The organism is Paraburkholderia sp. NPDC080076 (assembly GCF_050281145.1).
Lineage (GTDB): Bacteria > Pseudomonadota > Gammaproteobacteria > Burkholderiales > Burkholderiaceae > Paraburkholderia.
In genome coordinates this window covers 1-56,473 of the sequence record NZ_JBNNWQ010000001.1, presented here as the reverse complement: position 1 = coordinate 56,473, position 56,473 = coordinate 1, and the positions used below count along the sequence as shown (strand labels likewise).

Sequence of the window (56,473 nt, the reverse complement as noted above, 5' to 3'; positions counted from 1 at the left end):
AGCGGGTCATGGAATCTGGACCCTGAAGTTGACGCTGAAACGTTGAAGTACCCATCCTGTTGGAGTGACTGATGGCCAATGCTTACCTGCAGGTGATCGCGCATTATTTCGCCAAGCCCGGCAACGGCGACGCGATCGTGAAGCTCCTTACCGAACTTGCCGCGGCAACCCGGAAAGAGCCGAAAAACCTTTACTACGAATTCTTCCGCTCGCCACTGGAGCCTGACCACTTCCTGATTCTCGAAAAGTACAGCGACGCCGACGGTCTCGCCGATCATCGCGAAACCGAGCATTTCCAGCGACTCGGCTTCGGCACCATCATTCCGCTGCTCGACCGGCGCGAAGTCGAAAGCCATATGGTGGCCGGAGACGCGCCATGATGAACGCATTCCGGTTTCAAACGGTGCCGACGCTCGTCGTCGAGTTCGGTGCGGCGCGCCGTCTCGGCGCTTTGTTGCGTGCGCAATTTCCGACGCTGGCGCGTCTGTGCGTCGTCACGGATGGTTTTCTGCACACGAGCGGGTTGCTGAATCCGGCGCTCGCCGACCTCGCGGCGCACGGTTGGGACACCACCGTGATCGACGACGTGATCGCCGATCCGCCCGAACACATCGTGCTCGAAGCGACGTCGCGTGCACGGACTGCCGGCGCGGAAATCGTGCTGGGGCTCGGCGGCGGCTCGTCGATGGATGTGGCGAAGCTGATCGCCGTGCTCGCGCCGCAGCAACAGCAGGCGCTCAGCGAGATGTACGGCGTCAACAAGATCACGATAGCGCGTCTGCCGCTCGTGCAGATGCCGACCACCGCGGGCACCGGCTCCGAAGTCACGGCCGTGTCGATCGTGACGGTGGGCGAAGCGAAGAAGATGGGGGTGGTTGCGCCGCAACTGATCGCGGACCTGGCAGTGCTCGACGCTGAACTCACGCTTGGCCTGCCCGTTGCGGCGACCGCGGCGACCGGCGTCGATGCCATGGTGCATGCCATCGAGGCGTACACGTCCGCGCATCTGAAGAATCCGGTCTCCGACATGCTTGCGGTGAAGGCGCTCGACCTGTTGTCGCGCAATCTGCTACCCGCCTGCGAAAACGGCCGGAACCGCGACGCGCGAGAAGCGATGCTGCTCGGTGCAACCTTCGCGGGCCAGGCGTTTGCGAATTCACCGGTTGCCGCGGTGCATGCGCTCGCGTATCCGATCGGCGGCATTTATCACGTGCCGCATGGTCTTTCGAACGCGCTCGTGTTGCCGCATGTATTGCGCTTCAACGCGGAAGCGGCGGCGCCGTTGTACGCGGAACTCGCCGAGGTGGTCGTGCCGGGTTTGACCGGCAGTGATGAAAGCAAGACGCAAGCGTTGATCGAACGGCTCGAACAGATGATTGCCGCGACGGCGATTCCGGCGCGTCTGCGTGATGTCGGCATCGAACAAAGCGGGCTCGAGCGGATGGCGAGCGACGCGATGTTGCAGACGCGGTTGCTGGTGAATAACCCGCGGCCGGTTAGCGAGGCGGATGCGCTGGCGATTTATACGTCTGCGTTTTGAGGCTGGTTTGCGTTGTGCTGCGCTGTTGGTGGTGAGGTGACAAACCAGCAGATCATGCAGCGCAACAAGCGCACCTCAGACTGAACAAACCGCGCGACGACCCGGCTTGTGTCGGGTTTTCCTTGCGTCGATCAGCGTCGGAAACCTTGACCGACGAATTGTGAGTTTGTAGGATGATGACCGCCGCTTTCGGACAAACACCACCTAACAGACTCTGTCCGCGCGCGACATAAGAACCAAAGCGACTACTCAATGGCGAGGTCATCGGGGTTATGGCATGACAATGGATGAAGACATCGCGCACGTGGCGCGTGTGATGGTGCCGTCACTGAGCGCGTTTCGCGGTGAGCCCGTGCTGCAGCCGGCATATTGGCGAAGACGCCTGCATCGCATACAGAACGAATTCCGGTTGACCGAAACGCAAGCCTCGCAGATCCAGCATTTGCTTAGGGATCTGGATAGCTTTGAGGCGAAAAATGGCGCGAAGAAAAAGCCGATCGGCACTCAGATTCGGGCGCCTTGGATACCGCGGTAATGAAGTGCGTGTGCTAACGGGCACACTTAGCGCTTTTCCCACCTAACGATGCAGAATTGATCCGCTGTCCAACTGATCAATTGCGCAAGCGTGCGCCGTTCTCGCATCAGACTTTACCGCTCATGCGGTCCATCACCGCCAGCAGATCGGCGAGCGACTGTTTGCATTCCGTTGCATTTGGCGTGCTGGCGCGCAAGGCGCTCAACGCGCGATCAATTGATTTGTCGACCGTATGCCAATCCGTAGCTGCGCGTGGCTTCAGCGACGGCTCGGCGTCGTCCCATGCGAGTTCGAGATCCTTAATGCGCGCCTTACCACCCGCCAGATCGCCTTTCTCGACCAGCGCTGCGGTGTCCGCTGCGATCTTGCGAAACGGTGCGAGATCGCCGAGCTTCGACACTTTGACCGGCTCCGCGGCTTCGGCTGACAATAGACTCACACGGCCCGCATCGATATGACCAAAGCTGATCGCGGAGAGCGCGATAAACGAAGCGATAGCGGCTTTGCCAAGAGCACGTTGATTCATGATGGTGATCTTCCGTTTGATTCGGTACGGGATTGAAAGGGACTACGTGGCAACTCGACGAGCGGCACCCGTTCAAGGTTCATGTGCGGCGCTCGGGCGCACCGTACGCTGTTCGGCCACACTGGCGACAATCACCAGCACGACAATTGCGCTCAGGAATAGCGCGCTCGTGTTGATGGTGCCAAGGCCGAAGCCGCCGTACGCGCGCGACTGCGACAGCATGTCGCCGAGGGAGGCGCCCAGCGGCCGCGTCAGAATGTAGGCCAGCCAGAATGTCAGTACCGGATTACCGCCGGCGTAATAGATCGAACTCACCAGAACAATCAGCGCGCCGAACGCCATCACACCGATCACGAAGCCGAGCCCTAGCGCTTCGGTCGCGAGATCGCCAGCCGCCGTGCCCAACGCGAACGTGACCAACACCGCGGCCCAATAGAAAAACTCTCTGCGCGTCGTATAAATGGTGTGAATCGAGAGCGTGCGTTCGCTGCGAAACCAGAGCGCGAAAACCAGAGCGAGCGCCAGGCCGAATACGATCGTGCTGACATACAGACTGACACCGAGCTTGTCGGTCAGTGCGTCGGTGATCTGCGTGCCGACCACACTGACCAGAACCACGGTCAGCCAATAGATCCACGGCACATATTTGTTCATACGGAGTTGCATGGCCAGCGCGGCGAGCAGTAGCACAGCCATAATCGCGTCCGTCAACGCGGTGCCAAGACCCATGTGAACGGCCAGATAATCAGCCCCGGTCTCGCCGACGGTGGTCGCGAGAATCTTGATCGCCCAGAAAATGAGCGTAGCCTCCGGCACTTTGTTGTTCGCCAGAACAACCCGATAGTTCGACGTTTCCATCACGCTGGTTCTCCGTTTTTATTAGCACGGGGTTCGAAGTTTCGAACACGAGCGCGCCTATTCAGCCAGTACGCCGAATATGCAACGGAGAACCTTATGGAAACCTTACGTGAGAGGCCAATGCTGCCGATATATGCAGCCGGTGAAGACTCGTTTTCACCGACACCTTTCCTAACCTGCCGGCGGGCTTTAACCCGTCTGGGATTGCTCTGCCGCGGCCCGCGGAAACGACACGCTGATGTGCACGCCCTTGCCGCCCTCGCCCGGCTTCAGCGTGATTTCGCCGTGATGGGCGTCCGCGATTTCACGCACGATGGCGAGGCCCAAACCGGTGCCCTCCGTATCCGCCGACGCCCGGAAGAACGGCTCGAACACCCGGCTGCGCGACTCGGCCGGAATGCCGGGACCGTCGTCCAACACGCTCACGTTGACGGTATCTGCGTTGGCGCGCACGCCCACCGTAACGTGACCGCCACTGCCGGTATAGCGGATCGCATTCTCCGCGAGGTTCGCAATCAACGCCTGAAGCAGCCCGCGATGCCCCGCCACCGGCGCAACGCCGTGCAGTTCGGCGCCTAAATCGATGCCTCTGGCCTGGGCGAGCAACGCGAGGTCTTCCACGACCTCCAACGCGAGCGGCACCAGATCCACCGTTTCCACGGCCAGTTGCGTGTTGTCCGCGGCCTCCGCTTGCGCGAGCAGAAGCAGCTTGTTCGTGAGGCCCACCATCGAACGGTTACTGCGATGCATGGCGGCCAGTGCCTCGTCGAGCGCGGGCTTCAAGCCGTCCTGTTGACGCGCGAATTGTAATTGCGTGCCGAGCAATGTAAGCGGCGTGCGCAACTGGTGTGCGGCGTCGGCGATAAAGCGGCGTTGCGCAGCCACCTGCACGCCGAGCCGCGCGATGCACTGATTGATCGCTTCCACGATCGGCCGCAACTCGGTATGCAGACGTTCGACACGAATCGGCTCGAGTTGCATCGGATCGCGGTCCGTCACATCCTCTTTCACTTTCATCAGCGGACGCAACTCGAAAGTCAGGCCGATGCATACCAGCGCGACCGCCAACACGATCATTTCGATCTGCCTCACGAGTTGCGGTTGCCACAACTGCTGGGCCATGGCGTCGCGCGAACGCACGGTTTTACCGACCGTCACACGCACGCGGCGTGTCGTGCCGTTGTCGTACATGAGGCGCACGAGGCCGACCGCCCGTACATTGTGGCCTTGCAAATGGGAGTCGTAATGATCCGGCGTATCCGGCGCTTGCTGCGGACGCGTCGGGAAATCGGGTGTACCGGCGAGCAGGCGTCCATCGTCAACGCTCACGCTGTAGAACACCTGATCGCGATAGGGCGACACGAATACTTCGAGCGCGGCGGGCGGCACATCCACACGCAGGAAGCCATCCACCCATTCCACTTCGCCCGCGATCATGCGCGCCGATGAGATCAGCTGATTGTCCTGCACCAGATCCGCCGTGCGCCGCGCGTTGTCGTATTCGGCCTTGCCGGTCACGAACACGTACAACGCGAGTGGCACCAGTAGCCACCACAGCAGGCGCATGCGCAGACTATTGGTCATCTTCTTTCTTGCGCAGCAGATAGCCGAGCCCGCGCAGCGTGACGATCGCCGCCGAACTGCCATCGAGTTTCTTGCGCAGACGCGAGATATAGATTTCGACGGCGTCTTCACTCGGCTCGTCGGCGAGCGTGAAGATCGCGTCGACCAGCGCCGGCTTCGTCACGGTTTTGCCCAAACGCAGGATCAGCGTTTCGAGCACCGAGCGCTCGCGCGGCGTGACGTTCAGCGGCGCGCCCTTCAGCGTGAACTGGCGCGTGTCGATGTCGAACGCGAGATCGCCGCACACCACTTCGCTTGCCTTCGAGGGCGACTGCCGGCGGATCGCCACCTTGATGCGCGCGATCAACTCGCGCACTTCGAACGGCTTGACCAGATAATCGTCCGCGCCGGCGCCGAGCAGTTCCACCTTTTCGTCGATCGAGCCGCTCGCCGTCAGAATCAGCACCGGCGTCGCGTCGCCGCGCTGGCGCAGACGCCGCAGCACGTTCTTGCCCGACAGCTTGGGCAGATTCAGGTCGAGCAGGATCACGTCGTAGTGATTGGTGCGCAGCAGCTGGTCGGCCGCGTCGCCGTCCTGCACGGCGTCGAGTGCGAACGCCTCCTGCTCCAGCATCTTCGCGAGCCAGTGAGCCAGCGTGGGGTTGTCTTCGATGAGCAGCAGCTTCATGGCGGGAACGGCAAAAGTCAGGCCGTCGATTGTGCCGTAAAACAAAGGGCTTGCGCGCGTCCTATGTGGTTTGCAGCATACGTTGTCGCGTTTAGGGCGGGGTTGCGGCAAGCTTGCGGGTTAACACCCATGATTTGCCCTCAGTTCAGAAAGCTGGCAGAAGGTTTCCAATTCCTATAATCGCCGTCATTCACCCAGAAAGCGCCGCACGCAACACCCAGCGGCGACCAAACCAAAGGAGACTGCCTCATGCGTACCTTGCGCCAGATTGCCGCCGTGTCAGGTGTTGCGTTCACCCTTGCCGCCGCTTCGGCCGCCGCTCATGCGGAAAAACTCACGATCATGGTCGGCGGTGCCACCAAGATCATCTATCTGCCCGCCAAGCTCACGGAGCAACTCGGCTACTTCAAGGATGAAGGCCTCGACGTCGAAATCCTCTCGCAACCGGCCGGCGTCGACGCGGAAAACGAACTGCTGGCGGGCGCGGTGCAAGGCGTGGTGGGCTTCTACGATCACACCATCGACCTGCAGAGCAAGGGCAAGGAAATCCAGGCGCTGGTGATCTTCGGCCAGGTGCCGGGTGAAGTGGAAATGGTCTCCACCAAGGCCGCGGACAGCTTCAAGAGCATGGCCGATTCGAAGGGCAGGACGCTCGGCGTGACCGGGCTCGGCTCGTCGACCAGCTTCCTCACGCAATACCTCGCGCAACGTGCGGGTGTGCCGTCCACGCAGTACACGCTGCTGCCGGTGGGCGCGGACAACAGCTTTATCGCGGCCATCAAGCAGAGCCGTATCGACGCGGGCATGACGACTGAGCCGACCGTCTCGCAGTTGCTGAAGACCGGCGACGCCAAGGTGCTGGTCGACATGCGCACGCTCGAAGGCACGCGCGCCGCGCTCGGCGGGACGTATCCGGCCTCGAGCTTCTACGTCCAGCGCGCGTGGGCGGAGTCGCACAAGGACGACGCCGCGAAGCTCTCGCACGCTTTCGCGAAGACGCTGAACTTCATCGCCACGCATAGCGCGGAAGAGATCGCCGCGAAGATGCCGAAGGACTACTACGGCAACAACAAAGACCTGTACGTCGGCGCGCTGAAGGCGTCGCTGCCGATGTTCACGAAGGACGGCAAGATGCCCGCCGACGGCCCGGAAACCGTGCTGAAAGTGCTGTCGGCGTTCAATCCTTCGGTGAAGGGCAAGCATATCGACCTCGCCAAGACCTACACCAACGACTACGTATCGGCGCCGGTCAAAACCGCGGCGAAGTAACGCCCTTTCAACATCACGAGAACAGCGAGGCACCAGCCGATGAATCAACCCCTGTCACGCGATACGCCAGCGATCGAGATGCGCAACGTATCGTGCCGTTTCATTTCTCCTGATGGCAAGGCGACGATTGCGTTGCGCGACTTCAGCATGTCCGTGGCGCGCGGCGAATTCGTCGCGGTGGTCGGCCCCACGGGTTGCGGCAAGTCCACCACGCTCAGCATGATTACCGGCTTGCTGAAGCCCACCACCGGCGAAGTGCGTGTGATGGGCGCGCCGGTGGACGGCATCGATCCGCGTATCGGTTTCGTGTTTCAGGCCGACGCCGTGTTCCCGTGGCGCTCGGTGCTCGACAACGTGGCGGCGGGTCCGCTGTATCGCGGCCGTTCGAAATCCGCCGCGTACGACGAAGCCAACGAATGGCTGCGCCGCGTGGGCCTCGACAAGTTCGGCAAGCATTATCCGCATCAACTGTCCGGCGGTATGAGAAAACGCGTGGCGCTCGCGCAGACCTTCATCAATAAACCGGAAATTCTGCTGATGGACGAGCCGTTCTCGGCGCTCGACATGCAAACCCGCACGCTGATGCAGGACGAACTGCTGCAACTGTGGGCCGGTGTCGGCTCGGTGGTGTTCGTCACGCACGATCTGGAAGAAGCGATTGCGCTCGCCGACCGCGTATTCGTACTCACCGCGCGCCCGGCGACGCTGAAGAAAGTGTACGAGATCGATCTGCCGCGTCCGCGCGTCACGTCGGAAGTGCGCTACGACCCGCGTTTCATCGAAATCTCGCGCGACATCTGGCACGACCTGCGCGAAGAAGTGCAGATCGGTTAATCAAGGAACGGCAAACATGTCTACTACCCCTCAACAGATGATGCCCCGCTCGGGCATCGACGCCGCATCGCTCGCGCAAGTCGAGCGTGTGGCGCAAAAACGCATCCGGCAGCGTCACGCGCTGGTGATCACGCTGCGTATCGTGGTGCTGGTGGTCGTGCTCGGCGGATGGGAATTGTCCGCGCGTCTGAAGTGGATCGACCCGTTCTTCTTCTCGATGCCAAGCGCGATTTTCGAACAGATCATCGACTGGTTCGTGAACGGCACTTCGCAAGGTCCGCTGCTCACCCAGGTGTGGGTCACGCTCGAAGAAACCGGACTCGGCTTCATTATCGGTTCGGTCGCCGGCGTGTTTTGCGGCATCCTGCTCGGTCGCAACAAACTGCTCTCGGATGTCTTCAGTCTCTACATCAAGATCGCCAACTCGATTCCGCGCGTGGTGCTTGGTTCGGTGTTCGTGATCGCGCTGGGTTTGGGCATGGCGTCGAAAGTGGCGCTGGCGGTGGTGATGGTGTTCTTCGTCGTGTTCGCCAATGCGTTCCAGGGCGTGCGTGAAGCGGATCGCTACATGATCGCGAATGCGCAGATTCTTGGCGCGTCGCGCCGTCAGGTGACGACCTCGGTGGTGATTCCGTCGGCGTTGAGCTGGATCCTTGCGAGCCTGCACGTGAGCTTCGGTTTTGCTTTGGTCGGCGCGGTGGTCGGCGAGTTCCTCGGCTCGAAGCAAGGTATTGGTCTGCTGATCTCCACTGCGCAAGGCGCGTTCAACGCAAGTGGTGTGTTCGCGGCGATGATTGTGTTGGCCGTGGTCGCACTGGCAGCGGATTATCTGTTGACTGCGGTCGAACAGCGGTTGTTGAAGTGGCGGCCGGCTGCGGTTTAGGCGAGCTACATTAGCCGTGTAGAAGGCCGCGTTAAAAAGAATGCCGTTCAGTCTCGGGCTGAACGGCATTGTTCTTTTTGTGCTAAATGAAAGATGAAAGTAAGGCTAAATTAACCTGATCGGATTTTTTGAAGCAAAGAGCCATATACGCATTCAGGATGGCTGATTAACGCTTGAATTTTCATGCGACCTACCCGTCTCCTTCACATGGTGGAGGCAACACCGGCTCTCCGAGCCGCCGCCGAACAACAAAGCCTCCGCGCGCACCTTTCCTTGCTACACGAAGGACTTCGATAACGCACCTCTCTGGTGCGCTGCGCGGAGTTCGACAAGGAAGCCGGTGACCGTCTCCGCCCTGTGTCCCGTCAGATTGTCCAGCATGTGTCGCGGACAATTCCGGCGGAACTTTCGCAATGAGGTGTCGCAAGGGCGACGCCGAGGGTTTGAAGGAGAGGGACATGAAGAAGGCTCTGATCATCGCAGGCGGACTGCTTTGCGCGTTCGCATGGCAAGCGCACGCTCAGGACGCCAGTACGGAAAATACAGCGCAAGCTCAACCGACAGCAGCCGACGCAGTGGGTGGGCAACCCTCCACCACTTCGATGTCCGGTGGCCCTGCAAAAGCACAGGGACTGACGCGTGCGGATGTCTACCAGCAACTCATTCAATCGCAGAAAAATGGCGAGGCGGCGCGCCTGCAAGATCTGTTCAAAGGAGGCAACTGAACGACGCCGTGGTATTGGAGCCGACCGCATAGCCGAATAGCTTGCCTCCCGGCTTCGCTGCACGAATGACGCCGTATTTTCCCCGTCGCGCAACAGGACGAAGCGAATACGGCGCCTAATCGAAGCATCCCTTTCTCCCCTCTCCGCAAACTCCCCACCTGTCTCCCGCCAGCAAACTTGCGATCGGCATTCGTTGGCCCGCGCGCAACACATTTCCGCTCTCCCGGTCGCCGCAATAGCGTACAGGCCCGCTGCATAAGGCACTGTGCGCAATGGCACGGTCGATGCGTAATACCCGTCACCTAGTCGTGCAGTTACCAACATCGGCTGAATCGAGGTGCGTCATGTCGAGTGTGCAGAGTCAACGTCGACCAATGAATTGGCGAAACCGGTCTTTTTCCGCGGCAAGCGGTTCGACGCATCGCGCGGGAAATCACCACTTTTCAGCCGGACTCGTGCCGTTCGGGTTGCGGACCGCAGGTTTCATCGGTCGCGGCCCGAAACAATTGTGGCCGTATGTCTTGCCGTGGGTTTTCGCGGTGCTCACCATCGGTTTTTTCTGCCTCGTTGTGCGCGGCGTGCTCACGCGGCAACTGCTGGTGCCGCCTGTCGAGACGCCGCAGTCGCTGGTGGAACGCGGCTACACGTCGAACTTTCTCGCGGAACGCATCATGTCTTCGATGCGGGCGATCGGCCAGGACGCCGAGTCGATTCCGCACGACACCATGACGGACAACGACGCACAACCGGACATTCAGATCCCCGGTCAGGAGATGTCGTATGCGACCACCGTGCGCTTCATCAAAGGCGTCATCAAACGCACGGATGTCATGGTTCATGTCGGCATCACGAAGGTCAACGACAGCGCGGATTCCTATGTAGCGCACGTGCAGATTGAAGGCGGCCCCTTCAATTCCCGCGAAAGCACGGTGTCTTTTGAAGGACGCGATCTGGAGAAGTTCGTGCACGACATCGCCGTCAAAGCCATGCGTCTTGCCGAGCCGAATATTCTCGCCAGTCATCTCTATTCGCAAGTCCAGAGAACCAAGTGTTCGCTCGCGCAATGCGACTACGGCGAGGTCGTTTCGATCTACGACGAAGTGCTGGCACTGCCCGCCTCCGAGCAAGGCGAATGGGCGCTCGCCGGCAAAGCGTGGCTGCTTGCCAATCAGGGGCTATCCAAAGAGGCCGAACAGCAGACTCGCGAAGCGCTGACCGTGTACAAGCATTCGGCGGTGCTGCATGCAAGCCTTGGCATCGCACTCGAACAGCAGCATCGCATCGATGACGCGCTCGAAGCGTTGCGAGCTGGCGCCAGCGAGAAATCGAAGACGGCGGAAAATCTGCGTCTTCTCGGCGACGTGCTGTTGCATGCGAATCGCTATGCCGAAGCACTCGATGCATTCAAGCAGGCGGACAGAATGAAGCCGGACTCCGTCGACAACCTGCACGACTGGGGCGAAGCGCTCGTCACCGTCGGCCGCTATGACGAAGCGATCGAAAAATTCTCGCGCGCCGTCGCGCTCCGCCCCGATCTGGCGCCCTCTTACGCGGAATGGGGCCGGGCACTGGATCGCAAAGGCGATCTGCCCGGCGCCTCGCGCAAATATGCGCAAGCGTTGCAACTCGATGCAGGGACTTTGTCAGCGCGGGAAAGTCATCTCGCACGGCTTGCCCGAGCGGCGCAGGGGGGCAATCGCCCGGACGCATCGAAACCCAATGGCGGAGTCAGACCTGTTGCGAACCCGCCCGCCTCGCTTTCGTTGCAAACCGCATAAGGAACACCCAGCCGCACCGAGTGGTACGCAATGCAGATGGATCGATCCCGTAGCACCTAACCGTTGCACTAAAGCACCTAGTTGAAGAGGAGATGTTCGATGGACAATTTCGAAGAGGCGTTCAAGGCTCTGATCGGCAATGAAGGCGGTTACTCCTTCAATCCGCATGATCCTGGCGGTGAAACGATGTGGGGCGTCACGGCGCGCGTGGCACGCAGCGCCGGTTATACCGGCGCCATGAAAGACCTGCCGCTGGATACCGCCAGACAGATCGCCAAACAGAAGTACTGGGATCCTCTGCATCTCGACGAACTCGATCCGCGCGTGGCCTTCCAGATATTCGACGCCAATTACAACGGCGGCCTGGTGGTGTTGTGGATGCAAAAAGCTTCCGGCGCGAAAGAAGACGGCAAGTTCGGCCCGGACACACTCGATGCGGTCAAAAGCGCGGACCCACTGAAGTTCGTCATGCGCTTTGCCGCTTATCGCTTGCGTTACCTGCGCAATCTGCACGCGTGGCCCAATTTCAGCCGTGGATGGACCGAAAGAATGGCCGCTAATCTTCTCCTGGGAGCAGCATGATGGACTGGTCTAAAGTAGCGTCGAACATCGGCAGCAGCGCACCGCTTCTCGCCGGCCTCGTGGGTGGTCCGATCGGCGTGGGCGTGACGGCCGCCGCCGCGATCATTTCGCATGCGCTCGGCACGCCGAGCGATCCCGGCGTCGTGGAACTCGCGTTGAACGATCCCACCGCACTGGAGAAAGTGCGGCAAGCCGAAAGTGCGAACTCGTTGCAATTGCAACAACTGATGGTCAGCGCCGCCCAGGCGAGCCTCGCGCACGAAAGCGATATGGCCCGCATCCAGGCCGCCGATCGGGCCGACGCGCGCGCCATGGGAATCAGCAATAAGGACTGGGTGCCCAAAGTCCTTGCAATGGCGGTCACTGCCGGCTTCTTCGGCATTCTGCTGCTCATGGCCTTCCAGCCGCTGCCGGGCACGAACAAGGATCTCGTCAACGTGATCGTCGGCGCATTGGGTACGGCGTGGATCAGCATCATCGGCTACTACTTCGGCACGTCGGTGGGATCGATGCGAAAGACCGAATTGCTCGCCAAGCCCAGCGTTCCCATCACGCCGGACAGCGCCGTCACGCTTCGCGAGCCCGCAACGGCCTCGGCGGCGCGTCCACAAGCAGCGCAGGGTCCGTCGCACAGCGAGGTATTCCAGCAATTCTCGCCGGGTGGACAGGGTCCGATTTTCTCGGGCAGTTGATTGGCGTTTCGTTCAAGAACCAGACGATGCACGCGACGGGTGAACGGCTCGCCGCGTGCGTCGTCGCGCGTTTCTCGCCCGCGGAATTCCGGCCGGTTGTCTCAAATTTAGCAACAAACATTACCTCAAACGGGGATTACTCTATCCAGGTCGCAAAACTACAATCCAATCACTGAATACGAACAAGAACGTTCGTAGCAAGATAAAACCGAATTGGAGGTAGTTCATCATGAAATCGCTCATTCAAGCTGTTGTTATCGCCGCTGTATTGGCCGCTCCTGTTGCTTCGTTTGCGCAGTCCAACCAGCCGGTGACCCGCGCTCAAGTGCGTGCCGAACTGATTCAACTCGAAAAGGCAGGCTATCAGCCCGGCCTCGCCGACCCGTACTACCCCGCCGACATCCAGGCCGCGGAAGCTCGCGTCGCTCGTGAGAACGGCACCGCACAGGCAGCGGAAAGTGGTTACGGTGGTGTGGTGAGTGGCGCCTCGCAAGCGGGCAGCCCGGTTCAAGCGAACGGTCCGAAGTCGATTTACTTCGGCAACTAAGCGGCGTCTCGCGGTAATCAAGCAGTAACCCGACCGTAACCAGCCATTCGGCGAGTCGAACTGCACTAGCGCCAAGTTCTGTGCGGCGATTGACCGCCTGGCGCACCAGTAACCGGTGCGCAATGATTCAAAACGAACTGGCCCGCGACCGAGTATCCCCGATCGCGGGCCAGTGGTGTATTGGTTACCTCCGTCATCGGGCTCCCGATGGCTTCGCCTGGACCCTTCACGGTCCGGGCGCTTTTTATTGGCGCCTTGTTCGGCAGCGCCTTTGTCAGTATCGAAACGGCGCCCGCAATGGCGGACTACGTGCCGGTTTCACATAGTGAGCCGGCGACCCGCGTCAGTCGCGTGCGACCAGATCGCCCACTTGACCGCGCCCGGTGACGAGACAGCTCGAGAGGAAATTCTCGCCCTGACTGCTGGCTCCGATGTCTCCAAAGCCTTTTTTCAGCGCATTCGATTTGACCAGCTCAGCCCCCTGGTGACACGTTATTGTCCCCATCTCTCCCGCTTGCGCACGCATCAGCGCCCTATCTGCCATCAGATAACCTAGCAACAGCACTACGGCAATATTGAACGCTTGTCTCATGGTTCGCCTCCTCTTTTGAAGAGACTAACGCGAACCATGGATACACGGTCCTAGGGGTTTCCCGATCGATGGCTATTCCATGATGCAGATTAAATCAGGTCACGCTTTCACGCAGTCCGTTATGCGGCGTGGCTCGATCCGGTCTTGCCCGTAGAAAATGGAACTCCTGAATGCTTGGGTGACACAGCGCGTGTTCCATCATCCTCACAGCCGGGCTTCGATCTGCCTGATTCGCTGTTCGATGGCATTGCGCACCAGCGCATTCGAAGGCACCAGCAACAGCGACGACGCGATGATCTGATACACCTTATTGCGTCGCACCTTGGACACTTTCTGCGGATCGAGCCAGGCACTGTTGTCCGCGAGCAGGATCAGGGTCTCGAGACCGATCAGAATCGGCCACAAACATGCGAGCCGCAAACGCACGGAAAACGCGGGAATCGCTAGCGTGTAATCGAGGGCTTCGCGGAAATGATCGAGTGTCTTGCGCAGAAGTTCGACCATCAGCGGCCGGGCACGCACCGAATTGGCCGGCAGCAGCAGATCCTGCGCGCTTAGGCCATATTGGTCGAGCAGGGTCTGCGGCAAATAACAACGGCCGATTCGCAAATCCTTGCCGCAATCGCGCAACACGTTGGTCATTTGCAGCGCCTTGCCGAACCGCACGCCGCGCCGTGCCATCGTCTCGGGCCGCTCCTTCAGCGTGCCTGGCATGTGCGCGTAGGTCATGGTGGTCCAGAATTCGCCGACGCAGCCCGCCACCAGATACGTATAGCGGTCGAGTTCGTCGTATTCGCGCAGCGACGCGATCTGACCGGAACGTTCGTCGGGGAAGGTGCGAAGATCGAACTCCATGCCTTCGGTCAGCGTCGAGACGATCTCGCGCACGGCCTTGCGATCCGATTCGCTCAGCTGCGACAACACATCGAGCGCAGGGCCGAGCGATTCGAGCAGCACTTTCTCGTCCGACTGGATCTGCTGCCCCGCCACTTCGGCGGCCATGCGCTGGAACAGCGCGCCGTCGTCGGTTGCGCCATTCACCTGAGCACGCAGCGACAACAGCAAGGCGAGGCGTTGTTCCGGCGAGATCAGCGAGGTGTCCGCAATCGTATCGGCCGCGCGTGCCAGCAGGTAGGCGAGTCCGATCGGATCGCGCATCCCGACGGGCAGCACGCGCAGGGTGAGATAGAAGGAGCGTGAAACGCCTTTCAGGAGCGGGCCAAGAAGGAAGGCCCGGGTCGGATTCGGCATGGATGGGATCAGGTCGGTATTGGGCAGAAAAACAGGCAAAAATCAGGCGCTGCCGAATTGTATACGGCGAAGCGCCTCTGCCGTGCGCAGTGGACCTGCACTGCTACCCACCAACGCTTTTAGGTGTCGCTCTGAAGCCCCAGCAGGCCGATCGCGTTCTGCTTGATAATCAAAGGCTGCACCTCTTCTCTGAAACCGACCTGCCTGAAATCCTCCAGCCAGCGGTCCGGCTGGATCAGCGGAAAATCCGAACCGAACAGCATCTTGCGCTTGAGCACCGTATTGGCGTGGCGGATCAACTCGGGCGAGAAATATTTCGGCGACCAGCCGGACAGGTCGATATAGACGTTGGGCTTATGCAATGCGATCGACAACGCCTGCTCCTGCCACGGCCACGACGGATGCGCGATCACGATGTTCATATCGGGGAAATCCGCCGCGACGTCGTCGAGATGAATCGGCTCCGAATATTTCAGGCGCAGTCCGCCGCCGCCTCGCATGCCCGACCCCATGCCGGAATGGCCGCTGTGAAAAACCGCGGTGAGCCGGTGTTCGGCGATCAGTTCGTAGAGCGGATAAGCAAGCCGGTCGTTGGCGAAAAACGCCTGCATCGTGGGATGAAACTTGAAACCGCGCACACCGTATTCCTCGATCAGCTTGCGCGCCTCACGCACTCCCATCTTGCCCTTGTGCGGATCGATACTCGCGAAGGCAATCATGATGTCGCTGTTCTTCTGCGCGAATTCGGCGATCTCCTCGTTCGGGATGCGCCGCCGTCCGAGGTTCGCTTCGCAGTCCACGGTGAACATCACGAAGCCGATCTTGCGCTCGCGATAGTGTTCGATGGTCTCGGGAATCGTCGGCCGCCGGCCGAGTTTCAGCACGGTGCCGAAATACTTGTCGGCGGCATCGTCGAATTCCTTGCCGAACAGATCCGGCGGCTGGCAGCACGAAACTTCCGCGTGCACGTGAGTGTCGATTGCGACGAGTTGGTCGAGATTCATCTAGCCTTTCCTGTCTGATCCTGCGGCGCACGCGTCACGTCGCGCCGCATGCACTCGCGACGATCACCGCGGGATCGCGCTGAGCCGCGTCATACATCGCTTCGACGAGCGCGGCGCGATGCGTCAACACCGCGCGTTGATTGATCGAGCCTTTGTCCGTGATCTCACCGAGATCGAGCGACGGCACGACGTCCATGAGCCGCAGCCGCGCAATGGTGGTCGCGCCGCCCGTGGCACCGCGATTGAGCGTGTCGAGCAGAGCCGCGAAGTGCGCGCGCACGGTGGGTGCTTCGACCACCTCTTGCGCGCTCGCCGAAACGGGCAAACGAGCCAGCCGCTTGCAATCGTCGAGACGTGGGAAGACCAGCAGCCCCACATCGTCGCGATTCATGCCGGCGACCACCACGTCCTGCACATACGGTGCGCCTTCAGAAATCACGCGCGCCCGCATCGGGCCGACGCTCACGAAAGTGCCCGAGCTCAGCTTGAAGTCCTCGGCAATGCGCCCATCGAACGACAACCCAAGTTCCGGCTGCGCCATGTCGACAAAGCGCAGTGCGTCGCCGCTGCGGAAGTAGCCTTCTTCGTCGAAGGCGTTCTCCAACTCGGCCGCGTCGGCGCGCCAGTACCCGGCCATGACGTGCGGCCCGCGATAACGCGCCTCGAGCTTGTCGCTGACCGGCGCTAGTTTGACTTCGCAACCGTGCGCGGGCAGGCCCACATAGCCCGCGCGCATGATCGGCCCCGTGGTGAACAGACACGACGGCGAGGTCTCCGTCATACCAAGTCCGGCCATGATGCGTATCCGCTCGCCGCAATACGTTTCAGTGACGCGTTCGAGCCTGTCCCACGCCGCTTGCGACAAGCCGGCACCGGAGAAGAAATACACCTTCACGCGCGAGAAAAAAGTCTCGCGCAATTGCTCGTCGCGCTCCAGCGCGATCGCCAGTTCCTCCCAACCCTTCGGCACATTGAAGTAGATAGTCGGGGCGATCTCGCGCAGATTGCGCAGCGTTTCCTCGAACTTGCCGTTGACCGGTTTGCCGTCGTCGATATAGAGCGTGCCGCCGTTGTAGAGCGCGATGCCCACGTTATGGCTGCCGCCGAACGTGTGATTCCACGGCAGCCAGTCGACCAGCACCGGTGGCTCCTTCGCGAACTCGGGGAACGTTTCGAGCAGCATCTGCTGGTTGCTGCATAGCATGCGGTGGGTGGTCGGCACCGCCTTCGGCAGTTTGGTCGAACCCGAGGTGAAAAGGAATTTGGCGATCGCGTCGGGGCTTACCGTGGCGTGAACTGAATCGACCGTAGTGGGCGTTGTGTTCAGCAGGTCGCCGAACGAAGTCACGTTGCGGGTCGTCGGCTGCTCACGTGGCAAGTTGACGGCAATTACTTCGACATCGGCCGGCACGACCGCCTCGATTGCCTTGGCGAACGTATCGTAGCTGCTTGCAAACACGAGACCTGGCGTCAGCAGGTCGATCGTATGGCGCAACTTGCCGAAGTCGCCGGAAGCAAGCGCATAGGCCGGCGAAATCGCGGCATAGGGAACGCCGGCCCACATTGCGCCGAGCGCAAGTTGAAGATGTTCGAGATCGTTGCCCGACAGAATCACGATGGGCCGTTCAGCGGAAAGATCGCGCGCGAGCAGCGCCTGGCCGATTGCGCGAGCGCTTTGCAACGCCTTTGCGTAGCTCAGGCCGATCCATTGACCGTCGCTGCCGCGACGTGCGGCGAGCCATCGGTCGGGATGCGCTTGCGCACCGCTCGCGAGCCGTTCCGTCATACGTTGCGGATGCTCGCCGAGTGGTTCTGCCGCGCGCAGATACCACGTGTCGCCCTGGCGCTGCGTGTGCAATGATGAAGCGCCGATCGTCGTCGCCCGGTAGCGCTTCGGCGCACCGGGGGTATTCGGTTGTATCGGCTCGGAATGCAAAGCCTGTCTCCTATCGATCAGAATGAAAATCGCGATCGCAACGATCAAATCGGATAGTGCCGCGGTCCGGTTTGAATCGTGATCCAACGCAGATCCGTGAACTCGGCAATCGACGCCTTGCTGCCGAATCGCCCGTAGCCGCTTTTCTTCACGCCGCCGAACGGCATCTGCGCTTCATCGTGCACGGTCGGACCGTTGATATGGCAGATACCCGATTCAATGCGCTTCGCGACGTTCAACGCGCGCGACACATCGCGACTGAATACCGCGGCTGAGAGTCCATATTCGCTGTCGTTGGCGATTCGAATGGCTTCTTCGTCGCCGTCTACGCGTTGCACCGTCACCACCGGCCCGAACGATTCTTCCGCATACAGCTTCATTGCAGGCGTAATGCCGTCGACAATCACCGGTTGCATCACAGCGCCTTCGACCGTGCAGCCGACCGGCAACCGCGCGCCCTTCTCATGCGCGTCTTCGATCAACGCCTCGATGCGCCGCGCGGCAGCCGCGCTTTCGAGCACACCGAGTACGGAATCCGCTGCGGCCGGGTCGCCGGCTTTCAGGCTTCGCGCTTTCGCCGCGAGTTTCTCCACCAGCGCATCCGCAATCTTCCGGTCGACGATCACGCGCTCCGTCGACATGCAAATCTGCCCCTGGTTGAAAAACGCGCCGAACGCGATGCCTGCGACGGCCGCATCCAGATCGGCATCATCGAGCACCACGACCGGCGCCTTGCCGCCGAGTTCGAGCAACGCCGGCTTCAGATGCAGCGCCGCATGCTGCGCGACGATGCGCCCCACTCGCGTCGAACCGGTGAAATTCACCCGACGTACCGCCGGATGCGCAATCAGCCGCTCCACGATCGCCCGCGCGTCTTCGGCGGAATGTGTGATCACGTTGACGACGCCATCGCCGAGCCCGGCTTCCTGCAGCACGCTGCCGATCAACCGATGCACGCCCGGACAACCTTCGGACGCCTTGAGCACGACCGTGTTGCCGCACGCGAGCGGCATCGCAATGGCCCGCGTGCCGAGAATCACCGGCGCGTTCCACGGCGCCATGCCGAGCACCACGCCGCATGGCTGGCGCACCGCCATCGCGAGACTGCCTGGCACATCGGACGGAATCACGTCGCCGTCGATCTGCGTGGTCATGGCCGCGGCTTCGCGCAGCATGTTGGCGGCCAGCATAACGTTGAAGCCGTACCAGTTCGGCATCGCGCCCGTTTCGGCGACGCCGGTTTCGATGAACTGCGCGGTGAGGGCGTCCATCAGATCCGCTGCCGCCAGCAAACGCTTGCGACGCTCGGTCGGTGCCAGCGCCGACCAGGCCGGAAAGGCCTGCGCGGCCGCTTCAACCGCGGCGTCGGCATCGGCCAGCGTGGCCGCCGCCGCACGCGAAGCGGCCTGGCCGCTCGCGGGATTGATCCGCTCGAACGTCTTGCCGTCCGATGCGCCGCGGCTTTCGCCGCCAATCAACAAAGTCACTTCATGCATGTCCGTCGTCTCCTCGCTGTCTCTCTCGCTGCATCACTCACCGTAGTCTGCGTGAACCGAAGTCCACGCCGATGCGACCGATTAGCGCTTGTACGTTTGCAGACCGGGCTTGATCGCCTTGTCGTCGAGGAACTGCTTGAGGCCCTGTTCGCGGCCGCCTTCGGGATCGCGCAATTGCGCCTGATCGAGCTTGGCGTACAGATAGTCTTCGTTCTGATCCCACGTCAGTTCGCGGCAACGCTTGAAACCCTGCTTGGCGGCTCGCAACACCACCGGATTCTTCTCGAGCAGTTTGCCGGCGAGCGCACGCGTAGCTTCGCGCAGCTCGGCGCGCGGCACGCTCTTGTTGACGAGGCCCATCTGCGCCGCTTCCTGCCCGGTGAACGTCTCGCCCGTCATGATGTAATACAGCGCCTGACGATGCCCGACGGTATCGGCCATTGCTTTGCTCACCAGGTTGCCCGGCGGAATACCCCAGTTGATTTCGGAGAGGCCGAACACGGCTTCGTCGGCGGCAATCGCGAGGTCGCACGCCACCAGCGGCGAGAATCCGCCACCGAAGCACCAGCCATTGACCATCGCGATGGTCGGCTTCGCGTACATGCGCAGCAGTTGCCATTGCCACCGGCACGCGTCGCGGCGAATCTTTTCCTGCAGGATTTCAGGGCCCGCGTCGACTTCGCGGAAATATTCCTTCAGGTCCATGCCGGCAGTCCACGCGTCGCCTTCGCCGGTGAGTACCAGAACCTGGGCTTCCGCGTCCAGCTCAACGGCTTCGAGCACCTCGATCATTTCCTTGTTCAGCGTGGGGCTCATCGCATTGCGCTTCTCAGGTCGATTGAACGAGACCCATGCGATTCCTTCCACGACATCGACCTTGACGGTATTCCAACGGCCTTCATAACTCATCTGCTTTCTCCGTGAACGTTGGCCGCGACCGCGGCCTGATGAACACATTTAATATCAGGCTGCCTGATATGTAAAGTGGAAAATCGCCCGCTCGGTGCAAACCCCTAGCGGCGGAATTTCCGTCGAGGCGCGCTAAGATGCGGGATAGACCGAACCTTCTGCCCACGATGAGCAAAAATCAAAACTCGCCTGCCGAGCCGACCGTCACACGCACTCGCCGTTCCAGCCTGCGCCTGACCTATGTGATCGGCAGTCTCGACCGCATCCTGCGGCGCCGTATGACCGAAGCGCTCGCGCCGCTCGGCCTGACGCTCGCGCAATTCACCGCGCTTTCCGTGCTCGAAGCCAAAGGGCAAGCATCCAACGCACAGGTCGCCGAGCGTTCCTTCATCACGCCGCAGTCGGCCAATGAGGTGATGAATGCGATGGCAAGCCGCAACTGGGTAAGCCGCGAACCGGACCCGACGCACGGCCGCATCGTGCTGCTGCGACTGACGGACGAAGGGCGCGCCGTGTTGCGCGAATGCGAGCAGGCCGTCAAGGCCATCGAGAAGCAGATGATGGAAGGCATCGAACTCGACGCCGCCGGCGCGGTGCAGACCCACCTCGAAACTTTCGTTCGTAATCTGCGCGGCTAGATCCGCTGGCCGCCTCGCCGAATTGCTAGGTGTTTTCACCGAACAATTTGCGCTTGTGTTATCAGCCTACCTGATATTAAATCCAGTCCACGATGCGGCGTGTGGAGACGCGCCGCATCGCCTCGAAGCAAATGCACCGTCGTCTGGCCATCGAAACGATGCGTCGCGCGCGGCGGTGATCGCTGCGCTGCTGCAGAACATTCCATCGTGGCCTCGACGATGATCTGACGCCCGCTTGCCGAACCCGTCTGGCATGCAAGACGGCGACTCGGCATCTGCTGACTTCCAGCGAAACCGGAAAACCACGCCATTTAATAAGGATCACTAACGTGAAAAGAGCCGGAACATTGAATTCGACCGAAGGCACTGCGCTACCGGCGACGTCCAGCCGGACAGGCGCCTTCGTCACCCTCGGATTGTGTTTTGCGATTGCCCTGCTCGAAGGGCTCGACCTGCAGTCGGTCGGCGTCGCCGCGCCGCGCATGGCGCGCGAGTTCGGCCTCTCGGTCGCGCAGATGGGCCTGGCGTTCAGCGCCGGCACCTTCGGCTTGCTGCCCGGCGCGATGTTCGGCGGACGGCTCGCCGACCGCATCGGCCGCAAGCGCGTGCTCGTGATCTCCGCCTGCCTGTTCGGCCTGCTGTCGATCATGACCGCGTTGGTGAGCGACTTTCACACGCTCGTGATCGTGCGGGTGCTGACAGGTATCGGACTCGGCGGCGCATTGCCGAACCTGATCGCGTTGTCGTCGGAAGCGGTCGAGCCGCGTTCGCGCAGCACCGCCGTGAGTGTGATGTATTGCGGCATTCCGTTCGGTGGTGTGATCGCGTCGGTGATCGGCGTGCTGAGTGCGGGCGACACCGAGTGGCGCCACATCTTCTACGTCGGCGGCGCGGGACCGCTGGTGCTGGTGCCACTGCTGCTCGTGTTTCTCGCGGATTCGAAGGCGTTCACGCAAGCATCGCGCGATGGCCACGCCAAACCCGCGCCGGTCGGTGAAATCCTGTTTGGTGGCACGCGTGGGCTCTCCACCGTGCAGATCTGGGTCAGCTATTTCTGCACGCTGATCGTCCTCTACTTCCTGCTCAACTGGCTGCCCTCGTTGATGGCGGCAAGCGGTCTGACGCGCGCGCAGGTCGGCTACGTGCAGATCTTTTTCAACATCGGCGGCGGCATCGGCGCGTTGTGCATCGGCATGTTGATGGATCGCATGCGCTCGGGCGTGGTGGTGGCGGGCATGTATGTCGGGATCATCGCGTCGCTCGCGGCGCTTTCGATGGCGCCCGGCTTCGGCGCGCTGGCGGCCTCGGCCTTCTTCGCGGGGATGTTCGTGATCGGCGGCCAATCGGTGCTGTATGCGCTGTCCGCGGCATTTTATCCGACGGCCATGCGCGGCACCGGCGTCGGCGCGGCGGTGGCGGTGGGCCGCGTCGGCTCGGTGGTCGGGCCGCTGGCCGCGGGTCAATTGCTGGCGATGGGCCGCAGTTCATCGACCGTAATCGGCGCAAGCATTCCCGTCACGCTGGTCGCCGCAGCAGCCGCGCTGCTCCTGCTGCGCCGCCCGCGCGCCGACGACTGACCGTCCGCACAAAAAATTCAACAACAACACACACATTCATTCAACGGTTCGGAGACACCCTTCATGCAAGCATCCGCACGTCTTTTACTCTGCGGCGCACTGTGCACCCTCAGCGGCGCCGCAGCGGCCCAATCGAGCGTGACGCTCTACGGCATTGTCGATACCGGCATCGAATACGTTTCGCACGCGAACGCCGCGGGCAAGAGCGTGTTCCGCATGCCGTCGGTCACGGGCGAACTGCCTTCGCGCTGGGGGCTGCGCGGCAATGAAGACCTGGGTGGCGGCTATAGCGCGGTCTTCACGCTGGAAAGCGGCTTCAATGTGCGAGCCGGTGACCTCGGCCAGGGCGGGCGGCTGTTCGGCCGTCAGGCATTCGTCGGCATCAAGAGCCCATACGGCACGGTCTCGTTCGGCCGCCAGTACACGATGACGTACCTCGCGCTGATGGGCGCGGACCTGATCGGCCCGGACATCTATGGTCTGGGCTCGCTCGACGCCTATGTGCCCAACGCCCGCGCCGACAACTCGGTGGTCTACCTCGGCAGCTATGCGGGCGTGACGCTCGGCGCGAATTACTCGTTCGGCCGCGATTCCGCCGGCACCGGCAACTCGCCGGGCCAGGGCACGTGCACCGGTTCGGTCGCCGGACAGGCAACCCAATGCAGCGAATGGTCGGTCATGCTGAAGTACGACGCGCCGCTCTTCGGCGTCGCGGCGTCGTATGAAGAGCAGCGTGGCGGCAGCACCGCGGCGGCGAACTTCTTCGACGGCATCGCGCCGACTCCGCTCACCAGCGCCGGCGACAAGGACATCCGCGCGCATGTGAGCGCCTACGCGAATCTCGGCAAGGCCAAACTCGGCGTGGGATGGCTCAACCGCCGCGTCGAGCCGGCGGCGGACACGATTGCGAGCGTGCGCTCGAATCTGTTCTTCGTCGCCGCGTCGTACTACGTGACGCCTGCCTTCATCGTCGACGGCGAGGTCTATCACATCACCAATAGCGAGCACGACACCCGCGCCACGATGGGCACGCTGCGCACCACCTATCTGCTTTCGAAGCGCACCGCTGTCTACGCCCAAGGTTCGTACCTCGGCAACAGCGCGAAGGCGCGCTACTCGGTCAGCGCCGGCGGCGGCGGCACGACGCCCGCGGCAGGCACCGGCCAGACCGGCGTGATGGTCGGCGTTCGTCATTCGTTCTAGGAGACACAGCATGAAGTGCACCTCTATCGCGCTCGCAGCGGCTGCGGCGCTCACACTAGCCGCGTGCGGCGGCAACGATCTCGGCAGCAGCGCGGGCACCAGCGCCACCATCGCCGCGTTGCCGCAACTGAGCGCCGCCACGCCGGGCACGCTCGCCGGCAATTGCGCGGCGCTCGCCGCGAAGCTCACATTCGCCAATACGGTCTTCACCACGGTGACGGACGTCGCGGCAGGCACGCTGAAAGTAGCGGGCAAACCGATCGCCGAACACTGTCTGATTCAAGGCAGCATGAATCAGCGCGTCAGCAGTGTCGACGGCAAGACCTATGCGATCGGCTTCGAAATGCGCCTGCCGATCGCATGGAACGGGCGTTTCTTCTATCAGGCGAACGGCGGCCTCGACGGCAACGTGGTCACGGCCACCGGCGAGATCGGCGGCGGCGGTCCCACGAGCGACGCGCTCAATATGGGCTTCGCGGTCATCAGCTCGGATGCGGGGCACAGCTCGGCGCAAAATCCGCTGTTCGGTCTCGACCCGCAAGCGCGCATCGACTACGGCTACAACGCGGTCGCCACGCTTACGCCGATGGCCAAGCAGGTCATCAAGCTCGCTTACGGCAAGGCACCGGACCGCAGCTACTTCGACGGCTGCTCCAACGGTGGACGTCATGCAATGGTCGCGGCGGCACGCTCGTCGGCGGAATATGACGGCATCATTGCGGGCGATCCGGGCTTTCATCTGCCGAAGGCGGCCGTCGGCGAAATGTGGAGCGCGCAGCAACTCGCGAAAGTGGCGAGCGCGACAACGTCGAACGGCCTGCCCGATATCACAACCGGCTTTACCGCGGCAGAACGTCAAATGGCGGCGTCGAAAATACTGGCCAAGTGCGACGCGCTCGACGGCGCCGGCGACGGCCTCATTCAGGATATCAAGGCTTGCCAGGCAAATTTCAGCCTCGCCACCGATGTCCCGACCTGCACGAACAACGTGCGCGACGGCACGTGTTTGACGGGCGCGCAAAAGGACGCCATCGGCAATGTGTTCTCCGGCGCGCGCAACAGCGCAGGCACAGCCCTGTATGCGAGCTTCCCATACGACGCCGGACTCGGCCCGGGCTGGTCGGCATGGAAGCAGGCCAACTCGATCACACTCGATCCGGCCGCAGCCGCCTTCACGTTCACCACGCCACCGCAAAGCGCTTCCGTGTTGAGCCAGTTGTCGGCGTACGCGCTGAACTTCAGCATGGACACCGACGCGCCGAAGATCTTCGCCTCCAGCGGCGCGTATAGCGAGTCGGCGTGGTCCTTCATGACGCCGCCCGACGAAACCAACCTGAGCGCATTGAAGCAGCGCGGCGCGAAGCTGATGGTCTATCACGGCACGAGCGACCCGGTGTTTTCATCGAACGACACGACCGACTGGTATCAGCGGCTCACGACGGCGAACGGCGGTGACGCGTCGAACTTCGCGCGTCTTTACACGATTGCCGGCATGAACCACTGCAGCGGTGGACCGAGCACCGACCAGTTCGACATGCTCACGCCGCTCGTCGCGTGGGTCGAACAGGGCAAAGCGCCGGACAGCGTGGTCGCCACCGCGCGCGACGCGAGCAATGTCGTGCCGAACACGGACGTGCCTGCCGGTTGGGGCGCGGGACGCACGCGGCCACTTTGCGCGTATCCGAAAGTGGCGCGCTATCAGGGCGGCGACGTCAACGCCGCGAGTAGTTTCGTTTGTAGTTGAATCGAAAGCGGGTTGTCGGCCCGCCTCGCTGTAAGCGCCTCGCGCATGCGGTGCACCTTTGCACGAATTGCATGCGCGAGGCGTTGTCTGAATTTCCCTCTGCTTACATCGCGTTGAAAAGTTCGCCGCCACTCCGGCGGTCGACAACGCGCCACTCCACTGCCTCGTACTACCGCGAACCGCACGCCTGCGTGCCGTTCGCCAAGCGCGTCGCCGCCAGGTAGAATCCCCTGCATCTCATGCCGACGCGCAGCAATGCCGCCCCGGAGCGGGAACGCGGCTTGCTAGTTAGAGGAGTTGAGCAATAGACGATTCCTTACGAGCCGTCGCTTCTCCGCACTTTGAAATGACACTTCGACAATGACTAACCACGAATCTCAGACATCTTCCCGATCCAACGTGGAAACGGGCGTCCCCGGTCTCGACGAGATCCTGGGCGGAGGTCTGGTCCGCGGCGGCGTGTACCTGCTGGAAGGCATGGCCGGCGCCGGCAAGACGATTCTGTCGAGCCAGATTGGTTTTCATCGTGTAAGCCAGGGCGAGAAGGTGCTGTACATGACCTTGATCGCCGAATCGCACGACAAGCTGTTGGGTCATCTCAAGGGCCTGAGCTTTTTCGACGAGAAAGCGGTCGCCCAGCAGATGCTGTTCGTGTCCGGCTATCACGAACTGATGCAGGACGGTCTCGACGGCTTCCTCAAGCTGATTGCCTCGAGCATTTACGATTACCGCCCGAGCCTGATGATCATCGACGGCTTTCGTAGCGCGCGTGAATTCAGCGAGACCGAGCTGTCGCTGTCCAAGTTCATCCATGAGTTGAATGCGCTGGTCGCAGCGATGGATTGCACGACCTTGCTGCTTGCCCCGCTCTCCGGCAACGAACCGCATCCGGAACATACGCTGGTCGATGGCCTGATCGAGCTGAACCGATTCAACGACGGCATGCGCCGCGCGCGCGAAATCGAAGTCCACAAGATGCGCGCGCGCAATCATCTGATGGGCAAGCATTTCTTCCGCATTGCCGAAAGCGGGCTCCTGATGTTCCCGCGCCTGGAAGCGCAATCTGCTCTGCCGCCCGGTCCGGTCGATCTGAAAGCGCGTCTCGGCTTCGGCCTTCCGCATCTCGACGGCCTGCTCGGCGGCGGCTTTGCGCAAGGCTCCACGACCACGCTGATCGGGCCGTCGGGCGTCGGCAAGACGTTGCTCTGTCTGCAATTTCTCGCGGCCGGCGTCGCGCGCGGCGAACGCTGCGTGTACCTTGGCTTTTACGAAGGGCCGCAGCGGCTGATCGGCAAAGCGGAGGCCGTGTCGATCGGACTGACGGACGCGTACGAGGACGGCCGGCTCGTGATCCAGTGGCAACCGGCCATTGAACTGGCCGTCGACGAACTCGCGGCCACCGCGCTCGCCACGGTCAAGAAGATCGGCGCGTCGCGCATCGTCATCGACGGGGTGGAAGGTTTCCGCGATTCCGCCTTGCGCACCGAGCGCTTTGGCCTGTTCCTGAATGCGCTGCTGCATCAGCTTCGCGAGGCCTGCGTCACCACGCTCCTTACAGAAGAGTTGCCGCTTTACGCCGACCCCGGCCACGCGAGGAGCGTGCGGGTTTCGGCCCTGACCGAGAACCTCGTGCTGCTGCGTTACGCCGAAACGGAAACGGGTCTGCGGCGCATGATTTCCGTGGTCAAGCAGCGTGAAAGCGCCCACGACACTTCGTTGCGCGAGCTTGTGATTTCGTCTCAGGGTCTCGACGCGATCGAAAACTCGGGGAGCCCCGCCAGCCTGTATTCGGCGGCCGGCCTGTCGGCCACGCTGCCGCCGCGACGAAATACCTAGCCGCCCATGAAAACCATTCTGGTCGTGGACGACGAGTTCGACATCCTGACAGTCTGGCGGCTGTTGCTGGAGCGGCACGGCTACACCGTGCTGACGGCGTCGAACGGGGCCGCCGCGCTCGAGCAGATACGCAAGACCCGGCCCGACATCATCGTGTCGGACTGCATGATGCCGGTCATGTCAGGGCTGCAACTGTGCGCGGCGTTGAACGCCGATCCTGATCTGCGTGCCATTCCGATCATTCTGTGCAGCGCGGCCGCGGATATCCCCGTGCAACCGAATCCCGTCATCGAATACGCGCGCAAGCCGCTTTCGTTCGACACGCTGCTGGCCATGCTTCAACGCATGGCCACGTAAAGCAGCGGACCGCCCTCGCGGCGGACGGGCGGGCGCGCTTGCTGCGCGAACGCCCGTCCGCAAGTGCATTTCCCCTCTCTCCAGGTAAAAACCCGGATTCCTGCCGTCGGCCGCACAGACTACTCTCGGCACACTCATTAAACAGAACGTCGTTCTTTCCAACAGAACGACGCGACGAAAGACACCCGAAGGAGGATTTCATGGCAAGCCTGCCGATCGACACGTCCGGCGCGTCGCCCCATTCAAGCGCCGGCGCGCCGGAGCTCACGCCCGGCGTCAACGCGCGCATCGACCGCCTGCCCGCGACGCGTGCCGTGTGGATGCTGGTTTTCCTGCTGTCCATCGGCGGCTGGTTCGAGTTCTACGATCTGTTTTTCACCGCGTACGTCGGCCCCGGCCTCGTCAAAAGCGGTGTCTACTCGACAACGACCGCGTCGTTCTTCGGCGTGTCCGGACTCGGCGCGTTCGTGGCGGCGTCGTTTGCCGGGCTTTTCATCGGCACGTTCTTTCTGGCGGGCATGGCCGACCGCTACGGCCGCAAGACGGTGTTCACTATTTCGCTGCTGTGGTACTCCGCCGCGACGCTGATCATGGCGCTGCAAAGCACGGCGCCCGCCATCAATCTGTGGCGCCTGATTGCCGGCATCGGCGTGGGGGTCGAGCTGGTGACGATCGATACGTACGTCAGCGAACTCGTGCCAAAACATTTGCGTGGCCGTGCCTTTGCGTTCGTTCATCTGGTGCAGTACACCGCGGTGCCGTCGGTCGCGTTTCTCGCGTGGTGGCTGGTGCCGCTCACGCCGTTCGGACACGACGGCTGGCGCTGGGTCGTGATCATCGGCGCGTTGGGCGCGGTGGTGGTGTGGGCAATTCGCCGACGCGTGCCGGAAAGCCCGCGCTGGCTCGCGCAGCAAGGCCGCGTCGCCGAAGCCGAGCAGGTGCTGCAGGCGCTGGAAGCGAAAGTCGCCGCGCAATACGGCAAACCTCTGCCGCCCGCCGTGCCGACTGTCGAACCGGCGACCACCAAGGCCGCCTTCCGCGAAATCTGGCAGCCGCCGTATCGCAAACGCGCGATCACCATGCTCGTCTTCAATCTGTTCCAGGCGATCGGTTTCTACGGCTTCGCCTCGTGGGTGCCGACGCTGCTCGTCTCCAAAGGCGTGACGATCACGCACAGTCTGCTGTACTCGTTCGTGATTGCGGTTTCGAATCCGTTCGGGCCGCTGATCGGCATGGCGATCGCGGATCGCATCGAACGGAAGACGTTGATCGTGCTGTCGGCGCTCGGTATTGCCGTGTTCGGCAGCCTGTTCGCGACGCAAACCTCGCCCGCCATGCTGATGACGCTCGGCGTGCTGATCACACTGAGCGGCACGCTGCTCTCGGTCGGCTATCACGCGTATCAGACCGAACTCTTCCCGACGCGTTTGCGGGCGCGCGCCGTCGGCTTCGTCTACTCGATGTCGCGTCTGTCGGCGATGTTCTCCGGCTTCATGATCGCGTTCGCGCTGCGTCACTTCGGTGTAAGCGGTGTGTTCGCGCTGATCAGCGCGTCGATGGTGATGGTGATGGGCGCGATCGGCATCTTCGGACCGCGGACCAACCATCGCAATCTCGACGAAATTTCGCATTGAACTGCGTCGCATCGTATTTTGAACAAGAGGCTTTAAAGATGACGCTGCCGTTGGCTGGAGTCCGGGTACTGGACTTATCGAATGTATTGGCCGGGCCGTTTTGCGCGTATCAACTCGCGTTGCTCGGCGCTGAAGTGATCAAGGTCGAACACCCGGAAGGCGGCGATCTGGCGCGGCGCCTCGGCGCCGACAAGGATGCGTCGGCGCGCAACATGGGCGCCTCGTTCGTCGCTGTGAACGCGGGCAAGCAGTCGCTTACGCTCAATCTGAAAGACCCGCGCGGCAAGGCGATTTTGCGCGAGCTCGTCGAAACCGCGGACGTGCTGGTCGAAAATTTCCGGCCCGGCGTGATGACGCGTCTCGGCCTCGATTTCGAGGCGCTGCGCGAGGTCAATCCGAAGCTCGTGTATTGCGCGATCTCCGGCTTCGGCATGGACGGCGAGTTTTCAAAGCGCCCTGCTTACGACCAGATCATTCAGGGCATCTCCGGCGTGATGAGCGTGACCGGCGATGCCGACAGCGCACCGTTGCGCGTCGGCTATCCGGTGTCGGACACAGTGGGCGGTCTCACCGCGGCGTTCGGCATTTGCGCCGCGTTGCTCGACGCGCGCGCCACGGGACACGGCCGCATGCTCGACGTGTCGATGCTCGAAGCCACGCTCGCAACCATGGGCTGGGTCGTCTCGAATTTCCTGAACGCCGGCGTCACGCCGACGCCAATGGGCAACGAGAACTTCACCGCCGCGCCGTCGGGCACTTTCAAAACCGGCGACGGCCCGCTCAATATCGCCGCCAACGAAAACAAACAGTTCGCGAGCTTGTGTCAGTTAATCGGCCGCGCCGATCTGCTCGACGATCCGCGTTTTTCCGAGCGCAACGCCCGCAAGCTGAATCGCGCGGCATTGAAAGCGGAGATCGAAGCAGCACTCGCGCACGATAGCGCCGCGAACTGGGAAGCGCGTTTCTTCGAAGCCGGCGTGCCGGCCGGCCGCGTGATGTCGGTGCCGGAGATTCTCGCGCATCCGCATCTGGAGTCGCGCGGCTTCATCCGCGAGTTTGCCGCCGACGCCAACACGGACCGCCAGCGCGTGACCCGCGCGGGTTTTCGTCTGCACGACGCGGACACCGCGCCGAGCACGCCCGCGCCGGTTCTCTCGGCTCACACGCATGAACAACTCGCCGCGCTCGGTTACGACGACGCACACATCGACCAACTACGCGCCGAAGGAGTGATCTGAACATGACGCAAGCATTCGACGCAGCGAAGCTTGCTGCCGATTATTGGAGCACGTCGATCATCGACATTCATCCGGGCTCGATCAATGTGCGCGGGTTCCCGATTCAGGAGCTGATCGGCAACATCAGCTTTCCGCAGATGATCTGGCTGATGCTGCGCGGCGAACTGCCCGACGCCGCGCAAGCGCGTTTGTTCGAAGCGGCGCTGGTGTCGTCGGTGGATCATGGCCCGCATGCGCCATCGATTGCGATCTCGCGGATTGCGACCAGTTGCGGCTTGCCGCTGAACGGCGCGATGGCCTCGGCGATCAACGCGCTCGACGACGTGCATGGCGGCGCCGGCCAGCAGGCGGTCGAACTGTACGATTCGATCGATGCGCGCATGCAAGCCGGCACCACGTTGGAAAACGCCGTCGAACAAGGTGTGGATGCCTTCATCGCGGCGCACGGCAAATATCTGCCGGGCTTCGGGCATCGTTTTCATCCGGTCGATCCGCGTGCGCCGCGGCTTCTCGCGTTAGTGGACGAGAATGTCCGCGCGCAGCGTATCAGCGGACGCTATGCCGCGATCGCACGCGGCATTGAAGCGCTGCTCATGAACCTCAAAAGCAAGCCCGTGCCGATGAATATCGACGGCGCCACCGCGGTGATCTACGCCGAACTCGGCTTTGCGCCCGAGTTGGCGCGTGGGGTGTTCTGCCTGTCACGCGCGGTCGGCATTCTGTCGCACGCATGGGAACAGCGCGGACGCAAAGAGCGCAACAAAGGTCCGATGCCGCGCCAGATGGCCTACACGTACACCGGCAAGCCCGAGCGGCATTTGCCTTGAGCTATTTGCCCTGAGCTATTTGCCCTGAACTACTTGTCCTGAACTTCGGCCGCGCGCCGCTGCGCGTTGCGCATGGCACGCGAATCGCCGCCCAAGGCGTCGGTGGCGCGCGCGGCGCAATCGAACAGCGCGCCGAGATTGCGTTCGAGAAACGCGTGATCGATACGCGAGCTCGGACCGGCCAGCGTCACCACGCCACGCAGGCTCTGGCGCACGCCGAATACCGGCATGGAAATACCCGCCGTCTCCCGGTCGCGTTCGCCGATCGACACACAGTAGAAGTCCTCGCGAATCTTCTCGTACGGTGCGCCCGGCATGCCGTCGAAGGCGAGCAATGCGTGGCCGCCCGAGCCGCTTTCCAGCGGCAGCACGTCCCCTTCACGCACGTGAAAGCGCACCGCGTGCTTCGAATCCACGCGATGCAAACACACCCGCACCGCTTCGTCGCGCACATAGAACGACACGCTTTCGCCGCTGATTTCGGCGAGTTCGCGCATGAGCGGCACCAGAATATCGCCGAGGTTCAGGCTGCGCTGATACAGCGCGCCCAGCATGAAAGTGGCGGAACCGAGCTGATAGCGGCCGTCGTCGAGACGCAGCAGCAAGCGATGCTGGATCAGCGAGCCCGCGAGCCGCAACAACGTGCTCTTGTAAAGCCCCGTGCGCGCCGCCAGTTCGGCGAGCGTGAGCGCGTCATCGTCCGGCCGGAAGGCGAACAGAATGGCGCAAGCACGATCGATGACGGCAACACCCTCGCTTTCCTTCGTGTTCGATTTGTCCGCAGGCGTTGGCATGGGTGGCATGACTTCATAGGGAAGCGGAAATTTTACGCCATGACGCCGGGCTGTCATACCCGCCACAGGCGCTTCGGCGCCGATTCCGCGCGGATTCCGGAGCATGAGCGCAAACCACGGCGCAAACGCCCACCGAATACGGCACGTCTCATCTTGAGACGAGCGCGCGATTTGTTGAGCGCGCCCAGCATTCAGCGTTTGGCCGCCGGCTTTTAAAGTACGTCATCGATCGCGCGAAGCCGGAACAGCGGAGCGCGACGCAACTTTCGGAGGATCGGTGATGAACAGCAAGCGTGGGACGATTCCAGTTGCCTTCTTCGGGATCGCGGTGGGCGCACTAGCGTTCGCCAATCTGTGGCGCGTGGCAATCAGGCTCTGGCACCTGCCCGCCGCCGTGGGCGACTTGATGACAGTGGCCGCGCTCGTCGTGTGGCTATTGATTCTGGTGGCATACGGGCAAAAATGGCTGACGCATGCCGCCGAAGCGCGCGCGGAAATGCAGCATCCGGTGCAATCGTCGTTTGCGGCGCTCGGCCCCGTCTCCAGCCTGCTGGCCGCGCAGCTTCTGCAACCGTACGCGCGTACGTTGGCGCTTTCGTTGTTCGGCGTGGCCGTGCTCGCGCAACTGGCGCTCGGCATGTATTTGCATGGACGGCTCTGGCAGGGCGGCCGCAAGCCTGAACTGGTGACGCCCGCCATTTATCTGCCGACCGTGGCGCCGAGCTTCGTAGCCGGCACGGCTTCGGCCGCCTTCGGTTTCCATCAGCTGGGCGCGTTGTTTTTGGGCGCGGGTTTGCTGTCGTGGCTCGCGATCGAATCGCTGATCCTGCACCGCGCCGCCGTGCATGAACCGCTGCCCGACGCATTGCGCCCGGTGCTCGGCATCCAGCTTGCGCCGCCGGTGGTGGGTGGCGTGACCTATCTGAGCCTGAGCAGCGGCGCGCCTGACCTGCTCGCCCTTGTGCTGCTCGGTTATGGCTTGTACCAGGCTCTGCTGCTCCTGCGTTTGCTGCCGTGGATTCGCCAACAGGCTTTCGTGCCGGCTTATTGGGCCTTCAGCTTCGGCGTCGCCGCCCTGCCGACGATGGCGCTTCGGATGGTCGAACGAGGCGCGACGGGTCCGGTTGAATGGGCCGCGCCGGTTCTGTTCATCGCGGCGAATGTGATCATCGCGATTCTGGCGGTGAAGACGTTGGGCTTGCTGGTGCGCGGCAAGCTGATTCCCGCCACCGCGGCTATCGGTGCCCTGCCCGCACCGCGGACATCCGCCGATTCACGTATCGCACGGGCCAGCTAGACTGCCCAAACCGCTTCAGCGAGGCGCCCCGCGTCTCGCTGAAGCGCATCAACGCAACGCCATCACGATCAACGCCGCGCCGACGATCGCCAACGCATCTTCGATCAACGCCGCCGGCTGGTCCCGTCCAAACGCACGCGCCATCGCGCCGCGGACTCTCGCGCCGCCCACGGTGCCGATCACAACGCCGATCAATCCCGCGATCAACCCGTTCCCTACTCCGCCATGCGCCGCACCGATCGCCGCACCGCTCAATCCGCCGAGCACGAGACGCGCGCCGAATTGCATCGGCACGGTACGGCTAGGGGTTTTCGGCAGTTGATCGGTGATCAGTTCGACGATGGCCAGCACCGTGAAGATATACGGCGTGGCGGTGAAGCCGAGAAATGCCAACGGGGTGTCTTGCAGCGGCAACCAGCCCAGATGCGCCGCCCAACTGACCGCGGCGGGCGCGGTCATCGCGCGAAGACCCGCCACAACGCCGATCAGCAATGCCAGGACATAGACAGACATAGGGGACTCCGAATCGAGGACAACGATGCGTGGTTGAACAAGCCGACGGCTTACCTGGACGAACGTCGGCAGAAGGTGTCGAGCATTTCCATGGACAGTCAACTTCTCACCGCATCCATCGAGGCCGATTCGCAGTTGCCTCCTTTCGGTGTGGCCCTAGTGTCGCATACTTCGATCGGCGCATCGGCGGCGATGACCGCCGGATTTATTGGCCATCGCATCCTTATCGCGTCGCGTGTGCTCCTGTCCGCGCCGAGATCAGATAGATGCCACCACCAGCGCGCCCACGTTCGCGATAGCCGCATTGCTGCGTGCCGCGTCGCCATCCGTTTCGGTCAGGTACACGGTTACCAGCACCGGACCGCGTCCGGGCGGCCACAGAATCGCCACGTCGTTGGCGGTGCCGTGATCGCCCGTTCCGGTCTTGTCGCCCACGCCCCACTCCTTCGGCAGCTTCGCGCGAATCCGTGCGCCGCCGGTCTCGTTGGCCGCGAGCCAGGCCAGCAGTTGCGCTCGCGACGACGAGGACAAATGCTCGCCGAGCAACAGCTCGCGCAGATTGCCGAGCATGGCATTGGGCGTGGTGGTGTCGCGCGGATCGCCGGGAATGGCCTCGTTCAGTGTCGGCTCGTTACGGTCCAGACGCGTGATGCCGTCACCGAGGCCGCGGGCGAACGCGGTCAACCCAGCCGGCCCGCCGAAGGTCGCCAGCAACAGATTCGCCGCTGTGTTGTCGCTGAGCGTGATCGCCGCCTTGCATAGCTCGGCGATGCTCATGCCCGCGTTACCGGTGAGTTCGCTTGTGTGCTTGCTCGTAGCCGGCGAGTTCGACACCACGTCGCTTTGTGAGAACACCACGCGCCGCTGCAAGTCTTCCTCGCCGCGATCCGTGCGCGCCAGTACGGCGCCCGCCGCCAGCACCTTGAAGGTGCTGCACATCGGAAAACGCTCGTCGGTCCGCAAGCCGGCGTGCAAGCCGGACATCGTATCGACGAGCGACACACCCAGCCGCCCGCCGCTCGCCGCTTCGATTTCAGCGAGCCGTCTACGGATCGCATCCGCCTTGGCCAGCTCGCGTCCTTGCGCCGCCGTGCCCGTTTTCACCGCCTTGCCGGATGCCTTGCCGAACGCGCCGGCACTGCCAACCGCAACCCCAGCTATCGAAACACCCAGCATCGCGCCCGCGAACTTCCGTCTTGTGATCATCGCCGCTCCTTTGTGTGAAGCCGCAACTATCGGTTTTCCGCCGGCTGCTGACAAACGATGATAAGTTAGCCAACTCACAAGAAAATCTTATGCCTTCGCCATGAGACCGTACCTTCCGTTAAACGCGCTGCGCGCCTTCGAATCGTCCGCCCGACACCTGAGCTTCACGCGCGCGGCGCTCGAATTGAACGTCACCCAGGCCGCCGTCAGCCAGCAGGTCAGGACCTTGGAGGAGCGGCTGGGCACCGCGCTCTTCAAGCGTCTGCCGCGCGGCCTCGCCATGACCGACGAGGGCCTCGCGTTGCGTCCGGTGCTGACCGACGCATTCGATCGCATCGAAGCCGTGCTCAAGCAATTCGAAGGCGGCCACTTTCACGAGGTGCTGACGGTCGGCGTGGTGGGCACCTTCGCGGTGGGCTGGCTGATGCCGCGCCTCAAGTCATTTCGCGACGCGCATCCGTTCGTCGAACTGCGGCTGCTGACGAACAACAACCTGGTCGATCTCGCCACCGAAGGTCTCGACTTCGCGATTCGTTTCGGCGACGGCACATGGCCCGGTTCGCTCGCGACCCGCCTGCTCGACGCGCCGCTCGCGCTGCTATGCACGCCGGAAATCGCGGCGCGTCTGTCGAAGCCGGAGGATCTCGCCGACGAGACCTTGCTGCGCTCCTATCGCGCCGACGATTGGATGAGCTGGTTCACCGCCGCCGGTATTCCGCCACGGCCAATTCGCGGGCCGGTGTTCGATTCGTCGCGGCTGATGGTGGAAGCGGCGATGCAGGGCGCGGGTATCGCGCTCGCGCCCGCGCTGATGTTCGATCACGAGATCAACACAGGCCGGCTGGTGCGCCCGTTCGAAGTGGAGGTTCACGCCGGCAGTTATTGGCTGACATGGTTGAAGGGCAAACCCATGACGCCGGCGATGCTGCTGTTCAATCAGTGGATCATCAAGAAAGCGTCTGCGCAGGCGCGGAGCTAGGCAGCTAGCAAAGCGCGGCGATGGCCATTCATTGCGGGCCGCTCCGCTTGCGGCGGAAACACATTCCACGAACCGTCGTCATGACGGAAGAAGAAGATCGACAGCAGACCGCTCGGCCGCAAGGCTTCCACGCACACATAGCGCTGATGTTGCGACGCACGGTGGCAGAACTGCACGACACGTGCGGGCATCGACGGGGTCGGGGCGAGCCATTTGTCTACGGCCCAATGCAAGGACTTTTCTGCGGCGGCCATGATGTTCTCCTTGAATCCTTGAATGATTGAGTCACTAAAATGAGTCACTGAAATTCGGTGTCGCCGGTTCAGGCCATTTGCGCGGAACCGTGAGCGCCCTTCGCGGTGCTTTCCACAAAAGCCTTCACGAGGCACACCAGTGCATGCATGCCGGTGCGCGGATGGCGCAGGCAGCAATGCACTTGTTCGCTACGGCTTTCGCCGAGCAGGCACCATGCGCAGAAGTGCTCGCAGTTGTTGGTCAGCAGGCGATAATGGTTTTCGCCGAGGCGGGAGCGTGCGCGGCGCACGGCTTCGTCGCCGACGTAGCGGGCGGACGGGGTTGAACGGATCGTCAGCGGATGGCCGGCGGCGAAACGTTCCAGTTCCACTTCCTCAACCGGGCCGCGATGCGCTGAACTCGCAAAGCCTGAGTAATGAACCACGCGGCCATTGCCCACATAAATGCCGTGGTGTTCGTACCCGGGGCGTTGCGTGACGAGATGCGCGCCGATCGGCAGGTCGATGGTGGACGCGGCGTCGCAGCGGTCTTCGCTGTTTTCGCTGCTGGTTTGGTTCGTGTTCATGGCTGGCCTCGCTTCGATTTCCAACACTGTTGCGAGATCTTTTGCATCATTCGGGCCATGTGCGCGAAAGCCTTTATTTAAAGGGCTTCGCGGGAAAACGAGACGTTCCGGATGCGACGAGTGTACGTTGCGGGCCGACAGAAATTTGGCCGAAGTGTTGGCGAGCGGCGCTCTTTTGCCGCTGCGGTGGAAGGGGATGTGCGCCGATTGAAACGGCGCGGCGAGCACGAGGAATGTGTTGGGTCGCGCACCGTTTCGAGTGCGGGCATGTTGGCTGCCAGCCGACCGATGAATTGATGCGCGCCGAAGCGCTCTATACGCATGCTCGCGGAATCGCCCGGCAATCAAGGCGTTACGACAAACCGCCTGAATCACTCACGAATTGGCATGGCACTTGCACTATAACGGCCAGATACTTCTTAACCGCGCGTCACCGCGCGCGTTACACACGCGGCCAACCGGAGAAACGACATGGCTTCTATTACAGTAAGCGACCTCTCGCTGAACCTCGCGCTAGACCGTAAAGCGATGGCGGCGATCCGCGGCGGCGGCGGCGCCCCGTGGGTGTACGGCTGGATTCAGCCTTATGTACGCGATACGCCGAGCTTTGGACCCGTCGTGAACCTGTACGATGTGACCAACAACTTCTATGCTAACCAGATGATCAACACGTTCCAGTCGGTCGACGTACGCAACACCGGCGCGAACTCGAACATCAGTGTCTCTCCCGACGCACGCAGCAGAAACGATACGGTGTAAGCGTTGTGACCTGTGCGAGCCAATTTCGCTGGACGTCGTCCGCGCGTTCCGACGCTGGGCGCGTCCGCGAGATCAACGAAGATGCCTGCCTCGACCAGTCCGCACTCGGACGCTGGGCCGTCGCCGACGGCATGGGTGGACACGCGGTCGGCGATCTGGCGAGCCGTCTGGTGATCGATGCGCTTGGCCGGCTCGCGTCACCGGTCAGCATGAAGTCCTTCGTCGCCGACGCGCGCGCGCGCCTGCAAACCGCCAATCGTCAACTGCGGGAAGAAGCCGCGCGCCGTCAGGTGCAGCGTATCGGCAGTACGGTCGTCGTGCTGCTCGCCTGCGATCGTTTCTGCGGCTACATCTGGGCTGGCGACAGCCGCCTGTACCTGCTGCGTCAAGGCAGCCTGCGGCAACTCACGCGCGATCACAGTCAGGTGGAAGCGCTCAAGTCGCTCGGCGTCCTCACCGAAGAAGAGGCGCGCCATCATCCGGCGCAGCATATGATCACGCGCGCGGTTGGCGCCACCGACGTGCTCGAACTCGACGACGATGCCATCGAGGTCGCGGACGGCGACGTCTTCCTTCTCTGCAGCGACGGCCTGAGCAACGAAGTCGGCGAAGAAGACATGCTCGCTGTGCTGAGCAAAACGGCCGGCGCGAACGCGTCTGAAGAACTCGTCGACCTGGCGCTCGCGCGCGGCGGCCGCGACAACATCACCGCCGTGGTCGTGCGTGCCGAAGACCCTAATGCGTCAGACAAAACTCTGCTTAACCCGGCGCCATGAAGCTATTGGCGTGACGCCGCGGTCTCAGGTCTCGTTGTCTTCATCGTCGTGGTCTTCAGCGCCGTTCTTGTTCCCGGCCGGCTGATTGCGGTTGCGGAAATCCTTCGAATGCAGGCCGTGTTTCTTCAGAAGCATCTGCAGATGCGAGCGGTTCATGTCGATACGACGCGCGAGTTCCGCGACCGTGCCGCTCACTTCTCGAAGGCCGCGCTCGAGAAAGGCTTTTTCGGCGTCGTCGCTGGCGGCACGCTTTGCGTCGCTCAGCGACATCAGGTTCGCCACGCTGATCGGCTCCTGCCCCGTCGCGGTCGCAGCGCTGGACGCCATCGCCGAGCCGGGCGCCGCCGGCCGCATGTCCACCGGCAAATGATCGACATCGGCCATATCGCCGGCCAGACACGACACCCGATACATCACGTTGCGCAACTCGCGGATATTGCCCGGATACGCATAGTTCAGCAGAAAGTCCCGCAGACGCGGCGTCATTCGCACGGGCCTGCGCTTTAAGGTGCCGGCGGCTTCATCGCCGAACCACGCGATCAGCAGGGGAATTTCATCGCGACGCTCCCGCAGCGGCGGCAACGTCACATGAATCACGCTGAGCCGGTAAAAGAGATCCTCGCGGAACTTGCCCTCTTCGCTGAGCTGCCGCAGATTGCGATTGGTCGCCGCGACGATGCGCGTATCCACCGCAATCGTCTCATCGGATCCGACGCGTTGGATCTCATGCGCTTCCAGCACGCGCAGCAGCTTCACCTGGCCGGCGAGCGGCAACTCGCCGATTTCGTCGAGAAAGATGGTACCTGTATGCGCGCTTTCGAATTTCCCCTTGCGATCGTTCGAAGCGCCCGTGAACGCCCCCTTGCGATGCCCGAACAATTCCGACTCCAGCAGATTGTCGGGAATCGCGCCGCAGTTCACTGAAATGAAGGGTTTGTCGGAACGCGAGCCGTTGGCGTGAATCACCTTCGCCATCAACTCCTTGCCCGTACCGCTTTCGCCGTCGATCAACACGGGTAAATCGGTCGGCGCCGCTTTCTCGGCGATTTCGAGCGATTCGAGCAGGCGTGGATTGTCGCCGAACGTCCCTTCGAAAATGAAACTGCGTTCGAGCAACGCTTTGCGGCGCGCGCCACGCGATAGATCGCCGCGCTCCTGCGGCTCCGCGGCCACCGCCGCTTGCACGAAGCGCTCCTTGTGCGAGAGCTGCATCACTTCGTCGCGCAACGAGGTGGCTTGCCGGAGCAGTTTGTCGATGTCCGCGCGCTCCAGCCGCGACGACCAGCGCAATGTCGAGCGCAAAATCTCGATCCGCTCGATCAGCCCCGCGTACGAAATCGCGGGGCTGGCCTCTTCAACCTGGTCGAGTATCTTCATCATCACGCACTCAACTGTTTCTGGACCAGCTGGTAATACATGCCGCCGCGCTGGATCAGTTCATCGTGACGGCCCTGTTCGACAATCGCCCCTTCGTACAGCACGAGAATCTTGTCCGCACGCATGATCGTGCTGAGCCGGTGCGCGATGATCACCGCCGTGCGGCCCTTCAGAATGTCGTGCATATTGCCGAGGATGTTGCTCTCCGATTGCGAGTCCAGTGCGGAGGTCGCTTCGTCGAATACGAGCAGACGCGGGTCGTGATACAGCGCCCGTGCAATGCACAGCCTTTGGATCTGCCCGCCGGACAACCCAATTCCGCGTTCGCCCACAATCTGCTCATATCCGAGCGGCATCTTGCTGATGAATCCATGCGCGTCGGCCATCTTCGCGACTTCCTCGATGCGGCGCCGGTCGGGCGCGTCGTCGCCGCTCGCGATGTTCTCCGAGATCGTGCCGGAGAACAGCAAATTGCTTTGCATCACATAGCCGATCTGCGCACGGTAATAGGCTTTGTCGACCACGCCGAGATCGTAGCCGTCGATCGTCATCTTGCCTTCGGTCGGCGCGTAGAAGCCGACCAGCAATTTGGCGAGCGTCGTCTTGCCCGACCCGCTGCGCCCGACAATCGCCACCAGTTCGCCGGGTTTGATATCGAAGCTGATGTTTTCGAGCACGTACGCCGAGTCGTTTTCGCCGTAACGGAAATAGACGCCGCTGAGGCTAATTTCGCCTTGCAGTTCGGGCAGCATCACACGTGAAGGCAAATCCTGCGGCTTCTGCTCGGGCTCGATATCGAGCACATCGCCGAGGCGCTCCATCGCCACACCCGCGTCGTTCAACATGCTCCACAAGCCGACCAGGCCCATGAGCGGCCCCAGTACGCTACCCATGAACGCGTTGAACGCGATCAACTGACCAATCGTCATTTCACGCGCGAGCACGAGATTCGCACCGACCCAGAGAATCGCAATCGTCGTCGCGGAGTTTAGCAACTGACTGCCGAGTCCTACGAGAATGTTGAACGCGTGCGCGCGATATTGCACTTCGAGCGCCTTCGCGTACTTCTTCTCCCAGCGCAGACGCACCGGCCGTTCGATACCCATGCCCTTGATGGTCTCCACACCGGCGAGCGCTTCCATCAGGAACGACTTCGATTCGGTCGACGCGGTGAACACTTCGCGCGCATAGCCTTTGATCTTCGGCGTGGCAATTGCGGTCAGCGCCATGATCGGAATGACGAACGCGATCAGCACCAGCGTCATCTTCACGTTGTAGACGAACATGATCGTGAAGTAGATGAACACCATCAGCAGATTCAGCGCCGTGGTGACGGTGGATTCGGTGAGGAACGCGCGGATCGTCTGGTTCTCCTGGAAGCGCGCGAAAATGTCGCCGGTCTTGCGCTTGGCGAAAAACGAAAACGGCAGCGACATGGTGTGCTTGAAGAACTGCGACATCATCGCGAAGTCCATGTTGCGCACCATGAAATTCGCGAGGTACGCGCGAATCGACGACATCAATTGCGAAAAGACATTGGCGATGATCAAGCCGCCAATCAGCAGATGCAGCAGGCTGACATTCTGATGCACGATCACGCCATCGAGAATGTTCTGGATAATCAGCGGGGGAATCACGCCCAATACCTGAATCACGAAAGTGGCTAGAAACAGGTGGCCGAGAATCTTCTTGTACGGCTTGAGGTACCCGACAAAGCGTATCCACGGCGAACGCGCGGCGGACATTTGCAGCAGATGCGGTCCACCTGTAAACAGCAAACAGGTGCCGCTCCAGCCGCGTTCGAAATCCTCCACGGTCATTTTTTTGAAGCCGACCGCGGGGTCCGCCACCCACACGTAATCCTTGGAGAGCCCGTACACCACGACGTAGTGATAGCCCTCCCAGTGCACGATGAACGGCAGATCGAAACCGCGCAACGAATCGAAGGTACATTGCACGCCGCGCGCCGTGAAGCCGAGCGATTCACCGGCGCGGGCGAGACTGTCGAGCGTCGCGCCCTGGGTCGTGACGTTGGCCAGTTCGCGCAATTTGCCGAGCGTCATCGGAATGCTGTAGTGGCGGCATACCATTGCAAGGCACGCTGCACCGCAATCCATTTCTTCGGCCTGTTCGACCAGCGCGAAGCGTTTGATGACTTTCTCGCCGAACTCGGGCTTGCTCTGCAAATCGAGCATCAGCGGCAGCTTGCGCCGCTGTTCGACCCGCTTTTGCCGCTGCAATTCGCGGTCGCCGTAGCGAATCCGCTCGTCGAGCACTTCGCGCAGCTTCGGATTGCGTTCGAGAATGAAATGGACCGTGCGCTCCGGAATGACCAGCAGCCGCGTATCGGTCGTCGCGACCACCGACGCCATCTGCTCCTGGCGCATCAAGCAAGCTTTCTCGCCGAATATTTCGCCTTCTCCGAGCGTGGCGAGCGTGTAGTCGTGCCCTTCCTCGTGCCGCACGATACGCACTGCGCCTTGACGCACCACGTACAGGCGCCGGTCCTCGCGTCCGTCCTGCTTGAGGATTTCCTTGCCTGCGGCCACTCGTTTCACGCCGACGCTGCGCACGTACTCTTCGAGTTCCGCCTTGTTCAGCTTGCCCCGCAGATCGAATAACTGCGCGACGAAACCGCCCGCCGAATTGATCGCCACGTAGCTGGCAACGAAAGCCAAGGCAGCCTGATTGCCGGCCATGACCGGTTCGATCGCGGCACGCGGAATGAACAGCAATTCGGTTTTCGCCGATGCCCGCACTGACGCTTCGTGGACATAGGTACGCAACATCGCAATATCGGCGAAGATCTCGCCCGACTTGCGCACCCCCATGCTGGTTTCCTTGCCGTGCTCTTCCGTGAAGATCCGCACGGAACCCGAGCGAATCACGTACAGCCCGTCAGCCGTCTCGCCCGCGGAACAAACCGTTTCGCCGAACGAATAGAAGCGCGCTTGCGCATATTCGGCAAGACGCTCGATCTCATCGCGCGAAAACGGCGAGAGAATTTCCACCGAGGTGAGAAACTCGGCTGCGGAAGGCGCGGTCTGGGGTGCATCCATGTGCTTGCGGACCTCGAATCGGCGTGTCGTTGCGTTGTTTCAATACGGCGTGCTAGCCCCGATCGGGCTAGCGCGCTTCGATCACGTGCTCCTGAGCGCGTGCGATCAGCCAGCCCTCGCGCAGCAGCCGCCGGACTTCGGAGGCCACGTCAGCGTCGAGGGTCGCCGGATATTTGGCCGTCACGGCGAAAATCTCGAAGCACGAGCGATCCGCCGACGGAAACGGACCAAGCAGATCGCCCACCGCCGCGTTGAAAATCTTCGCTTCGATTTCCGGCTTCAACGAGCCGCGCAGCACCTTGCCGATTACGCCGCCCGCTTCGCGCGTATCCGCAATCGAATGCTCGCGCGCCATGTCGGCGAAACTGTCGGGATCGTCGTGCAGGTACGAAATCATTTCCTTCGCCTTGCCCTCGCTGTCGAGCACGATGTGGCTCACTTCGATTGCATCGAACTTCGGCGAATTCAGCGCGAAGTAATCCTTGATTGCGACCTCGTTGCCGATCTCGTCGAGCATCTTTTCCTGATACAGGCCGTCGGTAATGAAGGCCTCGAATTCGTCGAGGCTGACATTGAGGGCGTCGAGGTACTGATTCATATCCGTCGCGCGATGCAAACCGCGCACACGGCGGAACTGATCGGCGCGTTGCTGGATTTCATCGGCGGTGACAGTCATGCCTTGCTTCTTCGCCGCGTGAACCGTGAGCTTGTCGCGCACGATCTGCTCGATCAGGCTCTCGAACTGGCCGGTCAGTTTCAGAAGACGAATAAATTCGGCCACGTCCACGACTTCGTCATCGATTCGCACTATCGCGGTCATTTCTTCCGCTCCTTTAATTGACGTGTGATCCGCGCGGTCATCCCGCAACCTGCCTGAACGGATCGAGACCCAGATCGATCAGGCGCCGCTCGCGCACCACGATCTCAGCGCTTGCCGTCATGCCGTAACGCAACGGATAGCGCGTGTCGGCAATCTGGTAGTAATTTTTGTCGAGCGTGACGCGGCCTTCGTAGACCGGCTGCTTGTCCGTCGCCGACGGCTTGGTGGCCGGCGAAATATAGGCCAGCGTGCCGCTGATCAGCCCATAGCGTTGATACGGAAAGGCGTTGAATTTGAGCTTGACGGGCAGGCCCTCATGCAGAAACGCGCGATCGTGTTCGGCGATTTCGATCTTCAGCACGGGCCGTGCGTCTTTGGGCGCAATGCCGCCGAGCGGCGCGTTCGCCTGAATCTTGTCGCCGCGCTGCGTCGACGTCACGTCGGTGATGACGCCCGAGACCGGCGCGAGAATCAGCAGGAAATTGTCTTTGTCGATGTTCTCGAAGCGAATCCGCGCGGCCGCTTCGGACACCAGCCGCGCACTTTGTAGTTGCAGGCGCAACTTGTCTTCCGCGTCGGTAATGTCGCGCACCGCCGAATCGTATTGAAGCTGCAAGTCGGTGGTCTGCTGGCCGCTGGTTTCCAGTTGCGCATTTGCCTGCGTATATTCGTGGCTCAAGCGGAAATCCAGCTCTGCGAGCTTCGATTGCGCCACACGGTACGCGTTATCCGCTTCCATCGCCGCAGTGCGTTTCTGCTCCACCTGCAATTCGGCAATGCCGCCGCCGCCCGGCTGCGCGAAGAGACGCGAGTAGCGGTCCAGTTCCTGACGCGCCGCTTCACGCGTGCGCCGGGCATTGTCGAGGATGCTGCGTGCTTCGTCGAGTTCGGCCTTCTGCCCTTCCGCGAGTTTGGTCGTGCCTTCGGAGACGCGATTTTCGTGCTGGCGCGCTTCCACTTCCATCTGCGTCTTGAGCGCGGCGGCTTTGCGCTCCAACAGCGCCTTCTTCTCGGGGAATTGCTTCCAGTCGCGCTCGGCGTCTTCCAGTTTGAGTTGGGCTTGCAAGGCGTTGCTGGCGGCCTCGATCGCGCCGCGCGCATTCAGGCGCGCGAGCACGTCGCCTTTCGACACCGGTTGCCCCTCGGCGATATACAGATCGGCGAGTTCGCCGTCGATCGGCGCATAGATCCGGCGCACCTCCGATTCCGGCGACAAAGTGCCTTGCGCGCTGACGATCACGTCCGCACGTCCCACGAACGACCACAACAGCCCGACCACGACCAGCGCGACCATCGCCCAGATCAGCGCGCGCGCGAGCCGCACTGGCTCCGCCATCAGAATCGCGATGCCCTCGACGCTGTGATCCTCCAGCGCCTCCGACAACGGCCTAGGGTGATTGTCGCGTTTCACTCTGCTCGCCCCCGATCAATGCCAGCTTCGCTTTCAGAAGTCCCGGATCCAGCACCATGCGCAACTCCGTCAGCGAACGGCGCTGCAAATTGGTTTCGGCCTCGATATCCGCAAGCAGCCGGTCGAAGTCGGCGGGATGATCGGCCTTCAGTTGCGTGTAGATGCGCATGCCCTGTTGCGCCGATGTTTGCGCATCGGAAAGCAGACGCGCCTCGCTGCGAAATCCCGGCGAAATACCGGCTTCGAGACGCTGCGTACCGCCGATCGAGCCACCCGCGCGATACTGTTTCCACAGACTCTGGGCACGCAACATCAAGTCTTGCGCACGCGCCAGCGCTTTGTCGTGCAAGGCGGCGACGTCTTTCTGGATCGACTGCAGGAACCACACGTCCGTTGCCGGGTCGAGGCTCGCGTAGAACGACAGAAGGCGCTGGTCGTAATCCTTGTCGCCGTGCGTCTTCTGCAATTGCGCGTACTGATCGACCAGTGCCTTCTTGTGCGCCAGTTCCGCCGCGAGCACGTCGGACCAGGGCCCTGCGGGCATGGCCTGCAAACCGGCCAGCGCCTGTTGCGCGTCGCCACGCCGCCATGCCGCTGTCACCGCGTCATGGCGCGCAATCACGTCTGACGAAGGCAAACGGCTGGCCGCCAGCTGCTGAAATTGAGCCTGAAAAGGCGGCGTGCTGAAGCGCGCCGATTTCAACATGGCGAGCAACGGCACCAGTTGCCGGCTCAACGCGGCGTTCAACAAATCCGTGTATTGGCGCAAATCCTGACGCACCCGATCAATGCCGGCGAGACGCGGATAGCGCTGCGCATAATCGTCGAGCACGGGAGGCAGCGCGTCGGGTTTGTCGCGCGCCAGTTCGGTGCGGATCGTCCCATTCAGACGGTCGATGGCGGCGAGGTACACCGAATCGTCGCTTTCCAGCTTACGCAGATGGCTCAGCGCCTGCGCATAGGGATCGGCGAACACGGGCACGTAGGAAGCGATGCGGTCAAGCGCGCGCTGATGGCTCTTCGCGTCGTCTTCCCAGCGTTGCAGCAGGTTGTCGATCGTGCCCTCGTCCACGTACATGCGAATCGGAGCGTCCATGCCGCCGCGCGCCGCGACGAAACGCTCCAGATCGCCCACCCATTGCAACTCGCCGATCAGCGACGCGGCGTCCGCATTGTTCGCGCTCAGCGAGCGCATCTCCTTGAGCAACGCGTCGGCTTGATCGAACTGAGCCTTTTGTAACGCGTTCAGCCAACTGGGGAGCTTCGCCTTCAACAACGCTTCGCTCGCTAGCGCGCTGACTTTGGTGTCCGTGGGATGGTTCGCCAGATAGCCCGATGCCGCCGTGACCGCGCTCGTGTAATCGCCGTTCGCCAGCAGGTTCTTCAACTCGCGCTCCGACGAACCGCGCATGTAAAGCGCCGACGCAATCGCCACTATCACCACGACGCCTACGCCGCCCCATGTCGCCATGCGCCGCACGCTCGCGCGATCGTCGATTGCAAACGCCTTGCCGAGTTCGCCCGCGAGCAAGCGCCAACGGCGCGGCCGGCCCTTCGCGGCGGCCGTGCTGGCAGCGCCACTCGCACCGTTGGTTCCGTTCGTGCCAGTCGCCCCTCTTGCCGTGCCGGTCGGCGCGTCGCGCTTCGCATGCGCGGACGCGGCCTGTGCCGCCTCGTTGACTTCGTCTTCGCGTTGGAGGCCGGGGTCGACGCAAAAGATATCGAGGAATGAATGCGCGGCGCCGACGAAGGTGGTCTTGTCGGGATCGGCTGCTTCGTCGGCGGCCGGATTGAGGAATAGTTGTGTCACGGTGGGCTCGACTTCAGGGGGTTTCTGCAGCGTCACCCTGTAGACGAAGTGGTCTCCGCCAAATGCAACGAGATCGCCCTCTACCAGTGGCAGCGCGGACTCGTCCAGCCGCTTTCCGCCGACGAATGTGCCGTTGGTGCTGCCGAGATCTTCGACATAGAGCTCGCCACCCTTCAGAAAGATATGCGCGTGACGGCGCGAGATGTAATTGACCTGATGCGGATAGCGGTCCTTGTAGCGCGAGAAGACTTCGTCCGCTTTGCTGACCAGAAACGGAAATGCCTGCACCTCGATGGGTTGCAGGCCGAGATCGTCGCGCTGCGGCACGAGCAGCAATCCCAGTGCGGTGGGCGAACTCGCGGCCGCCACGATACGCGCGCGCGGCTCAATGCTCACCCGGTAGCAGAGCTCGCCGCCGAAGCACAGTTCGTCGCCGGCGCGCACGCGGGCCGGTGTTTGCCGCACCGCCACGCCGTTCACCGTCGTGCCGTTCTTGCTGCCGAGGTCGGCGACGTAGACCGCGCCGTGTTCCGTGAAAACCCGCGCATGACGGCGCGACAGGCGCGCAATCCGCTCGGCGGGATAGTCGGTAAAAGGTGCCTCGCTGCGCCCGATTGCAAACAGGTTGTCGACGATCCGGATCGCGTCGAGCGCGGGACGTTGCGCGGACGCAGCCGGCGACAACACCACGTCGAACGCGGCGTCTTCTGTCGCGCGCATCTCAGCAATCGGAGCTTCGCCGGCGGCCATTTTATCTGGATCACTAAGCGTTTACCCGTTGCGGCGAGAGCGCAACGGAAACGGGACGAAGGACTACGGCGGAAAGATATTGTTCGAGTGAGCCGTGCAAAAACCAGCCCATTAAAGATTGTAAGTCACACATGGCGAGTGTCAATTTTCCGATCGTCGAATTATGAAGGCAACGAGTGCGTCAGATACAGCCGAAATACCCACGCTGCGCGCCACATTGCGGATTAGCTCAGTGTTCCTTTACTTCAGCCTGCACGTCGACGCTCGGCCAGCCGCCGCCCAGCGCTTTATAAAGCAGCACCGTGTCGGACAGTATCTGTTGATGGTTGGCGAGCAATTCCTGCTGCGCCTCCAGCAAGGTCCGTTCGGTTTCGAAAACCTCCAGTTGCGACACCACGCCGAGGCGCAATTGCGACTGGATCTGGTCCGCGACGATTTGCAGCCGCGACACCTCCTGCTGCAACTCCACCCGCTGTTCCTTGTGCGAATTCACATTGACGAGCGAGTTTTCCACTTCCTCGAACGCGGTCATCACCGCCGCGCGATACTGCTGTTCGGCCACCGTCGATTGCGCTTGTGTGACTTTCACATGCGCCCGCACGCCGGGATCGAGCAGCGGAATGTTGATGCTGGGCATGAAGCCGTACGTGAACGATTTCAGCAGATCGGTCAGCGCGAAACTCGCGGTGCCGGCGTGTCCGGTCAGGCTGATGGTCGGCAGCTGCGCGAGCTTGGCCTGTCCGACGAGGTCGTACGCTTCCAGCACTCTGAACTCGGCGGCCACCACGTCGGGACGGCGCGCCAGCAGTTGGGCGGGCAAGCCGTCCGGCACGGGCGGCAATTGCACGCGCTGCTGCAAATGCCCCTTGGGCATCCGGAACTCGCCCGCCGGCACGCCGATCAGCGTGCAAAGCGCGTTATTGGCCAGCGCGCGTGAACGGCGCAGGTCGAGCAGCTGATTGGTCAGGCGGTTGATCTCCGCTTGCTGGCGCAACACCTGGGTTTGCGGTATGAGGCCGTTGCGGCGCTGGCCGTCGTAAATCGCGAGAATCTGCCGGTTTGTTTCGAGCGTTTTCTGTTGCTGCTCGATCTGGTCGTCGAATTGCAGAATCTGGAAGTACGTGCTGGCCACGTTCGACACCAGTTCCAGATAGCCGGCGCGCCAGTCCGCCTCGCTGGCATGGAATTCGGCCTTTTGCGCCTGCACGCCCTTTTCGACTTTGCCCCAGATATCAATGTCCCAGTTCACCTGCGTCGCGAGGTTGTACTGCTTGGAGAAGGTCTGGTGCGTGGTCTTTTCGAAATCGGCGCCGAAGCCGAGATCCATGGTCGGCAAGGCGCCCGCTTTGGCTTCGCCGATCTGCGTGCCGGCCACGTCGATACGCGCGGCCAGTACCTTGATATCGAAGTTGCCGGCAATCGCTTTCGCGATCAGCGTGTCGAGATAGGGATCGTGGAAGCCTTTCCACCAGTCCGGTTCGATCGTCGCGGCGGCCGATACGGGCGCGCCTTTCTGATCCGACCACGAGGCTTTGGCGGGCGTGTCCGGACGCTTGTAGTCGGGCATGCTGACATCGACACAGGCCGACAGCGAAAGCACGCATATCGTCGCCGCGCAAACGCAGCGCAGCGCAGATGTCCTGCGGAAGAAGCGCTGACGAGCTGATGAAAGCAACGCTGACACGATGGTCTCCGATGGCGCCCAATTCGTTGCACGAGTGGAGCGCGCCCTTTAAGTAAAGCATCTCCTGCGCGGCTTCACCATCGAAGCGATGCAAGAAGATCGGCGCGGGAATCGGGCGGTGAAACGGGGGGTCGCGTGAAAAGAACGATTGGCTGCGAAATCTTTTTGAGGAGCGGCCGATAAGAGTCCGCGGAGGCTGTCGTGCCTCCGCGGCGGCCTGCGCCGTTTAGTGCACGTTGATGTTGTTGCTGGCGTACACGTGCGGATTGATCGTGGACGAGATGCCCGAGACGAACGCTGCGTTGTTGCCGTTGGCGTTCTGAATGTTCATCGTCGTGTTGATCAGCTGGGTGGCGTCGACGGTCTTGCTGTTGTTCGGCGCATACACGGGCATGAAGTTGAAGTACGACGAGGACGGATAGTAGCCGGTGCCGCCGCGCACGGCGCTCATGGCCTTGCTGTCGAGTTGTTCGGTGATGGACAGGTCTTTGATCATCAGCGTGTTCATGGTAAATCTCCTGGGAAGGGAATACAGCACAGTTTGCGGTTGGGTTCGAGCAACTTGTCTGCTCGAGTGTCACTAACGCATGGGCTGTGCCAGGATTGCTTTCCTATCCTAAGAAATGTGCCGGAATGCTGTAGATAAAGGGTTGCGGGGCTGGCAGTGAGGCGGACGTGAGACAAAGCGGTGAAGCGGCGTCCGGAGGATGGTGGATTGCGGCCAACAACCCGTGCGAAATTGTTGGCTGCGGCGTGACACTGAGGCGCTAACCGATGCGCCGCGTCACGCCGCGCAATACGCAACCGCGCGTCACCGCGCAATGACGGTGATCTTCTTCGAATACACCGGCGGATTGTGCGGCACATGCATGTCGTCGCCCATCAGCAGCTGCAACGTGTGCTTACCCGGCGGGAGTTGAATCATGGTCTCCGTTTCACCCGCGCCGAAGTGCAGGTGATTGCGATCCGATGGAATCTCCTGATCCATCGGCGGCAAGTCAGTGTCGATCAGCAGATGATGGTGACCGGTATTCGGATACTTGACGCCTTTCGGCGCTACGCCCATGTAGCGCAGGCCGAACCACACCTTGAACGGCTTGTTGGCAGGGACGACCTGGCCATCGTTGGGATAGCCGATATACGCATAGGCGCCGGCCGGCGCCGGCGTGCTGCCTGCAAGGGCGACATTCGGCGAAGCCAATGCCGCCGACATGACGAGCGCCGCGACCGCGATGATCTTGTACATGAAGGTCTCTCCGTCCTGACGGACCCGCTTTGAACGAACGGATCGCGCTAGTCTTTTAGCACGGTGATGGTGATCTTTTTCGAATACACAGGCGGCACATGCGGCACGTGGTTGTGGTCGCCGAGAATGAGTTGCAGCGTGTGCTTGCCCGGCGGCAACTCGATTCGCGCGTCCGTCTCACCCGCGCCGAAGTGCAGGTGATTGCGATCCGATGGGATTTCCTGATCGAGCGGCGGCAGATCGGTGTCGATCAGCAAATGGTGATGGCCGGTGTTGGGGAATACGACGCCCTTCGGGCACACGCCCATGTTCCGCAGTCCCATGCGCACCCACAACTTGCCGCCGTGAATCACCGTGCCATCCGATGGCCAGATGATGTATTCCTCGGCGCCCGGCGGCGACGCCGTTTGCTCGGCTGCCGCAAAGACGCTCGGCACCATGTTGCCGAACATGAGGACGAGCGTCGCGCGCAAAGCCCGGCGCAGCGCCTCGCGACGCGCATTCGATCCATGACGCACGTCGAGAACAACGGGGGTAACGGTTCTTCGCATAGCGCACTCTCCCGAAGAGTGGTCATGGCCAGGTCGGCTGCACAAGGCAGGCCGGGCGTTCCGGCTGGATGTCGCGGGCGCACGCGCGATTGGACGGCCACTTGGTTAAAACGAGCTTGCCGCCCTACTTTGTGAATTAGCTTAGGTCGTAACTTGCCAAAAAGATACGCCACACTCGTTAACCGTATAACGCATTCGGGGCACGCGGACAGTTGTGGCGCGCAAAGCGCGTGCTATCGTTATTAAGAGGTTGCAGATGGATGGTCGATAGCGGCGTCGATGTTTCTCGCAATTCACTCCAGCAGTTGATGCGAGTAGCGTGGTCCTCGATTGCCTATGTTCTGTCCGGAACAAACAGGATGTAAAGATGTGGCGAATATTCATGCTGGTGTGCGTGGCCGGGGCGATGCAGGTGCATTGGGGCGACGCTTTTGCGGCGCCGCAACGTGACGGCGCCGAGCGCGATACGAGTGCGGCGAGTTTGCCGCTCACGCTGGTCACTCCGTTCACGCCGCCACAGGGCAATCTGCTTTCTCCACGTATCGCGCTTGTGATTGGTAACGGCGCGTATGGTGCGGACGGTGTGGATCGTACGGATCGCACTGACACGCAAGTGGACGCGCTGCGAGAGAACGCGCCGCGCGACGCCGAAGCCATGCGCGGCAGGCTCCAAACGCTCGGCTTCGACGTCATCTTGCGCACGAATGCGACGCCGCAGCAAATGCGCGAGGCCATCGGCGAATTCCATCAGCGCTTGCGGCCAGGCGGTGTTGGCCTCTTTTATTTCGCGGGACACGGCATGCGAATCGGCCCGCAAACATTGCTCATCCCAGCGGGAGTGGATGCCCGCTCGCCGGCTGAGGTCGTGAGCAACGGTGTCGATTTGCACGCCGTATTGCAGGCCATGCGCGGAGCGCGTGACGGCCGGCTCAATCTGGTGATCCTCGACACGTGCCTGAATAATCCGTTCTCAGCGGACGTGACGGACGATACGGCTGCGCTTCCCGGCAAAACCGTGGTTGCCTACGCCACCGCGCCCGGCGGATTCGCAGCGGACGGCACACGCCACGGTGTCTATACGAATGCATGGCTTCACGCGCTCGACAGCGCTCCGTCGCTGGCGCTGCCAGATCTGTTGCAACGCGTCGCAGCGCAGGTTCGCGACGCGACCGGCGGCGAGCAATCGCCGTGGCTTGCCTCGTCGCTTCCTCAGCCCTTGCTGACGGCCGATGCTGCGTCCACAGCTCGGGATAATCCCTTGGTCGCGCTGCATAGCAGAGGCATCCTGCCGAAAGACAGCAGCGAACAATACGAAATCACGTTCTGGAATTCGATCAAGGACAGCAACTACCCGGGCGACTACGAGGCATATTTGAAGGCTTATCCGAACGGCCGCTTCGCCACGCTCGCTCATGCGCGCATCGACCGCTTGCGTGCCGCGGCGACGTCGAACACGCCGTCCACCGCCACGCCTGCTGCGCCTTCAGTTGCACCCGCGCCGCAAGCCGCGCGGCCAACGCCGCCGGCTAGCACCCCGGCACCCAAGCCCACTGCAAGCGCTGCTCCGCCGGCCGCACCACCTGCAGCAGCGGTCGCGCAAAAGCCCGTCACGCATGCGCCGGTTGCCGGCGAAAGCCGCGATTGCGCCACCTGTCCGATCATGATCACCGTGCCCGCGGGTTCGTTCTCGATGGGCAGCAGTACCGACGACCCGTCCGAAAAGCCCGTTCATCACGTGACCATTGGCGCGCCGTTCGCGATCGGCAAGTACGAGGTGACGGTCGACCAGTGGAACGCGTGCGTCGCCGCCAATGGCTGCCAGAAGCTCACGCCGGAAAGCAACACCAACAAGGCCGCACCGGCGCGCGACCTCAGTTGGGACGACGCGCAGCAATACGTGAAATGGTTGAGCAAGACCACCGGCAAACCGTACCGCCTGCCCACCGAAGCGGAATGGGAATACGCGGATCGCGGCGGCACCACGACCGCCTACTGGTGGGGCGATCAGATGCGCAAGGGCAACGCCAATTGCAAGGACTGCGGCGAACCGTGGCACAAGGAAGGGCCCGAGGCCGCCGGCTCGTTCGCGCCGAATCCGCTCGGCCTGTACGACATGAACGGCAGCGTCTGGGAATGGACCGCCGACTGCTGGCACAACTCCTACCAGGGCGCACCCGCCGATGGCCACGCATGGGACAGCCCCGGCTGCGACATGCGCGTGATTCGCGGCGGTTCGTGGCGCGAAGGCGGCAGCTACATGCTCAGCGCGACACGCTTCAAGTACAGCTCGGGCGTGCGTCAATCGCAGGATGGCTTCCGGGTCGTCAAAGATCTCAAGTGACTTGTCGGCTTCGCGGACGGTTCATAGCCGGCTCGCGAGCCGCGCTCGCACGCCGCTCATGGCGAGCGTGGTTTCGTCGTGATCGGCGCGAAATCGGCGACGATGTGATCGTGGCCGTATTTGCCGCCGATCTGCGCAAGCCGCGTGTCGAGTGCGCGCAGATAGTCGGCGCGCGATTCGCTCTCCGGGCGCGGCTTATCGAAGAGCGGCGCCGGCGTGATCAGCAGCACGACCATCTCCGATCCGAACGGCTTTGAAATGATCCAGTCACCCGCGCTGCCGATCGTGGCGGCGTAGTGCGGCGGCGCCTGATTGTCCTTCGCGCGCGGGCTCGGCACCATGTGCACGACGCTGCCGTCGAGCTGGTAGTAGTCGAGGTTCACATACGAGTCGTAACCCGGCGTGGTGACGTCGACGACCAGCGGGTTGCCTTCGCTCAACTGGCCACCTGGCGGCCGCACATGCAGGGCCGCGACGTGGCCGGCCTGCATGTTGTGAATCCAGTAGGGCGCGAATGCTTTGATGGTGTCGCATTTGTCGTCGGCGAGCGGCTCGACCTGGAGCGTCAGCGTATCGACGCCCGGCAACGCCGCCAGCGTGTCCTTCAGATGCGCCGCGCCATAGCGTTGCGAGACGTAGCCACGCACCGTCAGTGAGTGGTCCTGGACTGACGCGGACAGCGCCGAACAGGGCACTTGCGCCAGCGCCGGCGTGATGGCGGCAAGGGTCAGCGCCGGCTTCGGCGCGGGCGCCGCCGGTCGCGTGGCGGGCGCGGCCGCAACCGGACTTGCCGGCGGTGCCGCAGGCGGCGCGCTCACCGGCCCCGACACCGTTCCTTCCGATGACGACGAACCCGTCTGCTCCGCCAAAGCCTGCGAAGCGCCCGCCTGCGTCTGTGATCCGCTGTGCCGGGTCGGCGCCGAGCGGAACGCGAACACGCCGACCGCCGCCGCGCACACCACCGCGAAACTCGCGAGCCCCACCTTCGCCAGGGTGCCCGACTTTTCCGCACGCGCTTCGTTATCGAACTCCGCGATGAAGCGCACCACGCTCGGCATGCGCGAATTGCGGTCGAACGACAGCGCGGCACGCAGCGCACGCCATTGCCTGGAATCGAGATTGGCCGGCCGCTGCGGCTTGAAATCGGCATTGCGGGCTTGCGTCGCCGACAAGCGGTCGAACGGATGGTGACCGGTCAGCAGCTCGTACGTGATGCAGCCGAGCGCGTAGATGTCGTCGCGCGGATCGGGCTCGCGGTGCTCGATCATTTCCGGGCTCGCATACGCGGGCGTCAATGCGCCGAGGCTGCCCGGATCGAACACGGTTGCATCGCTCTCCTCTTCCGGACGCTGGAACACGCGGGCAATGCCGAAGTCGATCACCTTGACTTCGGCATTCGTCGTGAGAAACACGTTGGCGGGCTTGAAGTCGCAATGCACGAAGCCGCGTTCGTGCGCATAGGCGAGCGCGCTGCACATGCCGCGCACGATCGGCAGCGCCGCACGCACCGGCATGCCCTGGTAGCCCGGCGTGCGCAGCAACTGGCTGAGCGGCTTGCCGGACAGGTACTCCATTGTCAGATAGACGATCGGCCCGTCGCGGTCGAAGTCGTACACCGTAATGATGTTGCGATGCGCAAGCACTTGCGCCTTGCGCGCCTCGCGCTGCAACGCCACCAGCGAATTCGGGTTGCCGCGGAACTGAACGTTGAGCACCTTGATGGCGAGATACGGCTTGCGATCCGAGGCCTCGAGCTTGCGCAGATCGAGTGCCTTGTACACCGTGCCCATGCCGCCGACCCCGAGGCATTCTTCGAGCACGAAGCGGTTGTTGAGCGTGTCGCCGGTGCCTTTGATCTGGTCGTGTCCCGCCGCACTGCCGGTGCCCGCTGCATTGGCCGAGCTTCCCGCGCTGCCCGCGCTGGCTGACCGTACCGACGGAATCTCGACAGTGGTCTGGATGCCGGTTTCGTCGCCGCCCGCCGCTACGTTCGACACGCGCAACTGCTCGATGCGTCGCCGCACTTCCACGTAGAGATCGTCGGGGAGGGGCGCCTTGCGATGTGCCGCGCCAAGCATGTCCAGCAGCTGCGTGGGGCCGAGTCCTTCGGTCGTCAACGTGCTGTCGAGTTGAGCCACGAACTCGTCACGGGACAGCTCGCCGTTCTGAAAGTCGTGAATCACACGCGCAAGGCTAGCCATTTGTGCGAAGCGCCGCCGCTGCCGTTGGGCCGGATCGCGCGCGATCCAAACCTCTCGGGCTGATAGAGAACCTTTCGTAACCAGTTACATGTGCCGCTTCGATACTAGCTCCCGCTCCGTGCTTTCGCAAACCAGGATTGGCCCGCTGCCTGCGCGGCGAGCCCGAGTCGTGCGACATCCAACAGCATGCAGTGGTCTGTCGGGCATATGCCGTCAGTCGTTCATCGCTTCCACGCGGCTGTTCGCTGGTGCGAACCCGGCACTGCAACGCGAAACCCTTGTGCAGCAGGCCTCCACCAGCTTTCTTAGGAACCTTGAATATAACTGGCACAGCCCGTGCATTAGTGATACCCGAGCAGACAAGTTGCTCGCACCCAACCGCAAGACCCTGACCTTTACCTTCTGGAGACTCACCATGAACACGCTGATGATCAAAGACCTGTCCATCACCGAACAACTCGACAGCAAGGCCATGAGCGCCGTGCGCGGCGGCACCGGCTACTACCCGTCCTCGTCGTACTTCAACTTCAGCCCCGTCTTTGCTCCGAACAACAGCAAGAAGGTCGATGCCACCCAGCTGATCAACACCGAACTGAACCTGCAGAACGCCAACGGCAACAACGTCGCGTTCGCCACCGGCATCAGCTCGACGGTCAACCCGTACATCTCCACGAGCAACAACATCCACGTGTAATACGCGGCCAGGCGAGGCGACCGGTTCGCCGGTCCGCTTCGCCTGCCCACGATTACCCCCGTCTTCCGCGCACCTTTGGAGAAGCACCATGTCATCCCTCATGATTCGCGATCTGTCCGGCAC

General features: G+C 62.3%; 51 protein-coding genes and 2 pseudogenes (1 of these 53 cut by a window edge). 28 read left to right on the top strand and 25 right to left on the bottom strand.

Translation table 11 applies throughout. From position 1 onward, the window contains the following. The 4 genes and pseudogenes from ACQKRQ_RS00265 to ACQKRQ_RS00250 form a co-directional block, all read left to right on the top strand. Positions 1 to 72: pseudogene (locus tag ACQKRQ_RS00265) on the top strand (glycerol-3-phosphate responsive antiterminator); its annotated part reaches 183 nt to the left of the window's first position; the annotation flags it as partial. After that, positions 72 to 380: a putative quinol monooxygenase gene (locus ACQKRQ_RS00260; RefSeq protein ID WP_427474616.1), complete on the top strand. Its 309-nt coding sequence runs from the start codon at positions 72 to 74 to the stop codon at positions 378 to 380. The pseudogene ACQKRQ_RS00265 and the gene ACQKRQ_RS00260, both read left to right, overlap by 1 nt. Then, positions 380 to 1,540: an iron-containing alcohol dehydrogenase gene (locus tag ACQKRQ_RS00255; RefSeq protein WP_427476020.1), complete on the top strand. Its 1,161-nt coding sequence runs from the start codon at positions 380 to 382 to the stop codon at positions 1,538 to 1,540. Before ACQKRQ_RS00260 ends, ACQKRQ_RS00255 begins: the two co-directional genes overlap by 1 nt. A gap of 283 nt (positions 1,541 to 1,823) precedes the next feature. Further along, positions 1,824 to 2,075, top strand: a complete 252-nt coding sequence (locus ACQKRQ_RS00250) for a hypothetical protein (RefSeq protein ID WP_342960841.1) — start codon at positions 1,824 to 1,826, stop codon at positions 2,073 to 2,075. Positions 2,076 to 2,181: 106 nt separating this feature from the next. On the opposite strand, the gene ACQKRQ_RS00245 is transcribed toward ACQKRQ_RS00250, so the two are convergent. From ACQKRQ_RS00245 to ACQKRQ_RS00230, 4 genes are all read right to left on the bottom strand, one after another. Next, positions 2,182 to 2,601 (bottom strand): histidine kinase, encoded by a 420-nt coding sequence (locus ACQKRQ_RS00245; protein WP_427474615.1) that lies wholly within the window; start codon positions 2,599 to 2,601, stop codon positions 2,182 to 2,184. Positions 2,602 to 2,673: 72 nt separating this feature from the next. Further along, positions 2,674 to 3,459, bottom strand: coding sequence for a COG4705 family protein (locus ACQKRQ_RS00240; protein ID WP_132378801.1), 786 nt, complete (start codon positions 3,457 to 3,459; stop codon positions 2,674 to 2,676). Positions 3,460 to 3,648: 189 nt separating this feature from the next. Beyond that, positions 3,649 to 5,043, bottom strand: a complete 1,395-nt coding sequence (locus ACQKRQ_RS00235; RefSeq protein WP_427474614.1) for a sensor histidine kinase — start codon at positions 5,041 to 5,043, stop codon at positions 3,649 to 3,651. Further along, entirely contained in the window at positions 5,033 to 5,710 is a 678-nt protein-coding gene (locus ACQKRQ_RS00230) for a response regulator (protein ID WP_011492737.1), read from the bottom strand. The genes ACQKRQ_RS00235 and ACQKRQ_RS00230 overlap by 11 nt, the downstream gene beginning before the upstream one ends. A 249-nt stretch (positions 5,711 to 5,959) precedes the next feature. Between ACQKRQ_RS00230 and ACQKRQ_RS00225 the strand changes: the two genes are divergently transcribed. The 8 genes from ACQKRQ_RS00225 to ACQKRQ_RS00190 all read left to right on the top strand — a co-directional run bounded on the left by ACQKRQ_RS00225 (position 5,960) and on the right by ACQKRQ_RS00190 (position 13,020). Further along, positions 5,960 to 6,979 carry an ABC transporter substrate-binding protein gene (locus ACQKRQ_RS00225; protein WP_427474613.1) on the top strand — a complete coding sequence of 340 codons (1,020 nt, stop codon included), beginning with the start codon at positions 5,960 to 5,962 and terminating at the stop codon, positions 6,977 to 6,979. 39 nt (positions 6,980 to 7,018) lie between these two features. Beyond that, positions 7,019 to 7,813, top strand: a complete 795-nt coding sequence (locus ACQKRQ_RS00220; protein WP_408177258.1) for an ABC transporter ATP-binding protein — start codon at positions 7,019 to 7,021, stop codon at positions 7,811 to 7,813. Between the two features lie 16 nt (positions 7,814 to 7,829). Continuing rightward, the gene (locus ACQKRQ_RS00215; RefSeq protein WP_132378807.1) at positions 7,830 to 8,696 is read left to right on the top strand and encodes an ABC transporter permease; all 867 of its coding nucleotides are present in this window, start codon (positions 7,830 to 7,832) and stop codon (positions 8,694 to 8,696) included. A 458-nt stretch (positions 8,697 to 9,154) separates the two neighbouring features. Next, a complete protein-coding gene (locus tag ACQKRQ_RS00210; RefSeq protein WP_132378809.1) occupies positions 9,155 to 9,421 on the top strand; it encodes a hypothetical protein in 267 nt (88 codons plus the stop codon). 344 nt (positions 9,422 to 9,765) lie between these two features. Further along, on the top strand, positions 9,766 to 11,199 hold the full coding sequence (locus tag ACQKRQ_RS00205) for a tetratricopeptide repeat protein (protein ID WP_427474612.1): 1,434 nt from the start codon (positions 9,766 to 9,768) through the stop codon (positions 11,197 to 11,199). A 99-nt stretch (positions 11,200 to 11,298) separates the two neighbouring features. Then, positions 11,299 to 11,781 carry a glycoside hydrolase family 108 protein gene (locus ACQKRQ_RS00200; RefSeq protein WP_132378813.1) on the top strand — a complete coding sequence of 161 codons (483 nt, stop codon included), beginning with the start codon at positions 11,299 to 11,301 and terminating at the stop codon, positions 11,779 to 11,781. Beyond that, complete coding sequence (locus tag ACQKRQ_RS00195) at positions 11,781 to 12,473, top strand: hypothetical protein (protein WP_132379484.1); 693 nt, start codon at positions 11,781 to 11,783, stop codon at positions 12,471 to 12,473. The genes ACQKRQ_RS00200 and ACQKRQ_RS00195 overlap by 1 nt, the downstream gene beginning before the upstream one ends. A 229-nt stretch (positions 12,474 to 12,702) precedes the next feature. Next, positions 12,703 to 13,020, top strand: a complete 318-nt coding sequence (locus ACQKRQ_RS00190) for a DUF4148 domain-containing protein (RefSeq protein ID WP_132378815.1) — start codon at positions 12,703 to 12,705, stop codon at positions 13,018 to 13,020. Between the two features lie 343 nt (positions 13,021 to 13,363). On the opposite strand, the gene ACQKRQ_RS00185 is transcribed toward ACQKRQ_RS00190, so the two are convergent. The 6 genes from ACQKRQ_RS00185 to ACQKRQ_RS00160 form a co-directional block, all read right to left on the bottom strand. Then, positions 13,364 to 13,612 (bottom strand): hypothetical protein, encoded by a 249-nt coding sequence (locus ACQKRQ_RS00185; RefSeq protein ID WP_132378817.1) that lies wholly within the window; start codon positions 13,610 to 13,612, stop codon positions 13,364 to 13,366. A 204-nt stretch (positions 13,613 to 13,816) separates the two neighbouring features. Further along, complete coding sequence (locus tag ACQKRQ_RS00180) at positions 13,817 to 14,863, bottom strand: phytoene/squalene synthase family protein (protein WP_427474611.1); 1,047 nt, start codon at positions 14,861 to 14,863, stop codon at positions 13,817 to 13,819. A gap of 119 nt (positions 14,864 to 14,982) precedes the next feature. Further along, positions 14,983 to 15,867 carry an amidohydrolase family protein gene (locus ACQKRQ_RS00175; RefSeq protein WP_427474610.1) on the bottom strand — a complete coding sequence of 295 codons (885 nt, stop codon included), beginning with the start codon at positions 15,865 to 15,867 and terminating at the stop codon, positions 14,983 to 14,985. 34 nt (positions 15,868 to 15,901) lie between these two features. Then, on the bottom strand, positions 15,902 to 17,803 hold the full coding sequence (locus ACQKRQ_RS00170; RefSeq protein ID WP_427476018.1) for a feruloyl-CoA synthase: 1,902 nt from the start codon (positions 17,801 to 17,803) through the stop codon (positions 15,902 to 15,904). 44 nt (positions 17,804 to 17,847) lie between these two features. Beyond that, positions 17,848 to 19,299: an aldehyde dehydrogenase gene (locus ACQKRQ_RS00165; RefSeq protein WP_427474609.1), complete on the bottom strand. Its 1,452-nt coding sequence runs from the start codon at positions 19,297 to 19,299 to the stop codon at positions 17,848 to 17,850. An 81-nt stretch (positions 19,300 to 19,380) separates the two neighbouring features. Beyond that, positions 19,381 to 20,208: a p-hydroxycinnamoyl CoA hydratase/lyase gene (locus ACQKRQ_RS00160; protein WP_132378827.1), complete on the bottom strand. Its 828-nt coding sequence runs from the start codon at positions 20,206 to 20,208 to the stop codon at positions 19,381 to 19,383. A gap of 167 nt (positions 20,209 to 20,375) precedes the next feature. Here ACQKRQ_RS00160 and ACQKRQ_RS00155 point away from each other — a divergent pair, with 167 nt between their 5' ends. From ACQKRQ_RS00155 to ACQKRQ_RS00115, 9 genes are all read left to right on the top strand, one after another. Beyond that, complete coding sequence (locus ACQKRQ_RS00155) at positions 20,376 to 20,846, top strand: MarR family winged helix-turn-helix transcriptional regulator (RefSeq protein WP_427474608.1); 471 nt, start codon at positions 20,376 to 20,378, stop codon at positions 20,844 to 20,846. A gap of 347 nt (positions 20,847 to 21,193) precedes the next feature. Next, positions 21,194 to 22,423, top strand: coding sequence for a 3-(3-hydroxy-phenyl)propionate transporter MhpT (gene mhpT, locus ACQKRQ_RS00150; RefSeq protein ID WP_427476016.1), 1,230 nt, complete (start codon positions 21,194 to 21,196; stop codon positions 22,421 to 22,423). Between the two features lie 63 nt (positions 22,424 to 22,486). After that, positions 22,487 to 23,626 (top strand): porin, encoded by a 1,140-nt coding sequence (locus ACQKRQ_RS00145; protein WP_427474607.1) that lies wholly within the window; start codon positions 22,487 to 22,489, stop codon positions 23,624 to 23,626. A gap of 10 nt (positions 23,627 to 23,636) precedes the next feature. Beyond that, complete coding sequence (locus tag ACQKRQ_RS00140) at positions 23,637 to 25,370, top strand: tannase/feruloyl esterase family alpha/beta hydrolase (protein ID WP_427474606.1); 1,734 nt, start codon at positions 23,637 to 23,639, stop codon at positions 25,368 to 25,370. A 360-nt stretch (positions 25,371 to 25,730) separates the two neighbouring features. Beyond that, positions 25,731 to 27,206, top strand: coding sequence for an ATPase domain-containing protein (locus tag ACQKRQ_RS00135; protein WP_132378835.1), 1,476 nt, complete (start codon positions 25,731 to 25,733; stop codon positions 27,204 to 27,206). A gap of 6 nt (positions 27,207 to 27,212) precedes the next feature. Next, a complete protein-coding gene (locus ACQKRQ_RS00130) occupies positions 27,213 to 27,563 on the top strand; it encodes a response regulator (RefSeq protein ID WP_408177269.1) in 351 nt (116 codons plus the stop codon). A 200-nt stretch (positions 27,564 to 27,763) separates the two neighbouring features. Then, the gene (locus ACQKRQ_RS00125; protein ID WP_132378839.1) at positions 27,764 to 29,197 is read left to right on the top strand and encodes an MFS transporter; all 1,434 of its coding nucleotides are present in this window, start codon (positions 27,764 to 27,766) and stop codon (positions 29,195 to 29,197) included. Between the two features lie 38 nt (positions 29,198 to 29,235). Further along, complete coding sequence (locus ACQKRQ_RS00120) at positions 29,236 to 30,435, top strand: CaiB/BaiF CoA transferase family protein (RefSeq protein ID WP_408314318.1); 1,200 nt, start codon at positions 29,236 to 29,238, stop codon at positions 30,433 to 30,435. Between the two features lie 2 nt (positions 30,436 to 30,437). Beyond that, positions 30,438 to 31,262 carry a citryl-CoA lyase gene (locus ACQKRQ_RS00115; protein WP_427474605.1) on the top strand — a complete coding sequence of 275 codons (825 nt, stop codon included), beginning with the start codon at positions 30,438 to 30,440 and terminating at the stop codon, positions 31,260 to 31,262. A gap of 29 nt (positions 31,263 to 31,291) precedes the next feature. On the opposite strand, the gene ACQKRQ_RS00110 is transcribed toward ACQKRQ_RS00115, so the two are convergent. Continuing rightward, entirely contained in the window at positions 31,292 to 32,056 is a 765-nt protein-coding gene (locus ACQKRQ_RS00110) for an IclR family transcriptional regulator (RefSeq protein WP_132378845.1), read from the bottom strand. Positions 32,057 to 32,336: 280 nt separating this feature from the next. Between ACQKRQ_RS00110 and tehA the strand changes: the two genes are divergently transcribed. Continuing rightward, the gene (gene tehA / locus ACQKRQ_RS00105) at positions 32,337 to 33,353 is read left to right on the top strand and encodes a dicarboxylate transporter/tellurite-resistance protein TehA (RefSeq protein ID WP_427474604.1); all 1,017 of its coding nucleotides are present in this window, start codon (positions 32,337 to 32,339) and stop codon (positions 33,351 to 33,353) included. Positions 33,354 to 33,401: 48 nt separating this feature from the next. Here tehA and ACQKRQ_RS00100 read toward each other — a convergent pair whose 3' ends face one another. After that, a complete protein-coding gene (locus ACQKRQ_RS00100) occupies positions 33,402 to 33,866 on the bottom strand; it encodes a DUF4126 domain-containing protein (RefSeq protein ID WP_427474603.1) in 465 nt (154 codons plus the stop codon). A gap of 258 nt (positions 33,867 to 34,124) precedes the next feature. Continuing rightward, complete coding sequence (gene bla, locus ACQKRQ_RS00095; protein WP_427474602.1) at positions 34,125 to 35,072, bottom strand: class A beta-lactamase; 948 nt, start codon at positions 35,070 to 35,072, stop codon at positions 34,125 to 34,127. A 100-nt stretch (positions 35,073 to 35,172) separates the two neighbouring features. Here bla and ACQKRQ_RS00090 point away from each other — a divergent pair, with 100 nt between their 5' ends. Beyond that, complete coding sequence (locus ACQKRQ_RS00090) at positions 35,173 to 36,051, top strand: LysR family transcriptional regulator (RefSeq protein WP_427474601.1); 879 nt, start codon at positions 35,173 to 35,175, stop codon at positions 36,049 to 36,051. On the opposite strand, the gene ACQKRQ_RS00085 is transcribed toward ACQKRQ_RS00090, so the two are convergent. Both ACQKRQ_RS00085 and ACQKRQ_RS00080 read right to left on the bottom strand, forming a co-directional pair. Then, positions 36,048 to 36,305 carry a hypothetical protein gene (locus ACQKRQ_RS00085; RefSeq protein WP_132378856.1) on the bottom strand — a complete coding sequence of 86 codons (258 nt, stop codon included), beginning with the start codon at positions 36,303 to 36,305 and terminating at the stop codon, positions 36,048 to 36,050. The two genes, ACQKRQ_RS00090 and ACQKRQ_RS00085, sit on opposite strands and share 4 nt — an antisense overlap. A gap of 68 nt (positions 36,306 to 36,373) precedes the next feature. Next, positions 36,374 to 36,871, bottom strand: a complete 498-nt coding sequence (locus ACQKRQ_RS00080; RefSeq protein WP_427476014.1) for a lecithin retinol acyltransferase family protein — start codon at positions 36,869 to 36,871, stop codon at positions 36,374 to 36,376. 471 nt (positions 36,872 to 37,342) lie between these two features. Between ACQKRQ_RS00080 and ACQKRQ_RS00075 the strand changes: the two genes are divergently transcribed. Further along, a complete protein-coding gene (locus tag ACQKRQ_RS00075; RefSeq protein WP_132378858.1) occupies positions 37,343 to 37,630 on the top strand; it encodes a hypothetical protein in 288 nt (95 codons plus the stop codon). A 5-nt stretch (positions 37,631 to 37,635) separates the two neighbouring features. Next, complete coding sequence (locus ACQKRQ_RS00070; protein WP_408177277.1) at positions 37,636 to 38,406, top strand: PP2C family protein-serine/threonine phosphatase; 771 nt, start codon at positions 37,636 to 37,638, stop codon at positions 38,404 to 38,406. A 24-nt stretch (positions 38,407 to 38,430) separates the two neighbouring features. Here the strand turns inward: ACQKRQ_RS00070 and ACQKRQ_RS00065 are convergent, their stop codons facing one another. The 9 genes from ACQKRQ_RS00065 to ACQKRQ_RS00025 form a co-directional block, all read right to left on the bottom strand. Beyond that, entirely contained in the window at positions 38,431 to 39,786 is a 1,356-nt protein-coding gene (locus tag ACQKRQ_RS00065; RefSeq protein ID WP_408177278.1) for a sigma-54 interaction domain-containing protein, read from the bottom strand. After that, positions 39,786 to 42,842 carry a peptidase domain-containing ABC transporter gene (locus ACQKRQ_RS00060; RefSeq protein WP_408177279.1) on the bottom strand — a complete coding sequence of 1,019 codons (3,057 nt, stop codon included), beginning with the start codon at positions 42,840 to 42,842 and terminating at the stop codon, positions 39,786 to 39,788. The genes ACQKRQ_RS00065 and ACQKRQ_RS00060 overlap by 1 nt, the downstream gene beginning before the upstream one ends. Positions 42,843 to 42,909: 67 nt before the next feature. After that, positions 42,910 to 43,662 carry a peptidylprolyl isomerase gene (locus ACQKRQ_RS00055; RefSeq protein WP_408177280.1) on the bottom strand — a complete coding sequence of 251 codons (753 nt, stop codon included), beginning with the start codon at positions 43,660 to 43,662 and terminating at the stop codon, positions 42,910 to 42,912. Between the two features lie 37 nt (positions 43,663 to 43,699). Then, positions 43,700 to 45,073 carry an HlyD family efflux transporter periplasmic adaptor subunit gene (locus ACQKRQ_RS00050; RefSeq protein WP_132378868.1) on the bottom strand — a complete coding sequence of 458 codons (1,374 nt, stop codon included), beginning with the start codon at positions 45,071 to 45,073 and terminating at the stop codon, positions 43,700 to 43,702. After that, positions 45,051 to 47,633 (bottom strand): FHA domain-containing protein, encoded by a 2,583-nt coding sequence (locus ACQKRQ_RS00045; protein WP_427474600.1) that lies wholly within the window; start codon positions 47,631 to 47,633, stop codon positions 45,051 to 45,053. The genes ACQKRQ_RS00050 and ACQKRQ_RS00045 overlap by 23 nt, the downstream gene beginning before the upstream one ends. 229 nt (positions 47,634 to 47,862) lie before the next feature. After that, complete coding sequence (locus ACQKRQ_RS00040) at positions 47,863 to 49,317, bottom strand: efflux transporter outer membrane subunit (protein ID WP_427474599.1); 1,455 nt, start codon at positions 49,315 to 49,317, stop codon at positions 47,863 to 47,865. Between the two features lie 226 nt (positions 49,318 to 49,543). Beyond that, positions 49,544 to 49,825 carry a hypothetical protein gene (locus ACQKRQ_RS00035; protein ID WP_132378874.1) on the bottom strand — a complete coding sequence of 94 codons (282 nt, stop codon included), beginning with the start codon at positions 49,823 to 49,825 and terminating at the stop codon, positions 49,544 to 49,546. A 303-nt stretch (positions 49,826 to 50,128) separates the two neighbouring features. After that, on the bottom strand, positions 50,129 to 50,563 hold the full coding sequence (locus ACQKRQ_RS00030; RefSeq protein WP_132378876.1) for a DUF4399 domain-containing protein: 435 nt from the start codon (positions 50,561 to 50,563) through the stop codon (positions 50,129 to 50,131). Positions 50,564 to 50,610: 47 nt separating this feature from the next. Further along, the gene (locus ACQKRQ_RS00025; protein WP_132378878.1) at positions 50,611 to 51,114 is read right to left on the bottom strand and encodes a DUF4399 domain-containing protein; all 504 of its coding nucleotides are present in this window, start codon (positions 51,112 to 51,114) and stop codon (positions 50,611 to 50,613) included. 367 nt (positions 51,115 to 51,481) lie between these two features. Between ACQKRQ_RS00025 and ACQKRQ_RS00020 the strand changes: the two are divergent. After that, positions 51,482 to 52,318, top strand: a pseudogene (locus ACQKRQ_RS00020) (caspase family protein); the annotation flags it as partial. Positions 52,319 to 52,774: 456 nt separating this feature from the next. After that, entirely contained in the window at positions 52,775 to 53,455 is a 681-nt protein-coding gene (locus ACQKRQ_RS00015; protein WP_427476012.1) for a formylglycine-generating enzyme family protein, read from the top strand. Between the two features lie 56 nt (positions 53,456 to 53,511). Here the strand turns inward: ACQKRQ_RS00015 and ACQKRQ_RS00010 are convergent, their stop codons facing one another. Further along, positions 53,512 to 55,656: a protein kinase domain-containing protein gene (locus ACQKRQ_RS00010; RefSeq protein ID WP_427474598.1), complete on the bottom strand. Its 2,145-nt coding sequence runs from the start codon at positions 55,654 to 55,656 to the stop codon at positions 53,512 to 53,514. A 415-nt stretch (positions 55,657 to 56,071) separates the two neighbouring features. Here ACQKRQ_RS00010 and ACQKRQ_RS00005 point away from each other — a divergent pair, with 415 nt between their 5' ends. Continuing rightward, complete coding sequence (locus ACQKRQ_RS00005; protein WP_408177286.1) at positions 56,072 to 56,350, top strand: hypothetical protein; 279 nt, start codon at positions 56,072 to 56,074, stop codon at positions 56,348 to 56,350. Positions 56,351 to 56,473 lie beyond the last annotated feature (123 nt).

Excerpts from the sequence above, each read along its gene's own strand:
- ACQKRQ_RS00035 (WP_132378874.1), bottom strand. The coding sequence starts at position 49,825 with ATGAACACGCTGATGATCAAAGACCTGTCCATCACCGAACAACTCGAC.
- ACQKRQ_RS00100 (WP_427474603.1), bottom strand. The coding sequence starts at position 33,866 with ATGTCTGTCTATGTCCTGGCATTGCTGATCGGCGTTGTGGCGGGTCTT.
- ACQKRQ_RS00230 (WP_011492737.1), bottom strand. The coding sequence starts at position 5,710 with ATGAAGCTGCTGCTCATCGAAGACAACCCCACGCTGGCTCACTGGCTC.
- ACQKRQ_RS00135 (WP_132378835.1), top strand. The coding sequence starts at position 25,731 with ATGACTAACCACGAATCTCAGACATCTTCCCGATCCAACGTGGAAACG.
- ACQKRQ_RS00175 (WP_427474610.1), bottom strand. The coding sequence starts at position 15,867 with ATGAATCTCGACCAACTCGTCGCAATCGACACTCACGTGCACGCGGAA.
- ACQKRQ_RS00205 (WP_427474612.1), top strand. The coding sequence starts at position 9,766 with ATGTCGAGTGTGCAGAGTCAACGTCGACCAATGAATTGGCGAAACCGG.
- ACQKRQ_RS00185 (WP_132378817.1), bottom strand. The coding sequence starts at position 13,612 with ATGAGACAAGCGTTCAATATTGCCGTAGTGCTGTTGCTAGGTTATCTG.
- ACQKRQ_RS00260 (WP_427474616.1), top strand. The coding sequence starts at position 72 with ATGGCCAATGCTTACCTGCAGGTGATCGCGCATTATTTCGCCAAGCCC.
- ACQKRQ_RS00010 (WP_427474598.1), bottom strand. The coding sequence starts at position 55,656 with ATGGCTAGCCTTGCGCGTGTGATTCACGACTTTCAGAACGGCGAGCTG.
- ACQKRQ_RS00155 (WP_427474608.1), top strand. The coding sequence starts at position 20,376 with ATGAGCAAAAATCAAAACTCGCCTGCCGAGCCGACCGTCACACGCACT.
- ACQKRQ_RS00145 (WP_427474607.1), top strand. The coding sequence starts at position 22,487 with ATGCAAGCATCCGCACGTCTTTTACTCTGCGGCGCACTGTGCACCCTC.
- ACQKRQ_RS00210 (WP_132378809.1), top strand. The coding sequence starts at position 9,155 with ATGAAGAAGGCTCTGATCATCGCAGGCGGACTGCTTTGCGCGTTCGCA.
- ACQKRQ_RS00025 (WP_132378878.1), bottom strand. The coding sequence starts at position 51,114 with ATGCGAAGAACCGTTACCCCCGTTGTTCTCGACGTGCGTCATGGATCG.
- ACQKRQ_RS00140 (WP_427474606.1), top strand. The coding sequence starts at position 23,637 with ATGAAGTGCACCTCTATCGCGCTCGCAGCGGCTGCGGCGCTCACACTA.
- ACQKRQ_RS00215 (WP_132378807.1), top strand. The coding sequence starts at position 7,830 with ATGTCTACTACCCCTCAACAGATGATGCCCCGCTCGGGCATCGACGCC.
- ACQKRQ_RS00125 (WP_132378839.1), top strand. The coding sequence starts at position 27,764 with ATGGCAAGCCTGCCGATCGACACGTCCGGCGCGTCGCCCCATTCAAGC.
- ACQKRQ_RS00090 (WP_427474601.1), top strand. The coding sequence starts at position 35,173 with ATGAGACCGTACCTTCCGTTAAACGCGCTGCGCGCCTTCGAATCGTCC.
- ACQKRQ_RS00255 (WP_427476020.1), top strand. The coding sequence starts at position 380 with ATGAACGCATTCCGGTTTCAAACGGTGCCGACGCTCGTCGTCGAGTTC.
- bla (WP_427474602.1), bottom strand. The coding sequence starts at position 35,072 with ATGATCACAAGACGGAAGTTCGCGGGCGCGATGCTGGGTGTTTCGATA.
- ACQKRQ_RS00085 (WP_132378856.1), bottom strand. The coding sequence starts at position 36,305 with ATGGCCGCCGCAGAAAAGTCCTTGCATTGGGCCGTAGACAAATGGCTC.
- ACQKRQ_RS00240 (WP_132378801.1), bottom strand. The coding sequence starts at position 3,459 with ATGGAAACGTCGAACTATCGGGTTGTTCTGGCGAACAACAAAGTGCCG.
- ACQKRQ_RS00065 (WP_408177278.1), bottom strand. The coding sequence starts at position 39,786 with ATGATGAAGATACTCGACCAGGTTGAAGAGGCCAGCCCCGCGATTTCG.
- ACQKRQ_RS00245 (WP_427474615.1), bottom strand. The coding sequence starts at position 2,601 with ATGAATCAACGTGCTCTTGGCAAAGCCGCTATCGCTTCGTTTATCGCG.
- ACQKRQ_RS00195 (WP_132379484.1), top strand. The coding sequence starts at position 11,781 with ATGGACTGGTCTAAAGTAGCGTCGAACATCGGCAGCAGCGCACCGCTT.
- ACQKRQ_RS00250 (WP_342960841.1), top strand. The coding sequence starts at position 1,824 with ATGGATGAAGACATCGCGCACGTGGCGCGTGTGATGGTGCCGTCACTG.
- ACQKRQ_RS00005 (WP_408177286.1), top strand. The coding sequence starts at position 56,072 with ATGAACACGCTGATGATCAAAGACCTGTCCATCACCGAACAACTCGAC.
- ACQKRQ_RS00235 (WP_427474614.1), bottom strand. The coding sequence starts at position 5,043 with ATGACCAATAGTCTGCGCATGCGCCTGCTGTGGTGGCTACTGGTGCCA.
- ACQKRQ_RS00190 (WP_132378815.1), top strand. The coding sequence starts at position 12,703 with ATGAAATCGCTCATTCAAGCTGTTGTTATCGCCGCTGTATTGGCCGCT.
- ACQKRQ_RS00045 (WP_427474600.1), bottom strand. The coding sequence starts at position 47,633 with ATGGCCGCCGGCGAAGCTCCGATTGCTGAGATGCGCGCGACAGAAGAC.
- ACQKRQ_RS00110 (WP_132378845.1), bottom strand. The coding sequence starts at position 32,056 with ATGCCAACGCCTGCGGACAAATCGAACACGAAGGAAAGCGAGGGTGTT.
- ACQKRQ_RS00160 (WP_132378827.1), bottom strand. The coding sequence starts at position 20,208 with ATGAGTTATGAAGGCCGTTGGAATACCGTCAAGGTCGATGTCGTGGAA.
- ACQKRQ_RS00225 (WP_427474613.1), top strand. The coding sequence starts at position 5,960 with ATGCGTACCTTGCGCCAGATTGCCGCCGTGTCAGGTGTTGCGTTCACC.
- ACQKRQ_RS00220 (WP_408177258.1), top strand. The coding sequence starts at position 7,019 with ATGAATCAACCCCTGTCACGCGATACGCCAGCGATCGAGATGCGCAAC.
- ACQKRQ_RS00180 (WP_427474611.1), bottom strand. The coding sequence starts at position 14,863 with ATGCCGAATCCGACCCGGGCCTTCCTTCTTGGCCCGCTCCTGAAAGGC.
- ACQKRQ_RS00165 (WP_427474609.1), bottom strand. The coding sequence starts at position 19,299 with ATGCATGAAGTGACTTTGTTGATTGGCGGCGAAAGCCGCGGCGCATCG.
- ACQKRQ_RS00080 (WP_427476014.1), bottom strand. The coding sequence starts at position 36,871 with ATGAACACGAACCAAACCAGCAGCGAAAACAGCGAAGACCGCTGCGAC.
- ACQKRQ_RS00130 (WP_408177269.1), top strand. The coding sequence starts at position 27,213 with ATGAAAACCATTCTGGTCGTGGACGACGAGTTCGACATCCTGACAGTC.
- ACQKRQ_RS00200 (WP_132378813.1), top strand. The coding sequence starts at position 11,299 with ATGGACAATTTCGAAGAGGCGTTCAAGGCTCTGATCGGCAATGAAGGC.
- ACQKRQ_RS00060 (WP_408177279.1), bottom strand. The coding sequence starts at position 42,842 with ATGGATGCACCCCAGACCGCGCCTTCCGCAGCCGAGTTTCTCACCTCG.
- ACQKRQ_RS00115 (WP_427474605.1), top strand. The coding sequence starts at position 30,438 with ATGACGCAAGCATTCGACGCAGCGAAGCTTGCTGCCGATTATTGGAGC.
- ACQKRQ_RS00030 (WP_132378876.1), bottom strand. The coding sequence starts at position 50,563 with ATGTACAAGATCATCGCGGTCGCGGCGCTCGTCATGTCGGCGGCATTG.
- ACQKRQ_RS00015 (WP_427476012.1), top strand. The coding sequence starts at position 52,775 with ATGATCACCGTGCCCGCGGGTTCGTTCTCGATGGGCAGCAGTACCGAC.
- ACQKRQ_RS00075 (WP_132378858.1), top strand. The coding sequence starts at position 37,343 with ATGGCTTCTATTACAGTAAGCGACCTCTCGCTGAACCTCGCGCTAGAC.
- tehA (WP_427474604.1), top strand. The coding sequence starts at position 32,337 with ATGAACAGCAAGCGTGGGACGATTCCAGTTGCCTTCTTCGGGATCGCG.
- ACQKRQ_RS00120 (WP_408314318.1), top strand. The coding sequence starts at position 29,236 with ATGACGCTGCCGTTGGCTGGAGTCCGGGTACTGGACTTATCGAATGTA.
- ACQKRQ_RS00055 (WP_408177280.1), bottom strand. The coding sequence starts at position 43,662 with ATGACCGCGATAGTGCGAATCGATGACGAAGTCGTGGACGTGGCCGAA.